At 73.8% G+C, this 57,671-nt stretch carries 49 protein-coding genes, 1 tRNA gene and 1 pseudogene (1 of these 51 running past the window's edge); 37 read left to right on the plus strand and 14 right to left on the minus strand.

The window, feature by feature from the left end; genetic code table 11:
- Positions 1-79 precede the first annotated feature (79 nt).
- Together AB0873_RS22565 and AB0873_RS22570 are read right to left on the minus strand one after the other, a co-directional pair.
- Positions 80-835 carry an ABC transporter permease gene (locus tag AB0873_RS22565; RefSeq protein WP_366601921.1) on the minus strand — a complete coding sequence of 252 codons (756 nt, stop codon included), beginning with the start codon at positions 833-835 and terminating at the stop codon, positions 80-82.
- Complete coding sequence (locus AB0873_RS22570; protein WP_366601923.1) at positions 832-1,584, minus strand: ABC transporter ATP-binding protein; 753 nt, start codon at positions 1,582-1,584, stop codon at positions 832-834. The genes AB0873_RS22565 and AB0873_RS22570 overlap by 4 nt, the downstream gene beginning before the upstream one ends.
- Positions 1,585-1,740: 156 nt before the next feature.
- Between AB0873_RS22570 and hisI the strand changes: the two genes are divergently transcribed.
- From hisI to AB0873_RS22585, 3 genes are read left to right on the plus strand one after another with little or no spacing between them, the layout of a single operon-like run.
- Complete coding sequence (hisI, locus tag AB0873_RS22575) at positions 1,741-2,190, plus strand: phosphoribosyl-AMP cyclohydrolase (RefSeq protein ID WP_366601925.1); 450 nt, start codon at positions 1,741-1,743, stop codon at positions 2,188-2,190.
- Positions 2,187-3,734 (plus strand): anthranilate synthase component I, encoded by a 1,548-nt coding sequence (locus tag AB0873_RS22580; protein WP_366601927.1) that lies wholly within the window; start codon positions 2,187-2,189, stop codon positions 3,732-3,734. The genes hisI and AB0873_RS22580 overlap by 4 nt, the downstream gene beginning before the upstream one ends.
- Positions 3,735-3,789: 55 nt before the next feature.
- Positions 3,790-4,368 carry a Trp biosynthesis-associated membrane protein gene (locus tag AB0873_RS22585; RefSeq protein ID WP_366601929.1) on the plus strand — a complete coding sequence of 193 codons (579 nt, stop codon included), beginning with the start codon at positions 3,790-3,792 and terminating at the stop codon, positions 4,366-4,368.
- 11 nt (positions 4,369-4,379) lie between these two features.
- Here AB0873_RS22585 and AB0873_RS22590 read toward each other — a convergent pair whose 3' ends face one another.
- The gene (locus tag AB0873_RS22590) at positions 4,380-4,637 is read right to left on the minus strand and encodes a hypothetical protein (RefSeq protein WP_155331158.1); all 258 of its coding nucleotides are present in this window, start codon (positions 4,635-4,637) and stop codon (positions 4,380-4,382) included.
- A gap of 490 nt (positions 4,638-5,127) precedes the next feature.
- On the opposite strand from AB0873_RS22590, the gene trpC reads away from it, so the two are divergent.
- From trpC to trpA, 3 genes are read left to right on the plus strand one after another with little or no spacing between them, the layout of a single operon-like run.
- Complete coding sequence (trpC, locus tag AB0873_RS22595) at positions 5,128-5,931, plus strand: indole-3-glycerol phosphate synthase TrpC (RefSeq protein ID WP_366602024.1); 804 nt, start codon at positions 5,128-5,130, stop codon at positions 5,929-5,931.
- A 29-nt stretch (positions 5,932-5,960) separates the two neighbouring features.
- Complete coding sequence (trpB, locus tag AB0873_RS22600; protein ID WP_366601931.1) at positions 5,961-7,196, plus strand: tryptophan synthase subunit beta; 1,236 nt, start codon at positions 5,961-5,963, stop codon at positions 7,194-7,196.
- 4 nt (positions 7,197-7,200) lie between these two features.
- Entirely contained in the window at positions 7,201-8,004 is an 804-nt protein-coding gene (gene trpA / locus AB0873_RS22605) for a tryptophan synthase subunit alpha (protein WP_366601932.1), read from the plus strand.
- A 30-nt stretch (positions 8,005-8,034) separates the two neighbouring features.
- On the opposite strand, the gene AB0873_RS22610 is transcribed toward trpA, so the two are convergent.
- Positions 8,035-8,538, minus strand: a complete 504-nt coding sequence (locus AB0873_RS22610) for an NUDIX domain-containing protein (RefSeq protein WP_366601934.1) — start codon at positions 8,536-8,538, stop codon at positions 8,035-8,037.
- Positions 8,539-8,642: 104 nt separating this feature from the next.
- Between AB0873_RS22610 and lgt the strand changes: the two genes are divergently transcribed.
- Positions 8,643-9,833: a prolipoprotein diacylglyceryl transferase gene (gene lgt / locus AB0873_RS22615; RefSeq protein WP_366601936.1), complete on the plus strand. Its 1,191-nt coding sequence runs from the start codon at positions 8,643-8,645 to the stop codon at positions 9,831-9,833.
- A gap of 14 nt (positions 9,834-9,847) precedes the next feature.
- Positions 9,848-11,035, plus strand: coding sequence for an NAD(P)/FAD-dependent oxidoreductase (locus AB0873_RS22620; protein ID WP_155331164.1), 1,188 nt, complete (start codon positions 9,848-9,850; stop codon positions 11,033-11,035).
- A gap of 6 nt (positions 11,036-11,041) precedes the next feature.
- On the opposite strand, the gene AB0873_RS22625 is transcribed toward AB0873_RS22620, so the two are convergent.
- Positions 11,042-11,887 (minus strand): GNAT family N-acetyltransferase, encoded by an 846-nt coding sequence (locus AB0873_RS22625; RefSeq protein ID WP_366601938.1) that lies wholly within the window; start codon positions 11,885-11,887, stop codon positions 11,042-11,044.
- Between the two features lie 146 nt (positions 11,888-12,033).
- Between AB0873_RS22625 and gltB the strand changes: the two genes are divergently transcribed.
- The 7 genes from gltB to AB0873_RS22660 all read left to right on the plus strand — a co-directional run bounded on the left by gltB (position 12,034) and on the right by AB0873_RS22660 (position 27,305).
- Entirely contained in the window at positions 12,034-16,791 is a 4,758-nt protein-coding gene (gene gltB, locus AB0873_RS22630) for a glutamate synthase large subunit (RefSeq protein WP_366601940.1), read from the plus strand.
- Complete coding sequence (locus AB0873_RS22635; RefSeq protein WP_366601942.1) at positions 16,784-18,292, plus strand: glutamate synthase subunit beta; 1,509 nt, start codon at positions 16,784-16,786, stop codon at positions 18,290-18,292. The genes gltB and AB0873_RS22635 overlap by 8 nt, the downstream gene beginning before the upstream one ends.
- A 214-nt stretch (positions 18,293-18,506) precedes the next feature.
- On the plus strand, positions 18,507-19,958 hold the full coding sequence (locus tag AB0873_RS22640; RefSeq protein ID WP_230689021.1) for an MFS transporter: 1,452 nt from the start codon (positions 18,507-18,509) through the stop codon (positions 19,956-19,958).
- A gap of 170 nt (positions 19,959-20,128) precedes the next feature.
- Entirely contained in the window at positions 20,129-20,926 is a 798-nt protein-coding gene (locus tag AB0873_RS22645) for an SGNH/GDSL hydrolase family protein (protein ID WP_366601944.1), read from the plus strand.
- Positions 20,927-21,399: 473 nt separating this feature from the next.
- Entirely contained in the window at positions 21,400-23,739 is a 2,340-nt protein-coding gene (locus AB0873_RS22650; RefSeq protein WP_366601946.1) for a hypothetical protein, read from the plus strand.
- 185 nt (positions 23,740-23,924) lie between these two features.
- The gene (locus AB0873_RS22655) at positions 23,925-26,477 is read left to right on the plus strand and encodes an FtsK/SpoIIIE domain-containing protein (RefSeq protein WP_366601947.1); all 2,553 of its coding nucleotides are present in this window, start codon (positions 23,925-23,927) and stop codon (positions 26,475-26,477) included.
- A gap of 3 nt (positions 26,478-26,480) precedes the next feature.
- On the plus strand, positions 26,481-27,305 hold the full coding sequence (locus AB0873_RS22660) for a hypothetical protein (RefSeq protein ID WP_366601949.1): 825 nt from the start codon (positions 26,481-26,483) through the stop codon (positions 27,303-27,305).
- Positions 27,306-27,313: 8 nt separating this feature from the next.
- Here the strand turns inward: AB0873_RS22660 and AB0873_RS22665 are convergent, their stop codons facing one another.
- Complete coding sequence (locus AB0873_RS22665; protein ID WP_366601951.1) at positions 27,314-27,499, minus strand: hypothetical protein; 186 nt, start codon at positions 27,497-27,499, stop codon at positions 27,314-27,316.
- Between the two features lie 271 nt (positions 27,500-27,770).
- On the opposite strand from AB0873_RS22665, the gene AB0873_RS22670 reads away from it, so the two are divergent.
- From AB0873_RS22670 to AB0873_RS22700, 7 genes and pseudogenes are all read left to right on the plus strand, one after another.
- Complete coding sequence (locus AB0873_RS22670; RefSeq protein ID WP_155331173.1) at positions 27,771-27,989, plus strand: winged helix-turn-helix domain-containing protein; 219 nt, start codon at positions 27,771-27,773, stop codon at positions 27,987-27,989.
- 160 nt (positions 27,990-28,149) lie between these two features.
- On the plus strand, positions 28,150-28,284 hold the full coding sequence (locus tag AB0873_RS22675; protein WP_255456189.1) for a hypothetical protein: 135 nt from the start codon (positions 28,150-28,152) through the stop codon (positions 28,282-28,284).
- Positions 28,285-28,811: 527 nt separating this feature from the next.
- Positions 28,812-29,153, plus strand: a complete 342-nt coding sequence (locus tag AB0873_RS22680) for a hypothetical protein (protein WP_366601953.1) — start codon at positions 28,812-28,814, stop codon at positions 29,151-29,153.
- A gap of 485 nt (positions 29,154-29,638) precedes the next feature.
- A complete protein-coding gene (locus AB0873_RS22685) occupies positions 29,639-30,202 on the plus strand; it encodes a dihydrofolate reductase family protein (RefSeq protein ID WP_155331175.1) in 564 nt (187 codons plus the stop codon).
- 67 nt (positions 30,203-30,269) lie between these two features.
- The gene (locus tag AB0873_RS22690; protein WP_366601955.1) at positions 30,270-32,195 is read left to right on the plus strand and encodes a S9 family peptidase; all 1,926 of its coding nucleotides are present in this window, start codon (positions 30,270-30,272) and stop codon (positions 32,193-32,195) included.
- A gap of 322 nt (positions 32,196-32,517) precedes the next feature.
- Positions 32,518-32,795: pseudogene (locus AB0873_RS22695) on the plus strand (VOC family protein); the annotation flags it as partial.
- 87 nt (positions 32,796-32,882) lie between these two features.
- Positions 32,883-33,650 (plus strand): VOC family protein, encoded by a 768-nt coding sequence (locus AB0873_RS22700; protein WP_366601957.1) that lies wholly within the window; start codon positions 32,883-32,885, stop codon positions 33,648-33,650.
- Between the two features lie 100 nt (positions 33,651-33,750).
- Here AB0873_RS22700 and AB0873_RS22705 read toward each other — a convergent pair whose 3' ends face one another.
- Both AB0873_RS22705 and AB0873_RS22710 read right to left on the minus strand, forming a co-directional pair.
- On the minus strand, positions 33,751-34,179 hold the full coding sequence (locus AB0873_RS22705; protein WP_366601959.1) for a nitroreductase family deazaflavin-dependent oxidoreductase: 429 nt from the start codon (positions 34,177-34,179) through the stop codon (positions 33,751-33,753).
- A 107-nt stretch (positions 34,180-34,286) separates the two neighbouring features.
- Positions 34,287-35,627, minus strand: a complete 1,341-nt coding sequence (locus AB0873_RS22710; RefSeq protein ID WP_366601961.1) for a pentapeptide repeat-containing protein — start codon at positions 35,625-35,627, stop codon at positions 34,287-34,289.
- Positions 35,628-35,873: 246 nt separating this feature from the next.
- On the opposite strand from AB0873_RS22710, the gene AB0873_RS22715 reads away from it, so the two are divergent.
- The 6 genes from AB0873_RS22715 (at position 35,874) to AB0873_RS22740 (ending at position 41,522) form a co-directional block, all read left to right on the plus strand.
- Entirely contained in the window at positions 35,874-36,719 is an 846-nt protein-coding gene (locus AB0873_RS22715) for an alpha/beta fold hydrolase (RefSeq protein ID WP_366601963.1), read from the plus strand.
- 237 nt (positions 36,720-36,956) lie between these two features.
- On the plus strand, positions 36,957-37,322 hold the full coding sequence (locus tag AB0873_RS22720) for a YciI family protein (protein ID WP_366601965.1): 366 nt from the start codon (positions 36,957-36,959) through the stop codon (positions 37,320-37,322).
- A 231-nt stretch (positions 37,323-37,553) separates the two neighbouring features.
- Positions 37,554-39,002 carry a pyruvate kinase gene (pyk, locus tag AB0873_RS22725; protein ID WP_155331182.1) on the plus strand — a complete coding sequence of 483 codons (1,449 nt, stop codon included), beginning with the start codon at positions 37,554-37,556 and terminating at the stop codon, positions 39,000-39,002.
- Positions 38,999-39,883, plus strand: coding sequence for an acyl-CoA thioesterase II (locus AB0873_RS22730; protein WP_155331183.1), 885 nt, complete (start codon positions 38,999-39,001; stop codon positions 39,881-39,883). Before pyk ends, AB0873_RS22730 begins: the two co-directional genes overlap by 4 nt.
- A gap of 85 nt (positions 39,884-39,968) precedes the next feature.
- Positions 39,969-40,439: an Rrf2 family transcriptional regulator gene (locus AB0873_RS22735; protein WP_366601967.1), complete on the plus strand. Its 471-nt coding sequence runs from the start codon at positions 39,969-39,971 to the stop codon at positions 40,437-40,439.
- A gap of 135 nt (positions 40,440-40,574) precedes the next feature.
- Positions 40,575-41,522, plus strand: coding sequence for a sulfite exporter TauE/SafE family protein (locus AB0873_RS22740; RefSeq protein WP_366601969.1), 948 nt, complete (start codon positions 40,575-40,577; stop codon positions 41,520-41,522).
- A gap of 94 nt (positions 41,523-41,616) precedes the next feature.
- Here the strand turns inward: AB0873_RS22740 and AB0873_RS22745 are convergent, their stop codons facing one another.
- The 3 genes from AB0873_RS22745 to AB0873_RS22755 form a co-directional block, all read right to left on the minus strand.
- Positions 41,617-43,050, minus strand: coding sequence for a pyridoxal-dependent decarboxylase (locus AB0873_RS22745; RefSeq protein ID WP_366601971.1), 1,434 nt, complete (start codon positions 43,048-43,050; stop codon positions 41,617-41,619).
- Positions 43,051-43,381: 331 nt separating this feature from the next.
- Entirely contained in the window at positions 43,382-44,404 is a 1,023-nt protein-coding gene (locus AB0873_RS22750) for an LLM class flavin-dependent oxidoreductase (protein WP_366601973.1), read from the minus strand.
- Between the two features lie 34 nt (positions 44,405-44,438).
- Positions 44,439-44,918 carry an Lrp/AsnC family transcriptional regulator gene (locus AB0873_RS22755; protein WP_155331186.1) on the minus strand — a complete coding sequence of 160 codons (480 nt, stop codon included), beginning with the start codon at positions 44,916-44,918 and terminating at the stop codon, positions 44,439-44,441.
- Between the two features lie 102 nt (positions 44,919-45,020).
- Here AB0873_RS22755 and AB0873_RS22760 point away from each other — a divergent pair, with 102 nt between their 5' ends.
- The gene (locus tag AB0873_RS22760; RefSeq protein ID WP_366601975.1) at positions 45,021-46,181 is read left to right on the plus strand and encodes a PLP-dependent transferase; all 1,161 of its coding nucleotides are present in this window, start codon (positions 45,021-45,023) and stop codon (positions 46,179-46,181) included.
- Between the two features lie 7 nt (positions 46,182-46,188).
- On the opposite strand, the gene AB0873_RS22765 is transcribed toward AB0873_RS22760, so the two are convergent.
- Entirely contained in the window at positions 46,189-46,956 is a 768-nt protein-coding gene (locus tag AB0873_RS22765; RefSeq protein ID WP_366601977.1) for a transcriptional regulator, read from the minus strand.
- Between the two features lie 13 nt (positions 46,957-46,969).
- Positions 46,970-47,046: transfer RNA gene (locus AB0873_RS22770), tRNA-Leu, on the minus strand.
- A gap of 104 nt (positions 47,047-47,150) precedes the next feature.
- On the opposite strand from AB0873_RS22770, the gene AB0873_RS22775 reads away from it, so the two are divergent.
- The 7 genes from AB0873_RS22775 to AB0873_RS22805 all read left to right on the plus strand — a co-directional run bounded on the left by AB0873_RS22775 (position 47,151) and on the right by AB0873_RS22805 (position 54,230).
- Positions 47,151-47,771 (plus strand): response regulator, encoded by a 621-nt coding sequence (locus AB0873_RS22775; RefSeq protein WP_155331188.1) that lies wholly within the window; start codon positions 47,151-47,153, stop codon positions 47,769-47,771.
- Positions 47,772-47,826: 55 nt separating this feature from the next.
- Positions 47,827-48,993: a hypothetical protein gene (locus AB0873_RS22780; protein ID WP_366601979.1), complete on the plus strand. Its 1,167-nt coding sequence runs from the start codon at positions 47,827-47,829 to the stop codon at positions 48,991-48,993.
- A gap of 261 nt (positions 48,994-49,254) precedes the next feature.
- A complete protein-coding gene (locus AB0873_RS22785; RefSeq protein ID WP_155331190.1) occupies positions 49,255-50,421 on the plus strand; it encodes a branched-chain amino acid ABC transporter substrate-binding protein in 1,167 nt (388 codons plus the stop codon).
- Between the two features lie 91 nt (positions 50,422-50,512).
- Positions 50,513-51,466: a branched-chain amino acid ABC transporter permease gene (locus AB0873_RS22790; protein ID WP_155331191.1), complete on the plus strand. Its 954-nt coding sequence runs from the start codon at positions 50,513-50,515 to the stop codon at positions 51,464-51,466.
- 32 nt (positions 51,467-51,498) lie between these two features.
- Positions 51,499-52,617, plus strand: coding sequence for a branched-chain amino acid ABC transporter permease (locus AB0873_RS22795; protein WP_230689069.1), 1,119 nt, complete (start codon positions 51,499-51,501; stop codon positions 52,615-52,617).
- A 7-nt stretch (positions 52,618-52,624) separates the two neighbouring features.
- A complete protein-coding gene (locus AB0873_RS22800) occupies positions 52,625-53,530 on the plus strand; it encodes an ABC transporter ATP-binding protein (RefSeq protein WP_155331193.1) in 906 nt (301 codons plus the stop codon).
- Positions 53,520-54,230, plus strand: coding sequence for an ABC transporter ATP-binding protein (locus tag AB0873_RS22805; RefSeq protein WP_366601981.1), 711 nt, complete (start codon positions 53,520-53,522; stop codon positions 54,228-54,230). Before AB0873_RS22800 ends, AB0873_RS22805 begins: the two co-directional genes overlap by 11 nt.
- Before the next feature lie 62 nt (positions 54,231-54,292).
- Here the strand turns inward: AB0873_RS22805 and AB0873_RS22810 are convergent, their stop codons facing one another.
- Positions 54,293-57,067: a BTAD domain-containing putative transcriptional regulator gene (locus AB0873_RS22810; RefSeq protein WP_366601983.1), complete on the minus strand. Its 2,775-nt coding sequence runs from the start codon at positions 57,065-57,067 to the stop codon at positions 54,293-54,295.
- Between the two features lie 370 nt (positions 57,068-57,437).
- Between AB0873_RS22810 and polA the strand changes: the two genes are divergently transcribed.
- Positions 57,438-57,671 carry the start of a DNA polymerase I gene (polA, locus tag AB0873_RS22815; protein WP_366601985.1) on the plus strand. The gene runs 2,466 nt beyond the window's last position, so the window shows 234 of its 2,700 coding nt (coding positions 1-234); it begins with the start codon at positions 57,438-57,440; the stop codon falls past the right edge of the window.

A 57,671-nucleotide genomic window follows, 5' to 3' on the forward strand; every position in this document is an offset into this window, starting at 1 on the left:
ACCGCGAGGGCCCGCTCCTCGTCGCCGGACCAGACGGCGCCGGCCAGGCCGTACCGCGAGTTGTTGGCGACCCGCCGGCTCAGCCGCTGCGCCGCCCCAGGGTGGCCGCGGCGAGTACCAGCGCCAGGACGGCGGCGCCGCCGAGGATCGCCAGGTCCCGCCACATCGTGCCGGTCGGTTCGGCGTGCGCGCCGACCTCCTGCAACGCCTCGACCGCGTACGACAGGGGCAGCGCGTCGCTGACCGCCTGGAGCCAGCCGGCCATCTCGTCCCGGGGCACGAAGAGCCCGCAGAGCAGCAGCTGCGGGGCGACCACGACCGGCATGAACTGTACGGCCTGGAACTCGGTGCGGGCGAAGGCGCTGCAGAACAGGCCGAGCGCGACGGCGAGCACCGCGTTGACGGCCGCGACGAGGATGACGAGGCCGCTGCTGCCGGCGGTGTCGAGGTCGAACAGCCAGTACGCGACGGCCGACGCCACCGTCGCCTGCACGACGCCGGCCAGGCCGAACGCGATGCCGTACCCGAAGAGCAGGTCGAGCTTGCCCAGCGGGGTGGTGAGCAGGCGCTCCAGCGTGCCGGTGGTGCGCTCGCGCAGCATCGCGATGCTGGTCACCAGGAACATGATGATGAAGGGGAAGAACCCGAGCATCACCAGCGCGATCCGGTCGAAGGCGGACGGCTGCCCCGGCGGCGTCGGCTGGTCGACGAACATGTAGTAGACCAGCGCGAGCAGCACCGCCGGCACGATCAGCAGGAGCGCCACCGTACGTCGGTCGTGGCGCAGCTGGCGCAGGATGCGGCCGGTGGTGGCCGCGAGGATCCGGGGGTTCACGACGCCTCCCGCCCGGCCGTGCCGGCCTCGCTCGTGCCGGCCTCGCTCGCCCGGATCATCCGGAGGAACGCCTCCTCCAGGTCGTCGACGCCGGTCGCCCTGCGGACGGCGTCCGGGGTGTCGTCGGCGATGAGCCCCCCTTCGCGGATCAGCAGCAGCCGGTCGCACCGGGCCGCCTCGTCCATGACGTGGCTGGAGACCAGCAGGGTGGTGCCGGCGGCCGCCATCGCGTGGAACCGGGCCCACAGCTCGGCCCGCAGGACCGGGTCCTGCCCGACGGTCGGCTCGTCGAGCACGAGCAGCTCGGGCTCGCCCACCAGCGCGCAGGCCAGCGAGGCCCGGCTGCGCTGGCCGCCGGAGAGGGTGCCGACGAGCTGGGTGGCCGCCCCGCTCAGCCCGACGTCGGCCACCGCCCGGTCGGCGTCGGCGGCCCCGCGCCCGTGCAGCGCCGCGAAGTAGCGGGCGTTCTCCCGGACGGTCAGGTCCGCGTACACGCTCGGCGCCTGGGTGAGGTAACCCACCCGGCGGCGCAGCTCGGGAACGCCGGCGGGACGCCCCAGCACGGTCACCGAGCCGGACGTGACGACCTGCACCCCGACGACGGCCCGCATGAGCGTGGTCTTGCCGCTGCCGCTCGGGCCGAGCAGACCGGTCACCGCGCCGCGCGGCACGGTCGCGTCGATGCCGTGCAGCACCCGCCGCCCGCCCCGGTCCACGACCAGGTCCCGGACGGCGATCGCGTCCTCCATGGCCCACCTCCGCAAAAACTCATCAACCGTTGAACTCAACGCTAGGTGAGATTCTGTCCCGCTGGCAAGGGGCTGCCGCGGTCGTGCTTTGCGCGTCTCCCGCCGCGCCGGGAGCCCCCGACGGTGTCCGTGGCGCGTACGGGAGAATGGGTGACTGTGCCCGTACCTGACGCGCCGGTGACCGGCGCCGAACGCAGCCCGGACCCGGCCGGCGGCCCGGCCCGGCCCTCCCGCCTGGACCCGGCCGTCGCCGCGCGGCTGCGGCGCACGCCGGACGGCCTGGTGGCCGCCGTGGTCCGCCAGCACGACTCCGGCGAGGTGCTGATGGTGGCCTGGATGGACGACGAGGCGTTGCACCGCACGCTGACCACCGGGCGGGCCACGTACTGGTCCCGCAGCCGCAACGAGTACTGGGTGAAGGGCGCCACCTCCGGCCACCACCAGTACGTCCGCTCGGTCGCCCTCGACTGCGACGGCGACGCCCTGCTGGTCAGCGTCGACCAGGTCGGCCCGGCGTGCCACACCGGGCAGCGCACGTGCTTCCACACCGACCTGCCGGTCACCGGCGTCGCGGGCCCCGGGGACGACGGGCGGGTCCGGGCATGACCGACGGCACGGTGAGCCCCGACGCGGCGACCTTCGCCGAGCTGGCCGCGCGCTGGCGGGTCGTCCCGGTCACCCGGCGGCTGCTCGCCGACGCCGAGACCCCGGTCGGCGTCTACCGCAAGCTGGCCGGCGGCCCGGGCACCTTCCTGCTGGAGTCCGCCGAGCAGGGCGTCGGCTCGGCGGGGCTGGCCTGGTCGCGGTACTCGTTCATCGGCGTCCGCAGCGTCGCCACGCTGACCGAGCGCGACGGCGCCGCGGTGTGGGCGGGCCGGCCGCCCGCGGGACTGCCCACCACCGGCGACCCGGTCGCGGTGCTCCGCGAGACCGTGGCGGCCCTGGCCGGTCCGGCCGCCGACGCCGGGCTCCCGCCGCTGACCGGCGGCATGGTCGGCTACCTCGGCTACGACCTGGTCCGGCGCTTCGAGCGGCTGCCCGCCCTCACCGAGGACGACCTCGGCGTGCCCGAGCTGGGGATGCTGCTCGCCACCGACCTGGTGGTGCTCGACCACTACGACGGCTCGGCGATCCTGGTGGCCAACGCGATCCTGCCGCCACCCGACGAACCGGACCGGGAGGCCGCCGTCGCCGCGGCGTACCACCACGCCGTCGGCCGGCTGGACGCGATGACCACCGCGCTGTCGCGGCCGATCCCGCCGATGATCTCGACCGTCGACCGGGCGCCCGCCGGCGACGTGCTCTGCCGTACGCCCGAGGGGGGTTACCCGAAGGCGGTGGAGGCGGCCAAGGAGGCGATCCGGGCCGGCGAGTGCTTCCAGATCGTCCTCGCCCAGCGCTTCGAACGGCCGACCCACGCCGACCCGCTCGACGTGTACCGGGTGCTGCGCACCACCAACCCCAGCCCGTACATGTACCTGCTGCGCTTCGACGGCTTCGACATCGTCGGATCGTCACCGGAGGCCCACCTCAAGGTCACCACCGACGCCGAGGGGCAGCGGCGGGCCCTGCTGCACCCCATCGCCGGCACCCGGCCGCGCGGCGGCAGCCCCGAGGCCGACGCCCGCCTCGCCGCCGAACTGCTCACCGATCCGAAGGAGCGGGCCGAGCACGTGATGCTGGTCGACCTGGGCCGCAACGACCTGGGCCGGGTCTGCCGGCCCGGCACGGTGGAGGTGCCCGAGTTCGCCACCATCGAGCGGTACAGCCACGTCATGCACATCGTCTCCACCGTCGTCGGCACCCTCCGCGACGACCGCACCGCCTTCGACGCCCTCGCCGCGACCTTCCCGGCCGGCACGCTCTCCGGCGCGCCCAAGGTGCGGGCGATGGAGATCATCGAGGAGCTGGAGCCGGTACGGCGTGGGCTGTACGGCGGCACGGTGGGCTACTTCGGCTTCGGCGGCGACCTCGACATGGCGATCGCGATCCGCACCGCGCTGATCCGCGACGGGCGCGCGTACGTGCAGGCCGGCGCGGGAGTGGTCGCCGACTCCGACCCGGCCGCCGAGGAGCAGGAGACGCGGAACAAGGCGGCCGCCGTACTCGCCGCGATCGCCGCCGCCGAGACCCTGCGGGCCGCCCGGTGAGGACGGGGCGCGCGGCCCGGCGGAGCCGCGCCGTCGCGGACGGAAGGCCGGCCCGGTGAGCGCCGCCGACACCGGCGCACCCCGTGCGGCGGGCCGGCGCGAGCTGACGTACGCGGTGCTGCTCTGCGTGGCCGGCGCGGGCCTCGCGGCGTGGGCGGCGACCCGTACCTGGGCGGTGGAACTGACCCCCCGTCCCGCCCCGCTGCCGCCGGTGCGCGCCGGGCGCACCGGCGCCGACCTGCTGCCCTGGCTGCCGGCGCTGGCCCTGGTCGCGCTGGCCGGCGGGGGCGCGGTGCTCGCCACCCGGGGGGGGTTGCGGCGGCTCCTCGGCGGCCTGCTGACCGGGCTGGGGGTCGCGGTGGCGGCGGGCGGCGGCTACGGGCTGGTCGCCGGGTTCGCCGGTGACGTCAGCCGGCAGTGGCCGCTGCTCTGCCTGGTCGGCGGGGTCCTCACCGCGGCGGGCGGCCTGCTGACGGCGCTGCGGGCACGGCGGTGGCCCGCGATGGGCGCCCGGTACGAGCGGCGGGCCCGGACGGTGAGCGCCGCGCGGCCGGAGCCGGGCCCGGTGACCGGCCGGCGCACCACCGAGGCGTGGGACGCGCTGGACCGGGGCGAGGACCCGACGCGGGACTGAGCCCGCGCCGGCTAACCCACCCGCTGCCGCTCGCGGGCCGCGGAACGGGCCGCCGCCAGCTCGGCCACCAGGCGGTCCAGTTCGGCACGCTGGTCGGCGCGGGCCCGGTCGGCGCAGACCGCCTCCCACGCGTTGCCCCGGGCGGTGCGCATGCGTCCCTCCCCGACCACGGCGCGTTCGAGGGTGTGCACCACGCCGACGGCGAGCGACGCGACGGTACGGGAGATGGTGGTGAGGCCGATGTGCTGGTGCGGTGCGGTAGTGCTCATGATTCAACCCCGTACGGAGATGCCTGTGTGACCCGGGCGGACGCCTCATCGAGTCTGCCCGAAGGACATGTTCGCCGGCTCGCGTTTCGCGCTCGTGACCGGCGCGTCAACTCTCCATCGACGGCTCTCACCTGGGAAAGGGCCGTACGGCCTTGAGCTTGCTCACAGCATCGACGGGCGTCGTCGCCGCGCCCGCGCACCGGGCGGAAGCGGTGCCACGTCGATAGCATCGGGTCGATGTCAGGGGCGGGCGGCCGGCACCCGGCGGCGCCCCGTCGAGGGGCGTGGTGGCCGTGCGTGATCCGTCGTTCACCGAAGTCGGGCATTATGCCGCAGCCCGTTTCGTGAGGAGCGCCATACCCCCGGCGGTCCGCGCCGGGTGGCGTCCCCCTAGCATCGGCCCATGACACCCGGAGAGGGGAGTCCGTTGGTGACTGCTGAGCATGCGCACGCGGAGGGGGACGACGCCGGTGCGGCGAAGTCCGTAAGCGTGCTCGACGAGATCCTGGCCGGTGTGCGCGAGGACGTGGCCCGGCGGCAGGAGCAGGTTCCGCTGGAGCGCATCCGGGAACTGGCCGCCGCCGCCCCGCCGCCGCTGGACGCGTACGCCGCCCTGCGCAAGCCGGGCGTCGCGGTGATCGCCGAGGTCAAGCGCTCCTCGCCGTCGAAGGGCAAGCTGGCCGAGATCGCCGACCCGGCCGACCTGGCCGGCGACTACGCGGCCGGTGGGGCCCGGGCGATCAGCGTCCTCACCGAGGGCCGCTGGTTCGGCGGCTCGCTGGACGACCTCGCCGCCGTCCGCGCCGCGGTGAACATCCCGGTCCTCCGCAAGGACTTCGTCGTCTCCAGCTACCAGGTGCACGAGGCCCGGGCCCACGGCGCCGACCTGGTGCTGCTGATCGTCGCCGCCCTCGAGCAGAACGCGCTGGTCGGCCTGCTCGAGCGGATCGAGTCGCTCGGCATGACCGCGCTGGTCGAGGTGCACGACGAGGAGGAGGCCGACCGGGCGCTGGAGGCAGGGGCCCGGGTCATCGGGGTCAACGCCCGTGACCTGCGTACCCTGGAGGTCGACCGCTCGGTGTTCGAGCGGATCGCGCCCGGCCTGCCCAGCCGGGTCGTCAAGATCGCCGAGTCCGGTGTGCGGGGCCCGCACGACCTGATCCGGTACGCCTCGGCCGGCGCCGACGCGGTGCTGGTGGGCGAGGGGCTGGTCACCCAGAAGAGTCCCCGCGAGGCGGTGGCCGAGCTGGTCAACGCCGGGAACCACCCGGCGACGCCCCGCCCGGTGCGCTGAGCGCCGGGCCAGACGCGAGAGGAACCGCGATGAGCGCCGACGCGCTGGCCGCCCCGGCCGGTTCGTACCCCGACGGCACCGGCCACTTCGGCCGGTTCGGCGGCCGGTTCGTCCCCGAGGCCCTGGTGGCCGCGCTGGACGAGCTGGACGGGGCGTGGCGCACCGCGATGACCGACGAGTCGTTCCGGGCCGAGTTCGGCGCCCTGCTGCGCGACTACGCCGGCACCCCGTCGCTGCTCTACGAGGCCCGGCGCTTCTCCGCGAAGGTCGGCGCCCGCGTGCTGCTGAAGCGGGAGGACCTCAACCACACCGGCGCGCACAAGGTGCGCAACGTCCTCGGCCAGGCGCTGCTGACCAGGCGGATGGGCAAGAAGCGGGTCATCGCCGAGACCGGCGCCGGGCAGCACGGCGTCGCCACCGCCACCGCCGCCGCCCTGTTCGACCTCGAGTGCGTGGTCTACATGGGCGAGGTCGACACGCGACGGCAGGCGCTCAACGTGGCCCGCATGCGGATGCTCGGCGCCACCGTCGTGCCGGTCACCACCGGGTCGCGCACGCTCAAGGACGCGATGAACGAGGCGATGCGCGACTGGGTCGCCAACGTCGACAGCACCCACTACCTGATCGGCACCGCCGCCGGCCCGCACCCGTTCCCCGCCATGGTGCGCGATTTCGTCCGCGGCATCGGCGACGAGGCCCGCCAGCAGTGCCTCGACCTCACCGGCGCGCTGCCCGACGCGGTCACCGCCTGCGTCGGCGGCGGCTCCAACGCGCTGGGCATCTTCCACGCCTTCGTCGACGACCCGGACGTGCGTCTGTACGGCTTCGAGGCCGGCGGCGACGGGGTGGCGACCGGGCGGCACGCGGCCAGCATCACCGGCGGCTCGTCCGGGGTGCTGCACGGCACCCGCACGTACGTCCTCCAGGACGCCGACGGCCAGACCGTCGAGTCGCACTCGATCTCGGCCGGCCTCGACTACCCGGGCGTCGGCCCTGAGCACGCCTGGCTGCACGACACCGGCCGGGCGACGTACCTGCCGGTCACCGACGCCGAGGCGATGGCCGCGTTCGAGCTGCTCTGCCGCACCGAGGGGATCATCCCGGCGATCGAGAGCTCGCACGCGCTCGCCGGCACCGTCGCGATCGCCCCGAAGCTCGCCGCCGAGCTCGGGCGCGAGCCGGTCGTCGTGGTCAACCTCTCCGGCCGGGGCGACAAGGACGTGCACACCGCCGGGGGGTACTTCGGCATCCTCGACAAGGAGTGAGACTGTGAGCCGGATCGGGGTCGCCTTCGACAAGGCCCGCGCCGACGGCCGGGCGGTGCTGGTCGGCTGCATGCCCGCCGGCTTTCCGACGGTCGAGGGCAGCATCGCCGCGATGACCGCGATGGTCGAGGCCGGCGTGGACGTCATCGAGATGGAGATCCCGTACTCCGACCCGGTGATGGACGGGCCGGTCATCCAGAAGGCGAGCGACATCGCCCTGGCCGGCGGCGTCCGGGTCGCGGACGCGCTGCGCATCGTCGAGGCGGTCGCCGCGGCGGGCGCCCCGGTGGTCACGATGACCTACTGGAACCCGGTCGAGCAGTACGGCGTGGACACCTTCGCCCGGGACCTCGCCGCCGCCGGCGGCACCGGCCTCATCACACCGGATCTCATCCCGGACGAGGCACAGGAGTGGCTCGCCGCCTCCGACGCGTACGGCCTGGACCGGACGTTCCTGGTCTCCCCGTCCTCGACCGACGCCCGGCTGCGGATGACCGTCGAGCACTGCCGCGGGTTCGTGTACGCCACGGCGATCATGGGCGTCACCGGAGCGCGGGCGCAGACCTCCGAGGCCGCGCCGATCCTGGTCTCCCGGGTCCGGGAGGTCACCGACCTGCCGGTGGGTGTCGGCCTCGGCGTCGGCACCGGGGCGCAGGCCTGCACGGTCGCCGGGTACGCCGACGGCGTCATCGTGGGCAGTGCTCTGATCCGCTGCCTCCTGGACGCCCCGGACCTGCCGTCCGGCCTGACCGCCCTGCGTGCCCTGAGCAACGAACTCGCCGAAGGCGTCCGCACACCCACCCGCTGACCCGTCCGCTCCGGCCCCGGGCGCGGATCGTCAGGGGCGGGTCGCGGGGGTCGTCGGGGGGACGCTCCGCGGGGCCGGAGGAGCGGGCGGCGGGGGAAAGTCGCGGACGACGCCGCTGCGGCCCGACAGGGCGTCGGTCAGGGCGGCCCGGGTGGTCGGGGTCAGCACCTCGGGCAGCGCGGCCGGGTCGTGCCAGGAGAGGCGGCAGCCGCCGGTCGGGGTGCCCGCCGGAACCGAACCGACCACGCGGGCACGGAAGACGTGCACCAGCACGTCGGGCAGCGGGCCGCCCCGGCCCGCCGGCGGCGTGCCCGGCTCGGCCAGGTGGTAGAGCCCGACGAGGTCGACCACGTCGACGTCCCAGCCGGTCTCGGCCCGGATGTCCCGGTGCACCGCCCGGACCGGGCTCTCGCCGGGGCGCAGGCGCCCGCCGGGCAGCGCGTACCGGCGTTCGCCCCGGCCCTGCCGGCACAGCAGCACCCTACCGGCGCTGTCGGTGACGACGGCGGCGACGGCCCAGGTGAGCGCGCTCATGGCACCCGAGCCTACGGCGGTGACCGCCGGAAGTCATGGAGCGGTGAGCGGGCCGGCGGACCGGGGTGCCACGGAAGGGCCGATCGGCGGTAGCCTGTGCATCCGTGACCCTCGCCTCGCAGACACCCCTGGCGGCCCTGCCCAGCCCGACCACCGCCGTGTGGCAGGTGGGCCCGGTGCCGATCCGGGCGTACGCGCTCTGCATCATCGTCGGCATCGTGGTGGCCTGCTGGGTCGCCGAGCGGCGGCTGCGCCAGCGCGGCGTCGCGCCCGGCGCGGTGCTCGACATCGCGGTGTGGGCGGTGCCGACCGGCATCATCGGTGCCCGGATCTACCACGTGGTCACCTCACCGGAGAAGTACTTCGGCACCGGCGGCGACCCGCTGAAGGCGTTCGCCGTCTGGGAGGGCGGTCTCGGCATCTGGGGCGCCGTCGCCGGCGGTGCGGTCGGCGCGTGGATCGCCGCCCGGCAGCTCGGCATCCCGTTCGCGGTGGTGGCCGACGCCGTCGCACCGGGGCTGCCGCTGGCGCAGGCGATCGGCCGGCTCGGCAACTGGTTCAACAACGAGCTGTACGGGGGCCGCACCAGCCTGCCCTGGGGCCTGGAGATCCACCGGATGGACCCGGACAACCCGGGTCAGGCGCTGCGCGACGACGCCGGCCGGCCCATCCTCGAGGAGGGCCTCTACCACCCCACCTTCGCCTACGAGCTGCTGTGGAACCTGGGCGTCGCCGCCCTGGTCCTGGTCCTCGACCGCCGGCTCAAGCTGGGCCGCGGCCGGGCGTTCGCGCTCTACGTGATGGGCTACACGGCCGGCCGGTTCTGGATCGAGCTGATGCGCACCGACGAGGCGAACACGTTCTTCGGCGTACGCCTGAACGTCTGGACCGCGGCGGTGGTCTTCCTCGCCGCGCTGATCTACTTCCTGCGGGTGCGCGGTCCCCGGGAGTACCTGGTCCCGGTCGGCGTCGCCGCGGCGACGCCCGCCCCCGAGTCGGACCTGTCCCAGGTCGACCTGTCGGCCCGCGAGGCGGGTGCCCGGCCGGTGGCCCCGGAGGGGTACCGGGTGGTCGACGAGCAGCAGTTCCGCCGCTGGCGGGAGACCGGCGAGCTGCCGCCCGAGGCGGTGGACGGGCCCGCGGTCACCGACGACGGCGACGCCCCGGCCGCCGACGACGCCACTGCGGTTGACCGGGCGCCGGAGCCGGCGCGCCAGGCGGCGACCGGCGACGCGGACGCCGGGGACGCCGGGGCGCCGGACACCGGTGCCCGCCCCGCCGACCGCGACAGCTGAGCGGGGGGCGCCGCATGCGCAGCGCGGTCGTGGTCGGAGCCGGCGTCGGCGGTCTCGCGGTCGCCGGCGCGCTGGCCCGCTCGGGGTGGCGCGTCACCCTGGTCGAGCGGGCCGACCGGATCCGTCCGGAGCCCACGGCCGTGGTGCTCTGGCCCAACGGGGTCCGCGCGCTGCACGCCCTCGGCCTCGGCGCCGGGCTGGACGCGATCGCCACGCCGCTACCCGACGGCGGGGTACGCCGCCCGGACGGCCAGTGGCTGGTGCAGCCCCGCCCCACCCCGGCCGACCGGATGCCGGTCGTGGTGCACCGGGAGGACCTGCACGACGCGCTCATCGCCGGGTTGGGTGACGGGGTCGAGCTGCGGACCGGCGTGACGGTCCGCACCGTCCGCGCCGAGTCCGGCGCCCGCCCGTCGGTCGGTGACGGGCGGCACACGATCGAGGCCGACCTGGTCGTCGCCGCCGACGGCACCGACAGCGTCGTCCGCCGGCAGCTCGCACCCGAGGCGGCCGTGGTGAGTTCCGGCTCCGCGGCCTGGCGGGCGGTGATCCCCTGGTACCGGGCGCCCCGGCTGCCCGCCGACGCCCTGCCCGCCGGCGAGGTCCTGGGCGCCGGCTACCGGTTCGTGTCGGCGTCGCTCGGTGAGCGCGGCTCCTCCGGGGCGTCCAGCCGCGGCGGGATCTACTGGGTGGCCACCGCCGCCGGTGCGCCCCGGCCGGAGCCGCCGGAGACCCAGCTCGCCCTGCTGCGCCGCTGGTACGCGGGCTGGCCCGCGCCGATCGCCGACCTGCTCGACGCCACCGACCCCGCCGACCTGGTGCAGCAGGAGATCCGCGAGCTGCGTCCGCTGCCCCGCGGGTACGGCTTCCCGGCCGGCCCGGGGGGAGCGGTGCTGCTGGGTGACGCGGCCCACGCCATGCCACCGCACCTCGGCCAGGGTGCCTGCCTCGCCTTCGAGGACGCCGCCACGCTCGCCGTGCTGCTGCGCGAGTCGCGGCTGCCGGACGCCGTGGTCGCGTACGACCGGGTGCGCCGGCCCCGCGCGGCGACGGTGATCCGGCAGACCCGCCGCATGTCGGCGGTGCTCCAGGCCCGGGGGCGGCTCGCCCTGCGGGCCCGCGACGCCGCCCTCGGCACGCTCAGCCCGCGCCTGCTGGCCAGCGCCGCCGCGAGCGCGGCCGAGTGGCGCCCGCCGCAGTAGCTCCGGTCAGGGGACCACGGGGGCGGGTTCGGCGATGCAGGCGGTGCCGATGCGGCGGAAACCGACCCGCAGGTAGACGCGGGCGATCTCCTCGCTGCCGGCGGAGAGGAAGACCACGTCGGTGCCGGCGGCGAGCAGCGCCCGGGCCAGGGTGGCGGTGACGGCGGCGCCCAGGCCGCCACGGCGGGCGGCCGGCAGGGTGGCCACGCCGGCGATCTCGGCGACGTCGCCCACCCGCATCGCCATCCCGCTGGCCAGCGCGCCCTCCTGCGCGGTGCCGGCCAGGGCGGACAGCCGCCGGCCGTCGGCGACCCGGGCCCGTTCCTCGTCGAGCGCCGCCATGTCGAGTTCGGGGAGGGCGGCGTCGCGCTCGGCGGGGCCACCCGCACCCCGGCCGGTGCCGGGTGCCGCGAAGCCGACCGCGGCGACGGCCCGGCGGGCGGCCACCGCCGCCGCGAAGTCCGGGTCCGCCGGGTCGAGCAGCCGCACGGGTACGTCGGTGAGCGTCGCCGGGTCGGGCAGGGCGGCCGGGTCGAGCACCATCAGCGGCGCTTCGAGCACGGACAGGCCCGCCGAGCGGGCGACGGCCAGCAGGTCGGGCGTGACCTCGTGGACCCACTCGAAGGACTCCGGCAGCCCGAGTTCCCGCTGGCGTTCGCGGACGGCCGCGACGTCGGCGAGGGTGGGTGGCCCGGGGACGTCGAGGCGGGGCCGGGCGTAGAACGGCCAGCCGGCACCGTCGCGGACGAACAGCACCAGGGCGCCGTGCTCCTCGGCGAGGGCGGAGTCCCGCGGCACCGCGTCGTAGAAACGCTCCAGCCGGTCGACCGTATCCTTGCGCAGGGGATCCACCGCGCGAGACTACACGTCCCAGACTCTGGAAGGTGTGATCAATCTGCACTGGCCTTGCGCCGACCCCCCTAACGTAGACTCAAATGACCCCTGAGGGCCGACGTCGTCCCCACCGAGATCCAACCTGAGTGACGACAGGAGGCCCGGTGGCCTTTCCGTACCCGCACAGCAGCCCGCAGCAGGTCCCGCACCTCGGCCCCGGCGCGCCGGCGGCCGGGCTCTACGATCCCGCGCACGAGCATGACGCCTGCGGGGTGGCCTTCGTGGCGGACCTGCACGGCCGGCGGTCGCACGCGGTCGTGGCGAACGGGCTCGGCGCGCTCTGCCGGCTGGACCACCGGGGTGCCCGTGGCGCGGAGCCGAACACGGGCGACGGCGCCGGGATCATGATCCAGGTGCCGGACGCGTTCCTGCGCGCGGTGGTGGACTTCCCGCTGCCGCCCGCCGGCGAGTACGCGACCGGCCTGGTCTTCCTGCCCGACGACGACGAGGCGGAGGCGCGCGCCCGCCGGGTGGTGGGGAAGTACGCGCTGGTCGAGGGCGCCGACGTGCTCGGGTGGCGGGACGTGCCGGTCGACCCGTCCGGCCTGGGTGAGACGGCCCTCGCGGCGATGCCCCGGGTCCGGCAGCTCTTCCTCGCCGCGCACCGGCTGATCGACTCGCCGGACGGGCCGGCCGGGTCCCGCCTCGGCGGCGTCGAGCTGGAGCGGGTGGCGTTCTGCGTCCGCAAGCAGGCCGAGCGGGAGTCCGCCGAGCGCGGTGTGGCGGCGTACTTCCCGTCCCTGTCCGGCCGGACGATGGTCTGGAAGGGCATGCTCACCCCGGACCAGCTGCCCGCGTTCTTCCCGGAGCTGACCGACGAGCGGGTGGAGAGCGCGATCGCGCTGGTGCACTCCCGGTTCTCGACCAACACGTTCCCGTCCTGGCCGCTGGCGCACCCGTACCGCTTCATCGCCCACAACGGCGAGATCAACACCATCCGGGGCAACCGCAACTGGATGCAGGCCCGGGAGGCGCTGCTGCGCACCCCGAACCTGCCGGGCAACATCCGCCGGATCTTCCCGGTCTGCACGCCCGCCGCCTCCGACTCGGCCAACTTCGACGAGGTCCTCGAACTGCTGCACCTGGCCGGGCGGAGCCTGCCGCACGCGGTGCTGATGATGATCCCGGAGGCCTGGGAGAACGACCCGGATATGGCCGCCGACAAGCGGGCGTTCTACCGGTTCCACGCGAGCCTCATGGAGCCGTGGGACGGGCCGGCGTCGGTGGCGTTCACCGACGGCGAGGTCGTCGGGGCGGTGCTGGACCGCAACGGCCTGCGCCCGGGCCGCTGGTGGCAGACCGCCGACGGGCTCGTCGTGCTCGGCAGCGAGGCGGGCGTGCTGGACCTGGACCCGGCCACCGTCGTCGCCAAGGGGCGCCTCCAGCCGGGGAGGATGTTCCTCGTCGACACCGTCGCCGGCCGGATCGTGCACGACGACGAGATCAAGGCGGAGCTGGCCGCGGCGCAGCCGTACGCCGACTGGCTGCACGCCGGCCTCATCGAGCTGACCGACCTGCCGGCCCGCGAGCACATCGTCTACACCCACGACTCGGTCCGCCGCCGCCAGCAGGCCTTCGGCTACACCGAGGAGGAGTTGAAGATCCTCCTCGCGCCGATGGCGCGCGCCGGCGCCGAGCCGATCGGCTCGATGGGCACGGACACGCCGATCTCCCCGCTGTCCACCCGGCCGCGGCTGCTCTACGACTACTTCCACCAGCTCTTCGCCCAGGTCACCAACCCGCCGCTGGACGCGATCCGCGAGGAGCTGGTGACCAGCCTGCAGTCCACCATCGGTCCGGAGGGCAACCTGCTCGACCCGGGCCCGGCGAGCTGCCGGCAGATCGTGCTGCCGTACCCGGTGGTCGACAACGACGAGCTGGCGAAGATCCTCTCCATCGACGAGGACGGCGACCTGCCCGGCTTCAAGGCGGTCCGGGTCTCCGGGCTGTACCGGGTGCGCGAGGGCGGCGCCGGCATCAAGGCCCGCCTGACCGAGATCTGCCGGCACGTCTCCGAGGCGATCGAGGACGGCGTCCGCATCCTGGTGCTGTCCGACCGGGACTCCAACGCCGACCTGGCCCCGATCCCGTCGCTGCTGCTCACCGCGGCGGTGCACCAGCACCTGGTCCGCGAGCAGACCCGTACGCAGGTGGCGCTGATCGCCGAGTCCGGTGACTGCCGGGAGGTGCACCACGCGGCGGTGCTGATCGGGTACGGCGCGGCGGCGGTCAACCCGTACCTGGCCTTCGAGTCCGTGGAGGACATGATCTCCACGGGCGCGCTGGTCGGGGTGGAACCCGCCACGGCGGTCCGCAACTACGTCAAGGCGCTCGGCAAGGGCGTCCTGAAGATCATGTCGAAGATGGGCATTTCCACCGTGTCCTCGTACTGCGGGGCGCAGGTCTTCGAGGCGGTCGGGCTGGACACCCGCCTGGTCGAGCGCTACTTCCGGGGCACCCCCAGCAAGATCGGTGGCATCGGGCTGGGTGAGATCCACGCCGAGGTGGCCGCCCGGCACTCGCGCGCCTGGCCCGCGCCCGGCGCGGCGGCGACCGACCTGTTGGAGGTGGGCGGCGAGTACCAGTGGCGCCGCGAGGGCGAGCTGCACCTGTTCAACCCGGAGACCGTCTTCCTCCTTCAGCACGCCACCCGCAGCCGGCAGTACGACGTCTTCCGGAAGTACACCGCGAAGGTCGACGAGCTGGCCGCGAAGGCGGGGTCGCTGCGCGGCCTGTTCACGTTGCGCGCCGGCGTGCGCCCGCCGGTGCCGATCGAGGAGGTGGAGCCGGCCAGCGAGATCGTCAAGCGGTTCGCGACCGGCGCCATGTCGTACGGGTCGATCTCGGCCGAGGCGCACGAGACCCTCGCGATCGCGATGAACCGCCTCGGCGGCCGGTCCAACACCGGTGAGGGCGGTGAGGACGTCGAGCGGCTGTACGACCCCGAGCGCCGCTCGTCGGTCAAGCAGATCGCCAGCGGCCGCTTCGGTGTGACGACGGAGTACCTGGTGAACGCCGACGACCTCCAGATCAAGATGGCGCAGGGCGCCAAGCCCGGCGAGGGCGGCCAGCTGCCCGGCAACAAGGTCTGGCCGTGGATCGCGCGGACCCGCCACGCCACGCCCGGTGTCGGGCTGATCTCCCCGCCGCCGCACCACGACATCTACTCCATCGAGGACCTGGCGCAGCTCGTCCACGACCTGAAGTGCGTCAACCCGTCCGCGCGGGTGCACGTCAAGCTGGTCAGCGAGGTCGGCGTGGGCACGGTCGCGGCGGGCGTGGCCAAGCTCAAGGCCGACGTCATCCTCATCTCCGGCCACGACGGCGGCACCGGCGCGTCCCCGCTGAATTCGCTGAAGCACGCCGGCACCCCGTGGGAGCTGGGCCTGGCGGAGGCGCAGCAGACGCTGCTGCTCAACAAGCTCCGCGACCGGGTCACCGTGCAGGTCGACGGCCAGCTCAAGACCGGCCGGGATGTGCTGGTCGCCGCGCTGCTCGGCGCGGAGGAGTTCGGCTTCGCCACCGCCCCGCTGATCGTCGAGGGCTGCGTGATGATGCGGGTCTGCCACCTGGACACCTGCCCGGTCGGCATCGCGACGCAGAACCCGGTGCTGCGCGAGCGGTTCACCGGCAAGCCGGAGTTCGTGGAGAATTTCTTCCTCTTCCTCGCCGAGGAGGTCCGCGGGTACCTGGCCGAGCTGGGCCTGCGGTCGATCGACGAGGCGATCGGGCGGACCGAGCTGCTCGACGTCACCCCGGCGGTCGACCACTGGAAGGCTTCGGGCCTCGACCTCGCCCCGGTGCTGCACCTGCCGGACCTGCCCGAGGGCACCGCCCGGCGGGGCGTCCGCGCCCAGGACCACGGCCTGGAGCTGGCGCTGGACAACGAGCTGATCGCGCTCGCCGAGCCCGCCCTGCGGGGGTCCCGGGCGGCGGCCGGCGCCGAGGCGCGGGACGCCGCACCGGTCACCCGCGTCCGGGTCGAGGTGCCGGTCCGCAACGAGCACCGCAGCGTCGGCGCGATGCTCGGCGGTGAGGTCGTCCGCCGGCACGGCGGCGCCGGCCTGCCCGCCGACACCATCGAGTTCGACCTGCGCGGTACCGCCGGGCAGTCGTTCGGCGCGTTCCTGCCGCGCGGGGTGACCCTGCGGCTGCACGGCGACGCCAACGACTACGTCGGCAAGGGCCTCTCCGGCGGCCGGCTGGTGGTCCGGCCGGACGAGGCCGCGCCGTTCGTGGCCGCCGAGGCCGCCGGGGGCGCGCGGGCCGAGGACCAGATCATCGCCGGTAACACGATCCTGTACGGGGCCACCGCGGGCGAGGTCTTCCTGCGTGGCCGGGTGGGTGAGCGGTTCGCGGTGCGCAACTCGGGCGCGGTGGCCGTCGTCGAGGGCGTCGGCGACCACGGCTGTGAGTACATGACCGGTGGCACCGTGGTGGTGCTCGGCCCGACCGGGCGCAACTTCGCGGCCGGCATGTCCGGCGGGACGGCTTTCGTGTGGCGGCTGGACCGGCGGCGGGTGAACACCGAGCTGGTCGACCTGGCGCCGCTGCGCGAGGAGGAGCGGGCCGCGCTGCACGAGCTGGTGCAGCGGCACTTCGCCGAAACCGACTCGGCGGTCGCCGAGGAGGTGCTCAAGCGCTGGCCGGAGGCGGTGGAGGAGTTCACCGCCGTGGTGCCCCGGGACTACCGCCGGGTGCTGGAGATCATGCGGGCCGCCGAAGCCGCCGGCCACGACGTCGACGACGCGGTGATGAGCGCCTTGGCGGCGACAGCCGCCCCAGCGGCGCCGGCGGCGCCTTCCGCTGCGTCCTTGCCGCCCGCCCCGCGGGTGGCCGTCCAGGAGGTGGCTCGTGCCTGACCCGAACGGTTTCCTGCGCTACGACCGGCGGCTGCCCGCGCGCCGGCCGGTGCCGGTGCGGATCATGGACTGGCGCGAGGTGTACCCGCCGGCCGGCGAGGAGCTGGTGCGTGAGCAGGCCACCCGCTGCATGGACTGCGGCATCCCGTTCTGCCACGACGGCTGTCCGCTGGGCAACCGCATCCCGGACTGGAACGACCTGGTCCGCACCGGCAACTGGGATGCCGCGGTGGAGTCGCTGCACGCCACCAACAACTTCCCGGAGTTCACCGGCCGGCTCTGCCCGGCGCCCTGCGAGGCGGCCTGTGTGCTGGGCCTTGGCGGGCAGCAGCCGGTCACCATCAAGCAGGTCGAGGTGGAGATCGCCGACGCGGCCGTGGCCCGCGGCGGGCTGCGCCCCCGGCCGGTGCCGGCGCCGACCGGGAGGTCCGTCGCGGTGGTCGGCTCCGGCCCCGCCGGGCTCGCCGCCGCACAGCAACTGGCCCGCGCCGGTCACGCCGTCACCGTGTACGAGCGCGACGACGCCCTGGGCGGCCTGCTGCGGTACGGCATCCCCGACTTCAAGCTGGAGAAGCAGCACATCGACCGGCGGCTGGCGCAGCTCGCCGCCGAGGGGGTGCGCTTCCGTACCGGGGTGAACGTCGGCGTCGACGTGACCGCGGAGCAGTTGCGCGCCGAGCACGACGCGGTGCTGCTCGCCTGCGGCGCGCTCGCCGGCCGGGACACCCCGGAGACGCCGGGCCGGGCGCTGCGCGGCGTCCACCAGGCGATGGACCACCTGGTCGCCGCCAACCGGGTGGTCGCCGCCGCCGGGGAGGGCAACCCGGCGCTCGCGGTGCTGCCCGACGGCACCCCGATCGACGCGGCGGCCAGGCACGTCGTGATCATCGGCGGTGGCGACACGGCGGCCGACTGCCTGGGTGTCGCACACCGGCAGGGCGCGGCCGGCGTGCACCAGCTCGACCTCTACCCCGTGCCGCCCCGCTCCCGGGACGAGGAGCGCGACCCGTGGCCGACGTGGCCGTGGATCCTGCGCGAGTACCCGGCCCACGAGGAGGGCGGCGAGCGCGTCTTCGCGGTGGCCGTGCAGGAGTTCGTCGACGACGGCACCGGCGCGGTGCGGGCGGTCCGCATCGCGGAGGTGACCGTGGAGAAGCGTGCCGGCCGGCGCATCGTCACCGCGCTGCCCGGCTCCGAGCGGGAGCTGCCCGCCGACCTGGTGCTGCTGGCGATCGGCTTCGAGGGGACCGAGGAGCAGCCGCTGCTCGACCAGCTCGGGGTGACCCGCAACACGCGCGGCGCGGTGGACGCCCGCCCGGACTGGCAGACCGACGTCGACGGGGTGTTCGTCGCGGGCGACATGCACCGTGGCGCCTCGCTGATCGTGTGGGCGATCGCGGAGGGCCGGGCGGCGGCGTCGGCCATCCACGCGTACCTGGGCGGCGCGGGGTCGCTGCCCGCTCCGGTGGCGCCGGCCGCGCAGCCCCTCGCAGCCCGCTGACCTCGCCGGGCGCCCCGGCTCCGGCCCGCCCAGGGCTGGGGACCGGGGCGCCGCCGTGTCCGGTTCGTGCCCGGCTGGTGCGGGCTGCCCGGACCGGCCGGTGAACCCCCTCACCAACAGTCGCCGGAAGGTTTGACGCGGGCCAGACTTGTCGCCGGCCGGACCCGGACGGGTCCGGCCTTTCGTCTGTCGCCGTCTGGCCGGGAGGGTCCTCGTGGCGCTCGGAACCACCTTCGCCGCATTGCGCCACCGCAACTACCGCATCTGGGCCGCCGCCGGGTTCGTCTCCGTCGTCGGCACCTGGATGCAGGTGCTCGGGGTCAACTGGTACGTCCTGGCCGAGACCGGCTCGGCGACGTCGATGGGGCTGGCCATCCTCCTCCAGGCGATCCCCACCCTGCTGCTCAGCGCGTGGGGCGGGGCACTGGCCGACCGGCTGCCCGCCCGGCCGCTGCTGATCGCGGCGCAGGGCGCCCACGCGGCCCTCGCGGCCGGGCTCGCCCTGGTGGCCGTGACCGGCGCCGGCGGGCTCCCGGCCATCTACGCGATCTCGCTGGTCTCCGGGGCGGTGTCCGCGATCGAGGGCCCGATGATGGGCCGCTGGGCCTCGACGCTGGTGGACCGGGACACCCTCGGCAACGCGCTGGCCCTCGGGTCGCTCACCAACTCCGCCGGGCGGATCCTCGGCATGAGCGCGGGCGCCGTCGTGGTCGCCGCCGTCGGCCCCGCGCTGCTGTTCGCCGTCAACGCCGCGAGCTTCGTCGCGGTGGTGGTGGCGCTGTGCGCCGTCCGCGAGCGGGACCGGTACGCCCCGGAGCCGGTCGAGGCGGCACCGGACGCCGGTGGCATCCGGGCCGGCTTCCGCTACCTGCTGGGGCAGCCGGTGGTGCTGGTGGCCCTGGCCCTCTCCTTCGTACTGGGCAGTCTGGGCCGCAACTACCAGGTGACGATGGCCGCGATGAGCGACGGGCCGCTCGGCGGGGGCGCAGCCGGGTACGGGCTGCTGTCCACCGTCTTCGCCGTCGGCACCGTCGTCGGGGCGCTGGTGGCCGCGCGCCGCCGCGAGCTCGGCTACGGCGTGCTGGTCGGCGCCGGGCTGCTGGCCAGCGCGCTGCAGATCGTCGCGGGGCTGGCGCCGGGCACCCTCAGCTTCGCCGCCGTCATCCTGCCGGTGGCCGCCGCCGCGGTGGTCATCGACACCACCGTCGGCACCCGGGCCCAGCTCGACACCGACTACGTGATGCGCGGGCGGGTGCTCGGCGCCCTGGCGGTGACCGGGTCCGTGTCGGCCGCCGTCGGTGCCCCGCTGCTGGGCTGGCTCTCCGAGCACGCCGGTCCCCGGCAGACCCTGGTGCTGGCCGGCGCCGTCACCGTGGTGGCCGCCGCCGCGGCGGGGGTGGCCCTGGACCGCCTGCGGGAGCGCCGGCTGTGCAACCGGGTCGCGCGGGTGCTCGCCGTCCGCGTGCTGCGGCGTCCGGGTCGCCGGGTCGCCGGGTCCGCCGCCCGGGTGGTCCGCCCGGCGTGGCTGGCCGTGGGGGACGCCCGACCGGCCGGGCACGCTGCGGTCCGGGCGCCGCGGGTCGGGCCGGGCCCGTGGTCGCGGCGGCCGGCGACGACCCGCCCGCGGAACCGCACCGGTGCCGGCTCGCCGCTGCCGGGCCGGTGACCGGACCCGGCGGCGACACGGACCCGGTCCGGGCAGGGGACCCCGCCGCTCAGCGACTATTCACTTGATCTAAATGTTTCGATAGCATTACCGACTAGTAACAACCGTTGCACCCCTGGCCACGCGCGCGGTCACCGGGCCCCACCACCCCTGTCCTGTGGAGGTCCCCCATGCCACACCGCCCGCTGGCCCGCGCCCTGGCCGCGCTGGTCGCCGTCCTCACCGCCGTCACCGGCGCGGTGCTCGTCCCCGGCACCGCACACGCCGCGACCGTCAACTACGTCGCGCTCGGTGACTCCTACTCCTCCGGGGTCGGCGCCGGCCCGTACGACCTCTCCGGCTGCCTGCGCAGCCAGAAGTCGTACGCCCCGCTCTGGGCCACGGCCAACGCCGTGACCAGCTTCCGGTTCCCCGCCTGCGGCGGCGCCGTCACCGCCGACGTCATCAACGAGCAGGTGGGTTCCCTGAGCAGCACCACCACCCTGGTGACCATCACGATCGGCGGCAACGACGCCGGCTTCGCGGACGTGATGACCACCTGCCGGTTCGGCAGCACCTCCAGCTGCACCAACGCCGTCAACACCGCCAAGTCGTTCGCCACCACCACGCTGCCCGGCCGCCTGGACGCCACGTACGCGGCCATCCGCAACCGGGCGCCGAACGCCCGCCTGATCGTGCTCGGCTACCCGCGCCTGTTCGAGACCGGCTCCTGCGGATGGTTCGCGATGAGCAGCTACAAGCGGACGATCCTCAACGAGGCCGCCGACGTGCTGGCCACCGTCACCGCCGCCCGGGCCGCCGCGGCCGGGGCCACCTTCGCCGACACCCGCCCCTACTTCGCCGGCCACGGCGTGTGCGCCTCCGACCCGTGGATCCGGGACGTCACCGGGGTCATCGAGGCGTACCACCCGGACGCCGACGGCTACCGCCACGGCTACCTGCCGGCGCTGAACGCCGTCACCCGCTGACCCGCCCGACCCGGCGGCCGACGGTCCACCCCGGACCGCCGGCCGCCGGCCGTCTTGCCGAGATCCGCCACACTCAGTAAAGAGGACGGACACGGTAAGCCACTGCCCGGAGGTGACCATGCGGGAGTCGACCAGCCAGAGACCGCCCACCCGGGACCGGCTCCCGATCGGCGGGTGGGAGTTCCTCGCGCTGCTCGCGCGCCTGCTGCCCCGGCCGCGCCGGGGCGACCGCCGGCTACCGGTCCTCTGGCTCGTCCGCCCGCCCGGCACGCCCGACGTGCTGGCGCTCGTCCGCCGGTTCCTCGGGCAGGGCCCACGACGGCGCGTGCCGCACGCCGTCGTCGACGTCACGGCGCAGCCCCCCCGGGACCGAGGTCCCCGCGCTCCTGCGCGACCTGCACCGGCAACTCTCGCTGGAGGCCTTCGGCGCGGCCCGCCTGCGGTTCCGGCACTACCCGCTCGCCGACTGGCTGATGCAGCAGAGCCTCAGCGTCGGCCTGGACGCCGACGAGGGCCGCTCCGCGCTGGTCCGGCGGCTGCGCGACCGCCGCGGGCCCCGCGGCGCCGCCGAGCCGCTGCCGGCCGGCGGGGACACCGTCTCGATCGCCTCGCACGTGCTGCTCTGGCTGGTTCGCCGGGCCGTGCCCGGGGCGGTGTTCCGGCTCGCCGTCTCCGGCCGGGTGCCCGTGATCGGCCGGCACTACCGCTGGTTCATGCGCCAGCAGTACCTGGCGCCCCGGCAGTCGGTCACCTTCCTCGGCTTCGCCGAGCGGCTCACCGCCGGGTGGCGCGACGGGGAGCAGCCCGACCAGGTCAACAAGCTGCTGCTGCACGCGTTCCTGGAGGACCTGCGTGAGGCGTACCGGCGGCGGCTGTGGCGCCCGGCCGACTGGCGGCGCACCGCGTACCCGGTGCTGCTGCTGGACGGTGTCGCCCCCGGCAACCTCGGGCACGTGCTGGTCCGCCTGCTGACCGACGTCCGCAACGAGACCGGGCGCAACGACCCGCTGCTCGTGGTCGCGGCCGGCGACGTGCCCCCGCCGGAGCTGGCCGAGCCGCACCCCCTCGACGAGGCCGACGAGGCGTACGACGAGTGGTCCGCGGCCCTGCCCGAGATGCGCCGGCTGCGCCGGGCGGCGGCCTGGCTGGTGGTGCTCCGGCCGGACCCGGTCGAGACCGGCCCGCCACCGCGCGGCGGCCTGCGCCCGTTCAGCGCGCCCGAGCCGCCCTGGTGGTCCCGCCGGTTCCTGCCGGCGGCGCTGGCCGTGGTGCTGGTGGCGGCGGGCGGCGCCTGGGCCGGCACCCGGTGGGGGCCCGGCTGCCACCCGTCGCTGGACGGCGGGCGGGTCGCGGTCGAACTGGTCGACGGCGAGTGCGTCGGCTACAGCGACAGCGCGGCCCAGCTGTTCAACGACGACCCCGGCCAGGACCGGCTGCGCGCCGTCCAGCAGCGCATCTTCGCCCAGAACCGGGCCGCCGAGGAGGTGTGGCGGCGCAGCGACCGCCGCCGCCCCTACCTGACGCTGGTCTACTTCGGCACCCTCACCGGCAACCGCACCCGCGCCGACGAGGAGTCCTACGTCTCCGAACGCGAGGAGCTGGAGGGCATGGCGACCGCCCAGTACGCGCTGCTCAAGGAGTCGGCCGGCGCGGACGGCGCCGCGCTGCTGCGCGTCGTCGTCGCCAACGGCGGCCGGCAGATGCGGCACGCCGACCGGGCGGTCGCGATGCTCGCCGACCTCGCCCGCGACGACCCCACGGTGCTCGGCGTGGTCGGCATGGTGGAGAGCCGCGCCAGCACCGCGCGGGCCCTCGCCGAGCTCAACCGGATCGGCCTGCCGGTCCTCGCACCCACCCTGTCGGCCGACCGGATGGACGCCAACTCGCGCCTCTACCTCCAGGTCAGCGCGCCCAACACGGACCAGGTGCGGATGGTCGAGGCGTACGCCCGGCAGGTGCTCAAGGTCGACGAGGCGCACGTCTACTGGACGACCGGGGAGGGCAGCTCCTTCGAGAAGGACCTCTACGTCAACACCCTCGTCGGCGGCCTGAAGGAGCGCTTCGGCCCGCGGCTCACCCGGCTGGAGGAGTGGCGCACCGGCAAGCGGCTCACCGCCGAGTGCGGCTACGACGGCCTGCTCTTCTTCGCCGGACGCTGGTCGGAGTTCGACGGCTTCCTGCGCGCCCTGCGCGAGTGCGGCGACAACCCGCCCCGGCACCTCGTCGGCGACGACTCGGTCAACCGCTACATCGCCAACCCCGGGCTGCGCGCCGCCGCCCCGGGCAACATCCCCGTCACCTACGTGTCGAAGGCGTCGCTGGGCACCTGCACGGCGCTGCGGGCCGCGCAGGAGCGGCGCGACGAGGCCCGCGCCAGCTTCCTGACCTGGATCCAGGCCGACGACCTGCTCGACCCGCCCCGCTGCCGCCCGGACCGCCCGCACCCGGTGGGGGAGCGGGTCAGCCTCGCGTACGACGCGGCGATGATGATGGTCCGCGCGGTGGAGAGCCTCGCGGCGCGGCTGCACCACGCCGACGCGGGGCAGCGGTGGGAGCCGACGGCGGTCAACCCGGTCGGCGTGCACGCCGAGGTGCTGCGGCAGAACGCCGGCACCGGCTACCCGGGCGTGTCCGGCCTGATCCGGTACCCGCCGGACTCCGGCGAGCCGGTCGACAAGCGGCTCGCGCTGCTGCGGGTCGAGCGGGTGCCCGACGTCACCGTCGAGCCGGTCGAGGTCTGGTACTGCGGCACCGCCGACCGTCCCACCGCGACACCCGCCCCCTGTGCGGCCACCCGGTCGCGACCGCGCTGACCGGCGTGTCGCGTCGCCTTCGGACTGTCCCGGCGTCCCCGGGGTCGGTTAGGGTTCTCGGCGGACCGAGGCCGGGTCCCGACGCCACCGCCCCGCCGCGCCGTGCGCTCCCCGAACGCACCGCGGCTCCCGCGGGAGGCGAGGACACGGCCCGAGCGGGCGAGGCGACGGGAGCGGCAACGAGGGTGGGCAGGCTCGCGTCGGCGTACGGGCAGGCGGTCGCGGCCCACCGCGCGGCCCGCGCGCACCTCGACACCGCCCGCCGGGCCCTCGGCGCCGCCGCGCCCCCGGCCGCCCCGGCGGGAGTCGCCGACCTGCTCGCCCGCCTCGCCCAGCTCGGCGACGCCCTCGCCACACCCACCCCCGGCGCCACCCCGCTCGCCGCGGGCCCGGCGCCGGTCCGCCTCGGCGACGCCGCCACCGCGGGCGGCGCCTTCCCGGTCGTCGTCCCGCTCGGCAGCGGCCACCACCTCGCGGTCGACGCCGACGCCCGCGACCCCCGGGTCGCCGCGCTGCTGCGCGCCGTCGTGCTCCGCCTGCTCGCCACCGCCCCGCCCGGCGGCGTCCGCGTCGCCGGCCTCGACACCGCCGCGCTCGGCGCCACCTTCGGGCCGCTGCGGCCGCTCGTCGACGCCGGCGTGCTCGACCCGCCGGCCACCACCGAGGCCGAGGCCGGTGCGGTGCTCGACGCCGCCGAGGCGCACGCCCGTACGGCCCGTGCCGCCGACCGGGCGGACCAGGAACTGCTGCTCGTGGTCGCCGCCTCCCTGCCGCCGCCCCGGGACGCCGCCCGCCTCGCCGCGCTCACCCACGCCGGCCCGGCCGCCGCCGTGTGCGTCCTCCTCGCCGCGAGCGGGGCACCGGCCCTCGGCGCGACGACCAGCGTCCGGCTGACCGGGGAGCACGCCCACGTGGGCGACCCGCCCGGGGCGCCGTTCAGCGCCGACGGCAGCGGCCTGGCCGCCCCGGTGCGCCTCGACGGCGACCCCCCGGCCGCCTCCGTGGCCGCCCTCGCCGGGCATCTGGGCGCCGCCGTCCGGCAGGGCGCGACGGTGCGCTTCACGGAGCTGCTTCCCGCGCGGCGCTGGGCGGAGTCGTCCGTCGCCGGGCTGCGCACGGTGGCCGGCCGGGCCGGCCGCGACCCGGTCACCGTCGCGTTCGACGACGCCACTCCACACTGGCTGGTCGGCGGCCGCACCGGCGCCGGCAAGACCGTCTTCCTCCTCGACGTCCTCTACGGGCTGGCCGCCCGCTACTCCCCGGCGGAGCTCCAGCTCTACCTGCTCGACTTCAAGGAGGGGGTGAGCTTCACCGAGTTCGTCCCCACCGGCCGGGACCCGTCCTGGCTGCCGCACGCGCGGGCGGTCGGCATCGAATCCGACCGGGAGTACGGCGTCGCGGTCCTCCGCGAGCTGCGCCGCGAACTGCAGCGCCGCGCCACCGCGTTCAAGCGGCACGGCGTCACCAAACTCGCCGACCTGCCCCGCGAGGCGCCGCTGCCGCGGATCGTCGCGGTCGTCGACGAGTTCCACGTGCTGCTCGCCGGCAACGACCCGCTCGCCCGCGAGTCGGTCGACCTGCTCGAGGAGTTGGCCCGCAAGGGCCGCTCGTACGGCGTGCACCTGGTGCTCGCCAGCCAGAGCACGACGGGCATCGAGGCCCTCTACGGCCGGGCCGAGGCGATCTTCGGGCAGTTCGCCCTGCGGGTGGCGCTGCCCGGCGGCGGCGGTGTGCTCGACCCGCTGAACGACTCCGCCGCCACCCTGCCGGTCGGGTCCGCCGTGCTCAACACCGCCGCCGGGGCGGCCGGGGCCGACAACGTCGTGCGCTTCCCGGACGCCCACGCGGCCGCCGCCGACCTGGCCCGGCTGCGCCACGACCTGTGGGCGGCCCGCCCGTCCGGCGCGCGCCCACCGTCGGTCTTCAAGGGGTACGACACCGCGCGGCTTGAGGACGACCCCACCTTCACCGGGCTGCGGCCCGGCGGTCGCCGCCCGCTCGCCCTGGTCGGCCGCACGGTCGACGTGGACGGCACGTCGGCGCTGTTCCTGATGGACAGCACCCCCGGCCGGCACCTGGCGGTCGTGGGCACCTCCGCCGCCGGCGCCGAGGTGCTGCGCGCGGCCACCCTCAGCCTGGCCCGCCAGCACACCCCCGGCGACGCCCGGTTCCTGCTCGTCCCCCTCGTCACCGCCGCCGACCCGGCAGTCGACGACACCGCCGACGTGCTCGCCGCCGCCGGCCACCCGGTCGAGCGCCTCGACGCCGACGGGCTGCGGGACCGGCTCGCCGCGCTCGCCGACCCGCCGCCGGCCACCGACGGCGCGGACCCGCCGGCGGGCGGCCACGCCCGGACCTACCTCGTCGTGTTCGGAATGGACGCCGCCGGCACCGTCCTCGCGGCGGCCGACCCGGCGACCTTCCGCAGCGGCCACGACGACCTGCGGCAGGTGCTCCGGCAGGGGCCCGGGCGCGGAGTGCACCTGCTCGGCTGGTGGCGTGGCCTGCGCCGGCTCGCCGACGACCTCGGCGGTACGCACAACCGCGACGACGTGGCCTGCCTCGTCGCCCTGAACGTGCCCGGCGCCGACCTCGGGCTGCACCTGGGAGTGCCCGACCTGAGCTACCAACCCCGTCCCGACCGGGCGCTGCTGGTCGACCGGCACGACCACCGCACCCGGCTGATCGTGCCGTTCGCCCGGGACGGCCAGCCCGCCGACGACGACGGGGAGGGCTGAACCGTGGCCACCTTCGCCGACTACGCCGCGCTGGCCCGGCTGCTCGCCGAGCAGCGCCGCGCCGGCGAGCAGGGCGCCGCCGTGGAGGCGGAACACCGGCGCGACCTGCACGCCGCCGCCGACTCCCTCCAGCACCGCCTCACCGCGCAGGGGCAGCGCCTCGACCACCTCGGCCGCGCCATCGGCGTCACCGCCCCCGCCGCAGGCCCGCCCGCACCGCCGCCCGCCGAGCCGTCCCCGCCCGCCGCCGGCCCGCCCGCGACCGGGCACCCCGGAACGCACCACGAACCGGGGGAGGGGCGGGCCGGCGGCGCAGCCGCCGCACCGGGGCGGCCGGGTGTCGGGGCGTACTCCCCGGGTCTTGAGACGGCGCTGGCGGTGCCGGCGGTGCCCGGGCCCCGTGCCGGGGAGGCCGACCCGGCGGCGGAGCTGGAGCTGGCGCGGCGCTACGCCGACGAGGCCGACCGGTACGGGCAGCAGGCCGAGTTGCTGGCCCAGCAGCCGCCGCTGCTGCCGACCTGGTCGCCGGTGGCGCGGGCGCTCGCCGTGTACCTGGGCTGCGCCGCCGTGGGCGTGGTGCTCATGCTGGTCCTGGTGCTCGCGTCCGGCGTCGGGGTGGTCGGCCTCGGCACCCTGTACGCCTGGATGTGCGCCGGGCTACCGGCCGTGTCGCTGATCGCCGGCTGGCTGGTGCTCGGCCGCTGGGGTCGGCCGGCGATGGTCGCCGGGACGCCGGCCCGCTACCCGGTGCTGGGCATCCTGGTGTGCTTCCTCGCCCTGCCGCTGGCCTACTGCGGCTACCTGCTGCTGTTCCGCGTCGTCTTCTGAGGGCGTGCTCAGCCCGTGTTGCTGACCCGGGCGCTCTTGACCAGGTGGGCGAAACGCACGTCCGGGCAGGGGTAGTCCTCCCCGCAGCCGCAGAGCCAGCGGGTCACCACGCGGGGCGGGTGGGCGAAGAGAATATCGTCCGCGTCGGCGACGTCCTCGTCGGACGCCAGGGGAGTGGTGTCGTCGTTGTCCACGATGGCTCCTGTCCGAGGGCCTGCGTGTTGCTGACTCCGGTGCCGTGGCCGCTCCCGCACGAGGGCGGGCCACGGCACGCCCGGCCGGCCCTACGGGTCGACCAGCCGGGCGCTCTGCGCGGTGGGGAAGGACCAACTCTTGGTTTGCAGACCTGGGAGCCGGTCGAATCGAACTTTACACAACTAGTCACGGAAAGCAAGCGCGACAACACGTGACTTGTCACATGAAGTCGGCGCGTGATCGAATGGCGGTGCAGACCTGGGAGTACAGATGCCCGTCAAGCCCAAGTGGGAACAACTCGCCGACCACATCCGGAGCCAGATCGAGTCGGGTGAACTCGCACCCGGCGACCAGTTGCCGTCCACCGCGCAGCTCAGAGCGCAACACGGCGTCTCGACCACTGTGGTCCGCCAAGCCATCCTCGTCCTTCAGACGCAGGGATGGGTGCAGGGCGTCCACGGCCTCGGCGTCTTCGTCGCCGAGCGCTGATCCCTTCTCGGCAAGGTGGAGGCGGCGGGATGGCGGAGGTGCCGGAAGCGGTGACCCGGGACGGCGGTGTGCTGGACGGCTTCCACATCGGGCGGGTGCCCGCCGCTGTCGGTGCCGAGGTCTCGGACTTCGCCAGCGAGTGAGAGGACGTCCGGCCCGGGTGTGGGAGCGCCCGGTGGCCGAGGGCTACCGGGTGGACCTTCGGGTCCATGTGCTGCGCGTGATCGACCCCGGGCATCTTGACGAGGAGGCCCTGCTGTCGACCGCCCTCTCCGTCGGGGAGCAGAGCCGGTAGCCATCGAGGGCGAGCGCACAGTCAGGTCAGCCGTCGAACAACAGGGCGGAGGACCGTGACCAGGCAGGCTGACATCGGTGGTGGCGAGGTGCAGGCGGCAGGCCTCGACGTTCTCCTCTGGGTTCAGTTCGGACCAGTCGAGGAGGTAGCCCGCCGCCGCGGCGACGGTCGCCGGATCGCCGCCGGGCTGTGCACTCATCGGCACCCGCCTGCACGGCATCCAGGCCAGCTCGGCGTAACGCTGCGCAGCACGCGGAGCGCGGCAGAAGGAGCGCGCCCGTTGTGGCGCCGTTCGGCCGGCCAGGACCCGAGGCGGGATATTTTCTTGACTCTCGACCTGGTCGAGGGCTGACCCTTCCTGGGTGACGTCTGAAGAGCGCGACCACCGATCAGTCCCTCTCGCGATTGACCTGGAGATGCTGCGGCCGGTACTACACGGCGCTTGGGGACCGGATACCTGTGACCCGCACGATGTGCAGGATTGGCACGCCGGCAACCCAGCCCGTGGTCAATGCGGGGTGACTGCCTTGATCATTCAGGACCTGCTCGGCGGAGAGCTGATCCTCGGCGAGGTCCTCGCCGGAGACGCCAAGGTCGGCTACCACTACTGGAATCGATTGGCCGACGGCCGCGAGGTTGACCTGACAGCTGACCAGTTCCAGCCACCAGAAGTCGTTGTCGGCGGTCAGGTCCAGCAACGCCCGCCGGGCCCACCTCGGCGATGCCGCCAGCAGTACGAGATCCTGCGGCACCGCGTCTTCGCAACCCTCTACGGCGGCGATCCAACGCAACACGCAACCGTGACGGCTGGCGAACAGGCCGAGCGCACGAACGGCGGCAGGTCCGCATGGGTCAGCGAGTGCCCATGACGATCTCCGCTGACGACTCCGGTCCGGTCCGGATTGTGACGGCCGTTCTTCGCGACGGCGTTGGGAATCACGGCATCGGAGCCGTCCGGCCCGCCGATGCATGAGATCCGGACCGCGACGTACGACATGCAGATCTGGTTGATCGACAGGTGGACCGGAACACCCGTCAACGCCGCGCCGGACGAGCACGACGCTGTGGCGTGGTTCGAGACGTCCGACCTTGACAGCCCGCGTCTCGGCAACGAGTCGTATCTCTTGATGCTCACCGCCGTGCGCCGACGCCTGCGCAGGATATCCACGGAGAGTGACGGGAGTTCCTGCATTCCGGCGCGTCTGCTCGGCGGCAGAAGCGGACACCGCTGGCGTGCGCCGGACCAGTCGAGGATCCGTGGAACCTTCTCTCGGGATGGCGTCGGATCCGGGCTGAGTCGTTCGTAGAAGAGGTGACCTCCCATTGGGTCCTTCGTGCACCGCGAGGTAGAGGCATGGCAAAGCTGATCTACGTGACGAACGTGTCGCTCGACGGCTACATCGAGGACGATCGCGGCGCCTTCGACTGGTTTCCGCCCGACGACGAGGTATTCGCGTTCACCACCGACCTCCTGCGATCCGTCGGCACGTTCCTCTACGGACGGCGCCTGTACGAATCGATGGCGGTCTGGGAAACCAATACCGGTCTGGCCGCCCAGTCCGAGCTCATGGCAGACTTCGCCAGCGCCTGGCAGGCGGCGAACAAAGTCGTCCACTCCACGACCCTCGCCGCGGTATCAACTGCCGACACCCGACTCGAACGCCGTTTCGACCCCGCCGCGGTACACCAATTGAAGGCCACGGCCAGCAGCGATCTCACCGTAGGAGGTGCCAACCTCGCGACGCAGGCTTTCAGGGCCGGGCTGGTCGACGAGTGCCAGCTGTTCGTCTGGCCGGTGGTCGTCGGCGGGGGTAAGCCAGGGCTGCCGACCGGCATGCGCACCGACCTTGAGCTGCTCGATGAGCGCCGATTCCGAAACGGCACCGTACACCTGCGCTACCGCGCACTCGGACAATGAACGACAGTCCTGTCCGATCGCCGGCGCTTGCGTGGCAGCCGTAGTAGTTGATCGATACTGTGCCTCGGTGGCCCGTACGCAGCTCACTGCCGAGTCGGTGGTCGACGGTCGTGTTCCGCAGGCATTGGCGCTGTCGCCGGACGGCAAGTGGGTCGCCTACGTGGTCGCCCCGGTCGGGCGGGCTGGTGATCACCCGGTCAGCGAGGTGTGGGTCGCCGCCGTCGACGGGACTGGGTCTCCGCGACGATTGACTTCGGGTGAGGCGTACGATTCGGCGCCGCGGTGGGCCGGGGATTCGCTGCTGGTCTACTTTCTCTCCGACCGGGCTGAGCGTGGCACGGCGCAACTGCACCGGGTGGGGCTGGTCGACGGTGTTGTGGAGGCGGTCACGTGCTGGGCCGGTGGGGTGTCCGGTCACCTCCCGCTGGCCGATCCGGACGTGGTTGTGGTGATCGCAGCCGATGAACCGTCCGCCGAGGACGAACGCCGGGTGAGGGAGCGTGACGACGCTCGGGTGTGGGGTGAACGCGTACGCCCGGACCGGCTGCGGCTGCTCGACGTACGGAGCCGGGAGGTCCGGACACTGGATGCGTTCGGCGATCGCCATGTCGTCGAGGTGGTCCAGCGGCCCGACGATGGAATCCTGGCGGTACTGACCTGGTCGACCCCCGACGTGGACCCGGGCCTTGTGGAGCCCGGTCTCCACCTGCTCGATCCGGACAGCGGCGTGACGCGGGACCTCGGCCCGGCCGCGGCGGACGCGTCGTCACTCGTCTGGTGGCCCGCCGACGACGGCTGGCACCTGGCATATGTCGCGAAGACTCCGCCCGCTCTGGTGGGCGGACATGCGGTTCTCGATGTCGCCGTGCCGGTGAGCGGGCCGGTGGGCGAGCACCGTAACCTGACCGCCGGCACGACCGTGTGCCCGAGCAACCTGGTTCAGGTCGACGCCGGTCCGCCGCTGGTGCTGGTCGCCGACGGGCTCGATACCGCGATCCACCGGCTCGATCCGGTCGGGCCCAACCTCGTCGAGGTGTCCCGGGTCGACGGCCTCGCGACGTCGTTGACCACGAGCCGGCACGGTGACGCCGTCGCGGCGGTGGTGAGCACGTCCTACGAGCCCGGGAACGTCCACGCCGGCCCCACGTGCGGGCCGCTGACGAGCCTGACCGATCTCAGGCCCGAACTCCGCGACATCCGGTGGGGTGTCCAGGAACGCCTGTCGTACGAGGCATCCGACGGGCTGACGCTGGACGGCCTGCTGATCCTGCCCGCCGGCCGGTCCCACACCGACGGGCCGTTTCCGCTGGTGACACTGGTTCACGGCGGCCCGTACGAGCGGCACGCCGACCGGCTCATGCTCGGCTGGCACCCGTCCGGCCAGTGGCTGGCGACTGCGGGCTACGCCGTGTTTCTGCCGAACCCGCGCGGCGGCCAAGGGCACGGCCACGACTTCGCGGTGCGCGTCGCCGGTGCGGTAGGCCTGGACGAGTGGACCGACATCTGTGCCGGCATCGACCTGCTCATCGCCGACGGCGTCGCCGACCCCGACCGGCTGGGCATCGGCGGCTGGAGCCACGGCGGGTTCATGGCCGCATGGGCGGTCGGGCAGACCGACCGGTTCAAGGCCGCCGTGATGGGCGCTGGAATCAGCGACTGGGGAATGCTCGCCGCAACCGGAGAACAGGGGCCGTTCGAGGCTGCCCTCGGCGGCAGCAGCGGTTGGGAAGGAACAGGTCCACACCGCCACGACCGGCTCAGCCCGATCTCGTACGCCTCCAACGTCCGTACGCCGGTGCTGATCCTGCACGGCGAGAACGACACCAACGTTCCGGTATCACAGGCGGAGTTCTTCCACCGAGCGCTACGCAGGTTCGGAGTCGAGCACAAGTACGTCGTCTATCCCCGGGAGAACCACTCGATCCGCGAACGCAACCACCAACTCGACGTGCTCCGCCGCACCCGCGCATGGTTCGACCGGTGGCTCGGATGACCCAACGCCCGACCGCCACGACCGCCACGGCCTACCGCGGCAGGCCAGACCACCTATTCCAGAAACAGGGCGGCAAGCAGCGGCAAGCGTTGACGCAGCTGCTGATCGTCGTCCAAGTTCCACAGCACCCACGCACTCATCTCGGCTACGTCCGGATGCAGGGGCCGGCGATCCGGTTACCTCCGTGACGAGCGCTTCGCGGCAGATCCGGACGACGGTGAAGCTGACGATTCGCCCGATCCGCCCCGTACGACGCGTGAACGGTGCCACGATGCCGGCAGGGCGTGCCGGCGGTGGCCGCCCCCAGTCGAGAGGGGTCGACGTGAGCACCGTCCCGCCGGGCACGCCCTGCTGGGCCGACCTGGCCACCCCGGATCTCGCCGGTGCGCGGCGCTTCTACCCGGAGCTGTTCGGCTGGACCGGGCGGATCACGCCGGAGCCCGAGGCGGGCGGTTCGACGGCCCCGCCGCGATGGCCTGGAACGAGCTGGTCACCCCCGACCCAAAGGGCGCGAAGGTCTGCTACGAGCTGGTCTTCGGCTGGCACCCGGACGACCAGTCGGTGGGAACGATTACCTACACCGGCTGGCGGCTCGGCGCCGGTGCCGGCTGACGGCCGTCGGCTGTCGGGCCCGCCCGTCGCCATCCCGCTGAGAGTTGCCCGAGCAGAGAAAGCGAAGCCGAAGCCATGACAGATATTCCACCGGGGGCACCCGCCTGGGTCGACCTGGTCACCACCGACCTCCCCGGCGCGGCGCGCTTCTACGCGCCCTTGTTCGGCTGGGCCGTCGCCGAGGCGGACCGGCAACCCGCGGCTGACGGTCACCTCGTCTTCCACCAGCAGGGCAGAACGGTGGCCGGTGCCGGGCTGGGGGCCGGCCCGCAACGGCCGCCTGCCTGGATGCCCTACCTGGCGACCGACGACGCCGAAGGTGCCTGCCAGCGGGTGACCGCCGCCGGCGGCCGGATCCTGACCGAGCCCTTCGACGTCCCCGGCTCTCGGCGGACGGCGCTCTTCGCCGACCCGGCCGGGGCGCCGTTCGGGGTGTGGCAGTCGCTCGGCATGCCTGGGGCCGAGGTGTTCGACGTACCCGGCTCGCTGACCTGGCCCGAGCTGACCACGCGGGAGTCGGACCGGGCTAAGGAGTTCTACGGGTCGGTGTTCGGCTGGACGGCGGACGACCAACCGATGGGCCCGATCACCTACACCACCTGGCAGCTGGACGGTCGTCCCGTCGGCGGGATGATGCCCATGATCGGCGATGACTGGGGCGACCTCCCGTCCCACTGGATGATCTACTTCGCGGTCACCGACACCGACCGGGTCGTCGCCGAGGCGCTCGGGATGGGCGCGACGCTCGCCGTTCAGCCGACGGACCTGACGCGGGGCCGCTTCGCGGTGCTCACCGATCCACAGGGGGCGTTCTTCTCGATCCTCGGGACTACTCCGCCCTGACCGCACGGGGATCCGGCCGACGCGATGGTTCGTACCCGGACAGGGATCCCTGGCGGCTGGCTGACGCGATCCGGGCCGCGGAGGTGAAACAGCACCCAGGTCAGGCGCGCTCGACGACGACCACCGGGATCTCCCGGTCGGTCTCCTTCTGGTAGCGGGCGTAGGTCGGGAACACCGCCGTCATCAGCTCCCACAGCCGGGGTCGCTCCTCGGCGGTGGCGGTCCGCGCCCGGGCGGCGAAGCGCTCCGCGCCGACCTGCACCTGGACCTCCGGGTCGTCCCGCAGGTTCAGGTACCAGTACGGGTGGTGGGCCGCCCCGCCGTTCGAGGCGACCAGCAGGTAGCGGTCGCCGTCGCGGCCGTAGATCAGGGCGGTGCGGCGCAGCGCGCCGGAGCGGCGGCCCCGCGTGGTGAGCAGCAGGGCGGGATAGCCGTGGAACGTGCCACCGTCGGCGCCGTCGCTGGCGACGTACCGCCGGACGTGGCTGGCGACCCACCCGACCGGACTGTCCTCAATCACCTCGCTCATCCCCGTAGCCTAACCGGCTCGGGCGCGGCCAGATCATGGAAGATTTCGGCCCCTGGAGGGGCCACTTCGTTCCAAGATCTGTGCGGCTGCGTCGGCGCGGTGACGATTCAGGTCTCGGTCAGCAGCAGCCAGTCGTCGTCGACCGGGCTCGCCCGCCAGCCGTCCGGCCAGGCGTGGGAGTGTGCCGTACTGGCGCGGGCCTGGTCGACGCCGGGGCGGCGGGCGAACGTCGCACCGCCGAACCGCGCCCGGCCGTGGAAGCGGGCGCGGCCGAAGCTGCCCTTGTTCTCGAAGCGGGCCTGCTCGAAGAACGCGTCGCCACCGAACTCGGTGAACCGGAACAACGCCAGGTCGGCGAAGCGGGCCTGGCGGAAACCGGCGTACCCGTCGAACACGGCGTGCTCCATCGACAGGCCGGCGCGGAAGTCCGCCTCGCGGAACGTGGCGCTGTCGGTGAACCGGGCGGTGTCGAAGGTGGCCGTCTCGCGGAACGTCGTGCCCCGGAACGTCGCCCGGCCGAAGGTGGCGCCCCGGCAGGACAGCGTGCCCCCGAGGTCGGCCCGGTCGACGCTGGTGCGGAGACTCCGGGCGCCGTCGAGCACGATCTCCGCGTCGCCGGTGACCTCGTCGAGCCGCAACTCCTCGAACGTCGCCCCCAACGACAGCCGCCCCCGCACGGTCGCGCCGGTGAGGCGGGTGACGCCCGTGCAGACCGCCCCGGTGAGGTCGGCGTCGACCAGGGTGCACCCGGCGGCGTCGAACCCCGCCAGTCGGGCACCGGTCAGGTCCAGGCTGACGCCGGGCCAGAAGTGGTCGCCGTCCGCGCGCAGGTGCCGGGTGAGCACCCGCTGGGCCGTCCGGCGTACCTCCGTCTCGCGCGGGTCGTCCGCCGGCGGCATCCGGAGGTACGCGCAGAGCACCGCCACGATGGTCGGCCGCTGCCCCGGGTTGTCCTGACCGAGCCGCTCCAGCGCGTGCAGGCCGCCCAGGCGGACGGCCGCGTTGTCGCTGCCGAGCAACTCGACGGCGCGGGTGTACAGCTCGGTCAGCCGGCGCTCGGCGGCGTCGTGGTCGGCCGCCCGGGCCTGCCGCTCCTGGTGGCGCTGCGCCGCGTCGGCGACGGCCTCGGCGTGCGCCTGGACGCGTTCGCGGTGCGTCTGGTCCTGGGCGGCGACGGCCTCCTGGTGGCGCTGCGCGCGTTCGCTGATCCACTGCCGGCGGGCGGCGAGCAGCAGCGCGAGGCCACCGCCGGTGCCGGCGACCACGGTCAGCCCGGTGCGGATGGCGTCGACGCGCAGGGTGGCCCGGGTGTCCGGCTGGGTGGCCCGGTCGGCCTCGCCGAGCAGCCAGTCCAGCACCCACCAGCCGAGGGCGACGGCGAGCAGCAGCCCGACCAGCACCAGCCACCACGGCATCACCCGCAGCCGTTCGTCGGGTGGTGGGGTCACGGCCACAGCATGCCACCGGGACGCCACCGGGTGGGGGATCGCGCCGACACCGTTGCCGCGTAACAGCTTCCGCGCCGCAACTACTCCAATGTGGACATATGGCATCCGGAATGCCGGAATGCGCCTCTGATGGAACAACGGGTTACCGAAGCGTAACTTAGCATTGACGAGCCTGAATCAATGGCCCCATCATCGTTCGCACCGGTCGATCGGACACCGCACCCACCACCACCCGGAGGTGCAGCCATGCTGCTCCGAAAGACCGCCACCGTGCTCGCGGCAGCACTCGCCGCGACGCTCGCACTCCCGGCCGCGACCGCCGCCGCGGAGCCCGCCCCGAACGCTGCGGCGGAGCCCGTCCCGACCGCTGCGGCGGCGTCCGGACCCACCGCCGTCCCGGCCGCCGAGGAGGCCGCCGAACGCGCCGACGCCAACGCCAACCCGGTGATCGTCGTCGGTGGCCTCAGCGGCTTCGCCGCCGTCTACGAGCCGCTCGCCGCCCGGCTGCGCGGCGACGGCTTCCGTCCGTTCATCTACGAACTGCCGGGGCTCGGCTTCGGCGACATCCCCACCTCCGCCCGCGCCTTCGCCGGGTACGTCGCCCAGGTCCGCGCCGTCACCGGTGCGGCCAAGGTAGATGTCGTGGCGCACTCGCAGGGCGGCCTGGTGGCCCGCTACTACCTGAAGCGGCTGAACGGCACCGGCGCCGTCGGCCGGTACGTCAGCCTCGGCACCCCGGAGCAGGGGACGTACGTGGCCAACATCCTCAACTTCATCGGACTCGGTAGCTGCGCCGGCGTCGTCTCCTGCCAGCAGATGATGACCGGCTCCGACTTCATCGAGGACCTCAACGCCGGCGACGACACCCCCGGTGCGGTCCGCTACACCACCGTGCGTACCTGGCAGGACGAACTGGTCCGCCCGGTGGGCAACGCCACGCTGGCCGACGGCGCCACCAACGCGCTGATCCAGGCGTGGTGCCCGCTGCGGCTGGTCGGGCACCTCGGGCTCGCGCTGGACGGCACCACGTACACGGTGATCCGGCAGGCGCTGCGCGACCGGGCGATCCGCCCCAACTGTTTCGCGCTGTAGGTGCGACCCGTACGTGTCCGGCGGGGCGGTCGGTGCACCGACCGCCCCGCCGGCGCGTGCGCGGACGGCTTCCGGGCCGCCGCACCGCGAGCGCATCGACGGGGCCGGGCCGGCGGTGTCGCCGCACCGCACCGCGCTGCGCGAAGTTGGCCGTACCGGCCTCCGGCTCGTGGGACGCTGTGCCCGTGCCGGTCGGCGTCGACCCGCCTCCGGCGTGACGGGCGGGAGGAGAACGCCATGACGGGGACGCCGGAGGTCGACTTCGCGCTCGACACGTACGAGTGCATCGTGCTCTATCCCGGCGCGTCCGGGCGGGCGCTGCCGGCGGAGACCGTGCAGCGGCTCCAGGCCGAGCACAACGCGCACCTGCAGGCCATGCAACGGCGCGGCATCGTCCTGGTCGCCGGGGCCGTGGACGGACCCGCCCGCGAGCCGGACCCGCCGCTCGGGTTCGGCCTGGCCCGCACCGGCTCCGTGGACGACGTCCGCAGCGTGATGGAGGCCGACCCCGCCGTGCAGGCCGGCCTCTACCGTGTCGACGTCATGAGCTTCTACTGCCCGGCCGGCTCGCTGGAGTTCCCGCTGGCCAAGACCCAGAGCTAGGGCCGGCTCCATGGGCGTTCGTCGACCGGCCCGGCGCCGTTCACCCACGCCCGGCGGCCGGGCTGACACCGGACGGTACGATTCCGGGCGCGCGGTCGCCGATGCCCGCCGTCACGACGTCCCCGGCGGGTGTCCCACCCCCGGCCGCGCACCCGCGCATCGTCGGACAAACCTGGTTCGCAGTGCGACAGGGGTCGGCCCGCAGTCCGGCCCGGAGGAGAGACTAGCCTGATGGGCGTGACACGCCGCGCGAAGATCGTCTGCACACTTGGTCCCGCCACCTCCTCGCCCGAGCGCATCCGCGGGCTCGTCGAGGCCGGCATGAACGTGGCGAGGCTCAACTTCAGTCACGGCAGCCACGCCGACCACGAGGCCGTCTACCGGCTCGTACGGGAGGCGGCCGACGCGGCCGGCCGCCCCGTCGCCGTGCTGGCCGACCTGCAGGGCCCCAAGATCCGGCTGGGCCGCTTCGCCGAGGGCCCGCACGAGTGGCGCACCGGCGACTCCGTGGTGATCACCAGCGACGACGTCCTCGGCACCAAGGACCGGGTCTCCTGCACCTACAAGAAGCTGCCGCAGGAGGTGAAGCCGGGCGACCGGCTCCTGATCGACGACGGCCGGGTCGCCGTCGAGGTCACCGACGTCACCGGCAACGACATCCGCTGCCTGGTGACCGAGGGTGGCCCGGTCTCCAACAACAAGGGCGTGTCGCTGCCGAACGTGGCGGTCAGCGTCCCCGCCCTGTCCGACAAGGACTCCGAGGACCTGCGGTTCGCGCTCGGGCTCGGCGTCGACCTGATCGCGCTCTCCTTCGTCCGCTCCGCCGACGACATCAAGCTCGTCCACGCGATCATGGCCGAGGAGGGCGTCCACCGCCCGGTCCTCGCCAAGGTGGAGAAGCCGGAGGCGGTGGACCACCTCGAGGCGATCGTGCTGGCCTTCGACGGCGTGATGGTGGCCCGCGGCGACCTCGGCGTGGAGCTGCCGCTGGACCAGGTTCCCCTGGTGCAGAAGCGCGCGGTGCAGCTCTGCCGGGAGAACGCCAAGCCGGTCATCGTGGCCACCCAGATGCTCGACTCGATGATCGAGAACTCGCGGCCGACCCGCGCCGAGGCGTCCGACGTGGCCAACGCGGTGCTCGACGGCGCGGACGCGGTGATGCTCTCCGGCGAGACCAGCGTCGGCAAGTACCCGGTGCTCACCGTCAGCACCATGGCCAAGATCGTCACCACGACGGAGTCCGGCTCGATCGGCGTGCCCCGGCTCCAGCACGACCCGCGTACGCACGGCGGCGCGCTCACCGTCGCCGCCTCGTCGATCGCCCGGGCCATCGGCGCCAAGGCGATGGTGGCGTTCTCGCAGACCGGCGACACCGTCCGCCGGCTGTCCCGGCTGCACTGCGACCTGCCGCTGCTCGCGTTCACCCCGGTTCTCGAGGTGCGCAACCAGCTCGCCCTCTCCTGGGGCGTGGAGACCTTCCTGATGCCCTTCGTTGAGCACACCGACGACATGTTCCGGCAGGTCGACGAGGCGCTGCTCGGTCTGGGCCGGGCCAATCCCGGCGAGTACGTGGTGATCGTCGCGGGCAGCCCGCCCGGCACCCCCGGCTCGACCAACACGCTGCGCGTACACCAGCTCGGGTCGCTGGTCGACGCCGCGTCCGCGCGGGCGTTGCGGTGAGCGCCGCGGACGTCGCGGTCGGCCAGGCCGCCGTCGACCAGTTGCTGGAGGTCCTGGACCTCACGCCGACCGGCGAGATGGCCTTCCGGGGGATGAGCCCGCCGGTCGGCCCGCAACGGGTGTACGGGGGGCAGGTCGCCGGTCAGGCCCTCGTCGCCGCCGGCCGCACCGTCGACCCGGAGCGGTTCGTGCACTCCCTGCACGGTTACTTCGTGCGACCCGGCGACCCGGTCGAGCCGATCGAGTACCAGGTGGAGAACATCCGCGACGGCCGCTCGTTCTCGGTCCGCCGCTCGGTCGCGCTCCAGCACGACAAGCCGATCTTCTTCATGTCCGCGTCCTTCCAGCGGGTGGAGGAGGGGCTGGACCACCAGGCGCCGGCCCCGCCGGACGTGCCCGGGCCGGACGAGGTGCCGACCATGAGCGACCGGCTCGCCCGCTACCCGGAGCGGCTCGGCATCTGGGCGCAGATCCCGCGCCCGATCGACGTTCGCTACGTCGGCGAGCCGGGCTGGGTCCGCCCCGGTGACCGTCCGGCGGAGCCGCACCAGCGGGTGTGGATGCGGATCGACGGCAAGCTGCCCGACGACCCGCTGCTGCACGCGTGCGCGCTGACGTACGCCTCCGATCTGACCCTGCTGGACTCGGTGCTGTCGGTGCACGGCGAGGTCTGGGGTCCCGGCGGCCTGGTGGGCGCGAGCCTGGACCACGCGTTGTGGTTCCACCGGCCGTTCCGGGCCGACGAGTGGTTCCTCTACGACTGCTGGAGCCCGTCGGCGTCCGGCGCGCGGGGTCTGGCGGCCGGCCGGATGTTCACCCGGGACGGGCGGCAGATCGCCAGCGCCGTCCAGGAGGGCCTGCTGCGCCGCGTCGGCGCCTGACCTGGGCCCGGATCGGCCGCTGCCCGGCCGCCCGGCCGAGGGGCGATCGGCCGGGCGGGGTGACCGGCCGGATAGCCTGTCCGGCATGCGTCTCTCCGCCCGGGTCGACTACGCCCTCCGCGCGGTCGCCGAGCTCGCCTCGGTGACCGGCGGCGCCACCGCCGGGCGGGGGCGGCCGGTGACGGCCGAGCAGATCGCGCGCGCCCAGGACATCCCGCCGAAGTTCCTGGAGAGCATCCTGCTGCAACTGCGCCGGGGCGGCATCGTGCACGCCCAGCGGGGCCCGGAGGGCGGCTACTGGCTGGCCCGGCCGGCCGCCGAGATCTCCCTCGCCGCGGTGATCCGGGTGATCGACGGGCCGCTGGCGCACGTGCGGGGGCAGCGACCGGAGGACCTCGGCTACCACGGGGCGGCGCGCGCCCTGCAGGACGTGTGGATCGCCCTGCGGGCCAGTGAGCGGCAGATCCTCGAGCTGGTGACCGTCGCCGACGTGGCCGGTGGCACGCTCCCGCCGCGGGTCACCGAACTCGCCGCCGACCCGGCCGCCTGGACCTGACCGGCCGTCCACCCGCCGAACCCGGCGACCGGGCGTGGGTCGTCCCACTGACCGAACAGGGGCTTGACCCTGGCACCCCCCGTCCCGCATTGTCGACCAAGTCGATAGGAGATACCCAGAAACTCGGGAGGTGTCGTGCGCAAGCTGCTCGTCCTCGCGCTCGTCGGGCTCGCCGCCCAACTCGTCGACGGCGCGCTCGGCATGGCGTACGGGCTCACCTCGACGACGCTGCTGCTGCTCGCCGGCGTCGCGCCGGCCGCCGCCTCGGCGTCGGTGCACCTCGCCGAGGTGGGCACGACGCTCGCCGCGGGCGTGGCGCACTGGCGGTTCGGCAACGTCGACTGGCGGGTGGTCGGCCGCATCGCCGTGCCCGGCGCGCTCGGGGCGTTCGCCGGGGCCACCTTCCTCAGCGCCATCTCCACCGAGGCCGCCGCCCCGTGGATGGCGGCCATCCTGTTCACGCTCGGCGCGTACCTGCTGGTGCGCTTCTCCCGGCCGCTGCGCACCGAGCGGCGCGCCGGCCGGCTGCGCGGGCGCTTCCTCGGCCCGCTCGGCCTGGTCGCCGGGTTCGTCGACGCCACCGGCGGCGGGGGTTGGGGGCCGGTCGCGACGCCCGCGCTGCTGGTCAGCGGCCGGATGGAGCCCCGCAAGGTGATCGGCTCGGTGGACACCGCCGAGTTCCTGGTGGCCGGCGCGGCCAGCGTCGGGTTCCTCATCGGCCTCGGCTCCGAGGGCTTCCTCCTGCCGATGGTGGCCGCCCTGCTGGTCGGCGGGCTGATCGCCGCGCCGCTGGCCGCCTGGCTGGTCCGCATCGTGCCCGCCCAGCTGCTCGGCGCGGCGATCGGCGGGGTGATCGTGCTGACCAACGCCCGCACCCTGATGCGCGCCGCCGACCTCGGTGGCGGGGTCCGGCCGGCCGTGTACGCGCTGCTGGTCGCGGGCTGGGTCGCCGCGCTCGGGCTCGCCGTCCGGGCCCTGCTGCGCACCCGCCGCGCCCGGGCGCTGGCGAACGCCGCCCACACGCCCCCCACCACCCCCGCCCACCCCACCCCCGAACCGGTCACCACCGCCCCCACCCCCTGACCCCCCTCGTTTGTCGATCATGAAGTTGGCGGGTGGTTCGATCTTCGAATCACCCGTCAACTTCATGATCAACGGAGTCGGGTCGGGTCGGGCGTCAGTGGGGGAGGAGGGTGGTGGCCGTTTCCGTCAGGAGGGTCCAGGCCTCGTCGACGTGAGACGTGGTGGTCTGGGGTGAGCCGACCGCCAGTCGGAGTGCGTACCGGCCGGCCACGCTGGTGTGCGTCAAGTGCACCCGGCCGGTCGCGTTCACCCGGGCGAGCAGTTCGGCGTTGACCGCGTCGTCGGCCCGCAGCCGGAAGCAGACCAGCGAGTACGGGTGCGGCGCGGCCAGTTCGAACCGTTCGTCGGCGCGTACCCGGTCGGCGAACCGGGTGGCGAGCGCCACTCCCGACCGGATGTGCGCGCGCAGGCCCTCCACCCCGTACCAGCGCAGGACGAACCACAGCTTCAACGCCCGGAACCGGCGACCCAGCGGCACCTGCCAGTCCCGGTAGTCGATCACCGCGCCGGACTCGCTGGCCGCGTTGCGCAGGTACTCCGGCAGCACCGTCAACGCCTCGGTCAGCTCGCCCCGGTCGGCCACCCAGAACGCGTCGCAGTCGAACCCGGTGAGCAGCCACTTGTGGGGGTCGAAGCAGTACGAGTCGGCGTACTCCAGGCCGGCGTGCCCGAACCGCAGCTCGGGGCAGACCGCCGCGGCGCCCGCGTAGGCGGCGTCCACGTGCAGGAAGATACCGTACTCGGCGCAGATCGCGCCGATCTCCGGCAGCGGGTCCACGGCGGTGGTGGAGGTGGTCCCCACGGTGGCGACCACGAGGGCCGGCACCACCCCGTCGGCCCGGTCCGCCTCGACGGCGGCCCGCAGCGCGGCCGGTGACATGGCGAGCGTCTCCGGGTCCACCTCGACCGCCCGGACGCCGTCGGTGCCCAGCCCGGCGATCCGCGCGGCCTTCTCGATCGACGAGTGGCCATGGGTGGACGTGTACGCGCGGTAGCGGCGGTCGACGCCGCCCTCCCGCCACCGGCCGCCGCTGGCCCGGTGCACCGCGACCAGGGTCGCCACCAGGGTCGCCGAGGAGGCCGAGTCCTGGATGACGCCGCCGCCGGCGCCGGCGGACCGGAACCGCTTCGGCAGGTCGAGCAGGTCGGCGAGCCAGTCCAGCATCGCGGTCTCCAGTTCGGTGCAGGCCGGCCCGGTCGCCCAGAGCATCCCCTGTACGCCCAGCCCCGCGCTGACCAGGTCGCCGAGCACGCTCGGGCCGGACGTGTTGGCCGGGAAGTAGCCGAAGAAGCCCGGGTGCTGCCAGTGCGTGAGGTGCGGCGTGACCAGCGTGTCGAGGTCCGCGAGGACCGCCTCGACCGGTTCACCGCGCTCGGGCGGCCCGTCCGGGAGGGCGGCGACCACCGTGCCGGGTGGGGCCGCCGAGGTGATCGGGCGTTCGGGCAGCGTGGCCCAGTAGTCGGCGATCCAGTCCACCACGGCGTGCCCGGCGCGGCGGAACTCCTCGGGGGTCATGTGCGCAGCCATCCCGCGAGTGGATCAAGAATGGCGGGGCGGAGGCAAGGACGGCGGCCGATCGTGTCGAGAAGGCGCTTGCTCTGGCACCCCTGCTGCGCGGAGTCGCAGACGAGCTTCTTCCTCGGGGCCGGCATGACCCCACCACCCATCCCGGACATCCACCTGCGCTGACCGGAAAGAATGAGGCACCGGGCCGGAGCCGCGGAACCGCTGACTCCGACCCGGTGCGCCACACCGTGGCACCCCCGACCCGTCCCGACCGGGAGTGCCGTACCACCACCGGAACCCAAGCTATGCGCGCTGCGCGTCCCGGGAGTGACGTCGGCGTGAAGATCGTGTTTCAGGAGTTCCGGCGCAGTCCACCGGCGACCCGCTCGGCAATCAGCTCGAACGACCGCACCCGGTCGGCCACGTCGTAGACCAGCGTGGTGAGCATCAGCTCGTCCGCGCCCGTCCGCTCCAGCAGGTCACCGAGCTGGCGGCGGACCGTCTCCGGCGAACCCGTCGCCTGCCCCTCCCGGCGCTGCGCGACGAACTCCCGCTCCAGCTCCGTGTACGGGTACGCCGCCGCCTCCTCCGGCGTGGCGAGGGGCTCCGGACGGCCCGAACGCAGCTTCAGGAACGACAGCCCGGCCGGCCCGGCCAGCCACTCCGCCCGCTCGTCGGTCTCCGCGCACACCGCGTTCACCGCCACCATCGCGTACGGCCGTTCCAGCCACCGCGACGGCCGGAAGCTCTGCCGGTACAGCGCCAGCGCCGGCAGCGTGTTCTGCGCGCTGAAGTGGTGCGCGAACGAGAACGGCAGACCCAGCAGCCCGGCCAACCGGGCGCTGAACCCGCTGGAGCCCAGCAGCCAGACCGCCGGCCGCTGCCCCAGGCCCGGCGTGGCCGTGATCGGCCCCGGATCCGCACCGGTGAAGTAGTTCATCAGGTCCGCCAGTTCCCGGGGGAACCCCTCCGCCGACAGTCCCTCCATCGTCCGGCGCAGCGCCAGCGCCGTCACCTGGTCGGTGCCCGGCGCGCGCCCGACACCCAGGTCGATCCGGCCCGGGTGCAGCGCCTCCAGGGTGCCGAACTGCTCGGCCACCACCAGCGGCGCGTGGTTGGGCAGCATCACCCCGCCCGAGCCCAGCCGGATCGTGCTCGTGTGCGCCGCCAGGTGCGCCAGCAGCACCGCCGGCGCCGACGACGCGATCGCCGGCATGTTGTGGTGCTCGGCCACCCAGAACCGGTGGTACCCGAGCTCCTCCGTGCGGCGGGCCAGCTCGGTGGTGTGCCGCAGCGCCTCCCCGGCACTCGCGCCACGCGCCACCGGAGCAAGATCAAGAACAGCCAACGGTACGTCGATCACAACCCTCGCCAACCCGCGCCGCGTCCCGTTTGTTTCGGGCGGTGGCCTAACCCACGCCGCGCGCCTGCTCGAAGATCAGACTCGTCTGGGTGTGCTGCACCGCCGGATCCACCGCCAGATGGTCCAGCACGAAGTCCCGCAACGCGTCCGCCGACGCCGCCCGCAGGTGCAGCACGTAGTCCTCCGCGCCCGCCACGTGGAACACCGACACCACCCCCGGCAGCCGCACCGACCGCGCCCGGAACGCGTCCACCACCGCCCGGTCGTGCGCCGACAGCCGCACCGACACCAGCGCCTGCAACGGCAGGCCCACCGCCGCCGGGTCCACCTCCGCGTGGAACCCCCGGATCGCCCCGCACTCCCGCAACGCCCGGGTACGCGCCAGACAGGTCGACGGAGCCACCCCCACCCGCTCGGCGAGGGCGTTGTTCGGCAGGCGGCCGTCCGCGGCCAACTCCGCCAGGATCGCGCGGTCGGTGTCGTCCAGGCTCGCGTACGGCCGCACATCGTTCGGTGCAAGGGGCATGCCGCCATCCTCTCCCGAATCGCACGGCCCTGGCTAGCCGCTTTTCCGAATCATGTTCGCGCCTATTGCCCTTCATGCCGCACATGTTCGATCCTTCCCGGCATGACGACCGTGGACACCCGAGCCGTGCACGCCGGCCGCGACGACCTCGCCGCCCTCGGCGTCCACGCCGCGCCCATCGACCTCTCCACCACCAACCCGCTGCCCTCCGTCGACACCGGCGGCGACGCGTACGAAACCCTCGCCACCGGCGGGACCCTCCCACCCGGCGGCACCGCCGTCTACCAGCGGCTGTGGAACCCCACCGTCGCCCGCTTCGAAACCGCCCTCGCCGAACTCGAAGCCACCACCGACGCCGTCGCCTTCGCCAGTGGCATGGCCGCCCTCACCGCCACCCTGCTGGCCGCCACCCGCGACGGGAAACGGCACCTCGTCGCCGTCCGCCCCCTCTACGGCGGCACCGACCACGTCCTCGCCACCGGCCTGCTCGGCACCGACGTCACCTGGGCCCGCCCCGACGAGGTCGCCGGCGCCGTCCGCCCCGACACCGCGCTCGTCCTCGTCGAGACCCCCGCCAACCCCACCCTCGACCTCGTCGACATCGCCGCCCTCGCCCGCGCCGCCGGGCCCGCGCCGCTGCTCGTCGACAACACCGTCGCCACGCCCGTGCTCCAACAGCCCGCCCGGCACGGCGCCACCCTCGTCCTGCACAGCGCCACCAAGAGCATCGGCGGCCACGGCGACGTCCTCGCCGGCGTCGTCGCCTGCGACACCGACTGGGCCGCCCGGCTCCGGCAGGTCCGGGCGCTCACCGGGGCGATCCTGCACCCCCTCGGCGCGTACCTCGCCCACCGCGGCCTCCAGACCCTCCCGCTGCGCGTCCGCGCCCAGCAGGCCGGCGCCGAGAAACTCGCCGCCTGGCTCGCCGACCACCCCGCCGTCACGCGCGTCCACCACCCCTCGCTGCACGACCCCGCCGGGCTCGTCGGCCGCCAGATGGCCGGCCCGGGCAGCCTCCTCGCCTTCGAGGTACGCGGTGACGCGCCTGCCGCGGCCGCCGTCGCCGGTGCCTGCCGGCTCATCACCCACGCGGTGTCGCTCGGTGGCGTCGACACGCTGATCCAGCACCCGGCGTCGCTCACCCACCGGCCGGTGCAGGGAGAGGCCAAGCCGGTCGACGGGCTGCTGCGGCTCTCGGTCGGCCTGGAGGACCCGGAGGACCTGCGCGAGGACCTGGCAGCGGCGCTCGCCACGATCGGCTGACTTCCCGTCAGTACTTCGGGCCGACGTGCACGTCGAGGGCGGCAACCGCCTCCCGGCGGGCGACTGAGAGCGAGTTTCGGCGGTTCATCCGCCAGGCGATGCCGAGCAGGTCGAGGGCCCACTGGCAGAGCCCCATGATGTCGGTGGATTCGTTCGTGAACATGTAGCGCGGATAGACGTACTCCTTGCCGCGCACCTTCACCCGATTGGCAAACCGCGCGCCGTCGGAGTGGAGGAGGCCCCGGAGAAAATCGCCCGGACAGGCTCTCACGATCTCGCGCTGCCAGTCTGTGAGGACGATCGCGCGTCGGTGCTTCTCGCCCGGCCCGTGCTGCGGGAAGAGGCACGGCCAGTGCCTGCCGTAGCTCTGGACGCTGACGCAGCCTTGGTGCGCGACCCGCTGGACCTTGTTCGCCAGGACCGCCCGCATCGCCGCGTCGCAGGCGTCGATGAGGCCCGGCCAACTGTTGCTGCAGGAGACGCGAAGCACCGGTACCCGGGCCGACGTCACCAGGTGGCCGTCGCCGAGGTAGAGGCCCAGCAGGTACGTGTAGCTCGTGGGATCTGTCGGATCGTCGACGTCCGGGCGGCAGCGGAAGCAGCGGGCGGCGGTGCCCAGTTGCTTCGGCTCTGGTCGATCCTTACACCAGTAGCGCACGGTCGAATAGGGCAGGCTTACGCTCCGTGCGACCTCCGCGACGGTCGCGCCGCCCAGGTACAGCGTTCGCGCGCCGGCGCGTACGTGGGGTGGATGCACACGGGCATCTTCGAACAAGCGTGCGACAATGTGGTGTCCCCGGTGGGATTCGAACCCACACTGTCGGAGGTTTGAGCTCCGTTTCTCTACCGGTTGGAATACGGGGACTTCCTCGCGGAACGCCTTGGTGGCGCCTCATAGGGTACCCACTACGCTATGGGGCGTGGCGCCCGGTCGGTCGGGTGTCGGGTTCAGACTGGTGGGAGTGGCTCGTGGCCGAGACGCAGACGGACGCCGAGCGCAGGCGCGTACTGATCGCCGAGGACGAGGCGCTCATCCGGCTGGACCTCGCCGAGATGCTCGCCGAGGAGGGCTACGAGGTCGTCGGCGAGGCCGGCGACGGTGAGACCGCCGTCCGGCTGGCCGAGGAGCTGAAGCCCGACCTGGTCATCCTCGACATCAAGATGCCGATCATGGACGGGCTGGCCGCCGCCGAGCGGATCGCCGGCGCCCGGATCGCCCCGGTGATCATCCTGACCGCGTTCAGCCAGCGGGACCTGGTGGAGCGGGCGCGGGCCGCCGGCGCGATGGCGTACCTGGTGAAGCCCTTCCAGAAGAGCGACCTGGTCCCGGCGGTGGAGATCGCCCTGTCGCGGTACTCGGAGATCGCCGCCCTCGAGGCGGAGGTCGCCGGCCTGACCGACCGCCTGGAGATCCGCAAGACGGTCGAGCGCGCGAAGGGCGCGCTGATGACGACGTACGGGATGACCGAGCCGCAGGCGTTCAAGTGGATCCAGCGCACCGCGATGGACCACCGGATGACCATGAAGGAGGTCGCCGAGCGGATCCTCGCGGAGACCGCCGGCGGCGAGGTGGCCCGCCCGGCCACCTGAGGACCCACCCGTCCGGCCGGTCCCGGTCGGGGCCCGGATCGATAGCATCGGATCCGTGTCGGCGCGGCGGCTGGTGGCGGTGCTCGCGGCCGTCGTGCTGCTCGCCGGTTGCGAGCGGGCCACGTCGTTCGACGGGCCGGAGCCCACGCTGAGCCCCGCCTGGGCCTCGCTGGCCCTTCCACTCCCGCCGGGCCGTCAGGGGCGGCTGCTGCTGCGGGACGCGGCGTCCTGCGGGGGCCGGTGGTACGTGGCGGGTGGCGTCGCCGACACGGCGGGTGGCACCCGGCCGGCGGCGTGGACGAGTGCGGACGGTGTGGCCTTCACGCCGCTGACGCTGGTGCCGTCGAGCCTCTCCGGCGAGCAGCACGTGCTGTCGTCGGTGGCGTGCCGCGGGTCGCGGGTGGCGGCGGTCGGGTCGAAGAGCGGGGGAGTGCACGGCAATCCCCGGGTCGGCACCTGGACGCAGGGCCCGGACGGGGTGTTGCGCGAGGTGCCGGCGCCGTTCGAGCAGTTCGGTGGGCCGCGGGCGGTGCGGGTCGGCCGGATGGTGGCGGGTCCGCGGGGCTGGCTGGTGGTGGGTTCGCGGGTGGCCGGGGCGGCGGTGTGGATCTCGCCGGACTCGTCGGCGTTCAGTCTGGTGGAGGGTGCGCCGGAGCTCGCGGGCGACGGTCGCGGGCGGACGGCCGCGGAGGACGCGGTGGCCGTACCGTCGGGGTGGCTCGTGGTGGGGTCGGTGCTGGCGGCGGCGGGGTCGCGCCCGGTGGCGTGGACGTCGGCCGACGGCCGCGCGTGGCGGCGGGCGGAGCTGCCGGGCGGTCCGGCCGGATCGGGCGCGGCCGAGCGGGTGGTGGCGACCCGGGGCGGGCCGGTGGCGGTGGGCCCGGCGGGTGCGGCGGGTTTCGGCGCGTGGCGGTCGACGGCGGACGGGTGGCGGTGGGCGGGGGCGTTCGGCGCCGCCGGTGCCGGGGTGCGGTCGGTGGGGGGTCTGGCGGTGGCCGGTGGGGGCCTGGTGGCGGCGACGCGCGGGGCGGGCGGGCACGGCCTGTGGCTCTCGCCCGATCTGGGAGATTCGTGGCGGGCGATGGCGTTGCCGAGGGCGGTTCCGGACACCGGTGACACGGCGGTGGCGGTGGCTTCCGATGGAGATCGATTGCTGTTGGTGGAGGATGACGGAAAAGGGTCCCGTGCCTGGTGGGGGCGGGTACCGACGGTCGATCGGTAGCTGGTCTAACGACTTTCGCTCGTTACCGACGAAACGAAGGTGAAAAGCCTTCGCAACTGAAGGTTCTTACAGCGATCGTTTCCGATCAGGCACGGCGTGTAACGGTTCGGTCAACCCACTCCCCTGGGGCTTACGTCACAGCTCAACGGTGGGATAACGTCCGGCCCCAGACCGGCGACGACGGTCTGGTTCGGCCGCCCGCGCAAGGGCCAATCGGCGCCGGGTGGTTCGGACCATTGGGATGGAGGAGGGGTACGAGCCGTGAGGCAGAAGCTCGCACGGGTGCTGAGTGGCGTCGCCATCAGCGCGCTGGTGTTCGGCGGCGCGGCCGCTTGCAAGGCTGACAGTGGTAGCGAGGGTGGCGGCAGCAACGCCGCGTGCGACCTCAAGATCGGCTTCTTCGGCCCGCTGACCGGTGACGCCGCCGGTCTCGGTATCCACATGCGCAACGGCACGAAGCTGGCGATCGACCAGTACAACAAGGAGAACGCCGACTGCAAGGTCAACCTGGAGGAGTACGACTCGCAGGGTGACCCGGCCAAGGCCCCGGCCCTCGCCCAGCAGGCCGTCGGTGACCAGAAGGTCGTCGGCGTCGTCGGCCCGGCGTTCTCCGGCGAGTCCGAGGTGGCCGACCCGATCTTCGACGAGGCGGGTCTGCCGATCATCACCCCGTCGGCCACCCGGCCGAGCCTGAGCACCAAGGGCTGGAAGATCTTCCACCGGGGCGTCGGTAACGACACCTCGCAGGGCCCGGCCGCCGGTCGGTACATCAAGGACGTCATGAAGGCCGAGAAGGTCTACGTCGTCGACGACCAGTCGGCGTACGGCGCGGGCCTGGTGGACGAGGTCAAGAAGGTCCTCGGCTCGGTGGCCGGCGAGGACAAGATCCAGGTCAAGCAGACCAACTTCTCCGCCGTGGTCAGCAAGATCAAGTCGAGTGGCGCGACGGTGCTGTTCTTCGGTGGCTACTACACCGAGGCGGGCCTGCTGCTCAAGCAGCTCAAGGGCGCCGGCTGGACCGGCACCATGGTGGCCGGTGACGGTGTCAACGACGCCAACTTCATCAAGGTCGCCGGCGACGCCGTTGCCGAGGGCACCGTCCTGACCTGCCCGTGCGCTCCGGCCACGGCGGCCAAGGGCAGCTTCCTCACCGACTACAAGGCCGCGTTCGACAACGCCGAGCCGGGCACCTACGCCGACGTGTCGTACGACGTCACCAAGGTCATGCTGGAGGGCATCAAGGAGGGTAAGGCCACCCGTGCCGACCTGCTGTCCTTCATCAAGTCGTACAACAAGGCGGGCACCGCGACCGGCGTGACCTACAAGTTCACCGACACCGGTGAGCTGGACCCGGCCCAGGTCGTGGTCTGGGCGTTCAAGGTCAACGCCGGCAAGGTCGTCCCGGACGTCGAGATCCCCAAGGCCTGACCGGGTAACCGGTCCCGTTACGGGATACCCACGGTGCGGCCGGGAGTTCTGCTCCCGGCCGCTCCGTTTGGCCGCACAGTTGGAGCCCCACTTGAACTTTGATGAGCTCATCGGAAACTTCCCGGCGCTGACGATAACCGGTTTGGAGCAGGGCGCGATCTATGCGCTCATCGCCCTCGGCTACACGCTCGTCTACGGTGTGCTGCGCCTGATCAACTTCGCCCACTCCGAGGTCTTCATGGTCGGTACCTTCACCGCCCTGTGGACCTGGGAGGCCCTCGGCTACAACCAGAACAGCCCGGCACCGGCCATCGGCCCGCTGCTGATCGCCCTGGTGGCGGGGCTCGTCATGGCGGCCCTCGCCTCGGCGGCCACGGCCGTCACGGTGGAGCTGGTGGCGTACCGGCCGCTGCGCAAGCGCAATGCACCGCCCCTGGCCTTCCTGATCACCGCGATCGGCGCGTCCTTCGTGCTCGCCGAGTCGTTCGGTATCGGCACCAACCGCGCCCCGTTCGGCATGCCGACGCTGGTGCCCCAGAAGACGCTCTTCACCATCTTCGGCGCGGAGGTCACCAACATCCAGCTGATCATCCTCGGTGTGACGCTGGTGATGATGGTCGGCCTGGACCAGTTCGTGAACCGCAGCCGGCTGGGTCGCGGTATCCGGGCGGTCGCCCAGGACGCGGACACCGCCGCGCTGATGGGCGTCAACAAGAACCGGGTCATCCTGCTGGTCTTCGTGCTCGGCGGCCTGATGGCCGGTGTCGCGGCGCTGCTGTGGGACGTGAGTAACTTCGGCTACACCAAGTTCAACGTCGGCTTCCTGCTCGGCCTGAAGGCCTTCGCGGCCGCGGTGCTCGGCGGCATCGGCAACCTGCGCGGTGCGCTGCTCGGCGGTCTGCTGCTCGGCATGGCGGAGAACTACGCCGTGGGCCTGTTCGGTGGGGACTGGAAGGACTTCACCGGCTTCGTGCTGCTGGTCGTCCTGCTGATGTTCCGGCCGACCGGTCTGCTCGGTGAATCACTCGGGAGGGCGCGCGCATGACCGCCACCGCGGAGAACGGAAAGACCTCGCGGATGAAGGCGCGCTGGTCGCACCTGCCCAAGCAGGTCCGCTGGGCGGCCCTGGCGGCCCTGGTCGTCTTCCTGTACATCCTGCCCAACCGCTGGTTCTACGAGTACCTGGGCTTCCCGATCGGCAGCGAGTACTTCGCCTTCTACACCACCCGGTCGGACTTCGCCGGCGTGCTCTTCGACACCGCCGTGTTCGTGCTGCTGGCCGTCGGGCTCAACGTCGTGGTCGGCTTCGCCGGCCTGCTCGACCTCGGGTACTTCGGCTTCTACGCGCTCGGCGCGTACACCGTCGCATTGCTGACGTCACCGGAGAGCCGTCTCGGCACCGAGTGGCCGTGGCTCGCGGCGGTGCCGCTGGCGGTCATGGTGGCGATGATCTCCGGTGTCCTCCTCGGCGGCCCGACGCTGCGCGTTCGCGGTGACTACCTGGCCATCGTGACGCTCGGCTTCGCCGAGATGATCCGGCTCTACGCCGCGCGCAACGAGGGCGTCCTCCAGGGTCAGCGGGGCATCCCGGACATCCCGCACCCGCCGGGCACCGGGGCCGACGGCAAGCCGCTGTTCGGCGTGGTGGACGCCAAGCCCTACTACTGGCTGATGCTCACCCTCATCCTGGTCGTCATCCTGCTGGTGCGGAACCTGGCGAACAGCCGGGTCGGCCGGGCCTGGATCGCCGTCCGTGAGGACGAGGACGCGGCCGAGATCATGGGCGTGCCGACGTTCAAGTACAAGCTGTGGGCGTTCGCCATCGGTGCCGCGGTCGCCGGTCTCACCGGTGCGGTGTTCGCCGGCAAGCAGACGTTCATCAATTCAGACCAGTTCCTGTTGGAGAGCTCGATCCTGGTGCTCGCGGCGGTCATCCTGGGTGGTGCCGGCAACATCAAGGGAGCCATCGTCGGCGGTGCGCTCACCTGGTACCTGCCGGAGTGGCTGCGGGGCGTCGGCGACCTGGTCGGCGTCGAGTTCGACGCGGCCGAGTACCGGATCCTCGTGTTCGGTCTGGTCATCATCGTCATGATGATCTTCCGGCCCCAGGGTCTGGTGCCCAACCGGCGGCGGGCGGCCGAGTTCGCCGACCGGCGCAAGGAAGCGGTTCCCCAGGAGACGGTGCCCAGTGAATGAGCCGCGAATGAGTAGCGAACGCGACAAGTCGAGCGACCGGGACATCGTCGCCGACGGCCGGAGCACGGTCGGCGTCCCGCCGGAGAAGGGCCCGGCCGAACCGGCCGAGGTCACCCCGGCCGCGCCGGACGCCGCCGGGCGGGAGCCGTTGCTGGAGGTCGACCACGTCACGCTGCGTTTCGGCGGCGTGGTAGCCCTCAACGACGTGACCTTCACCCTGTACAAGGGGGAGATCCTCGGTCTGATCGGCCCGAACGGCGCCGGCAAGACGACCTGCTTCAACGCGATGACCGGCGTCTACCGCCCCACCGAGGGCCAGATCCGGTTCAAGGGGGAGCGGGTCAGCGGCAAGCGACGGTCGTGGATCACCAAGGCGGGCATCGCCCGTACCTTCCAGAACATCCGGCTGTTCCCGGAGATGACCGCGCTGGAGAACGTGATGGTGGGCGCGGACGTCCACCACAAGACCAGCGTGATCTCCGCGATGCTGCGGCTGCCCCGGCACTGGCGCGAGGAGAAGCAGGGCCGGGAGAAGGGCCGCGAGCTGCTGCGCTTCGTCGGCATCGAGCGGCGCGCCGACGACCTGGCCCGCAACCTGTCGTACGGTGAGCAGCGGCGGCTGGAGATCGCCCGGGCCCTCGCCACCGACCCGGCCCTGCTCTGCCTGGACGAGCCGGCCGCCGGCTTCACCCCGGCGGAGAAGGAGGAGCTGCTGGGCCTGATCCGCAAGATCCGTGACCAGGGGGTCACGGTCCTGCTGATCGAGCACGACATGCGGCTGGTGATGGGTGTGACCGACCGGATCGTGGTGCTGGAGTTCGGCAAGAAGATCGCCGAGGGCCTGCCGGCCGAGGTCCGGGAGGACCCGAACGTGATCGCCGCGTACCTGGGGGTGCCGACCGATGCTGCTTGAGATCAAGGACCTGACCCTGCTGTACGGGCGGATCCAGGCGCTGCACGGGATCAGCCTGCACGTCAACGAGGGCGAGGTGGTGGCGCTGATCGGCGCCAACGGCGCCGGCAAGACCACCACCATGCGGGCGATCTCCGGCCTGCGGCCGATCGCGTCGGGCACGATCGTGTTCGACGGCACCGACGTCACCCGGATGCGCGCCGACCTGCGGGTGATCCGGGGCATCGGGCAGGCGCCCGAGGGCCGGGGCGTGTTCCCCGGCATGACCGTCCTGGAGAACCTGGAGATGGGGGCGTACACCCGCCGGGACCGGAGCGAGATCAACAAGGATCTCGGCATGGTGCTGGACCTGTTCCCCCGGCTGGCCGAGCGGCGCAAGCAGCCCGGCGGCACGCTCTCCGGCGGTGAGCAGCAGATGCTGGCGGTCGGCCGGGCCCTGATGGCCCGTCCGCGGCTGCTGCTGCTGGACGAGCCGTCGATGGGGCTCGCCCCCAAGCTGATCCAGCAGATCTTCGAGATCATCACGCGGATCAACGAGCAGGGCACCACGATCCTGCTGGTGGAGCAGAACGCCCAGCAGGCGCTCTCCCGGGCCCACCGGGGGTACGTGCTGGAGACCGGCCGGATCGTCAAGGAGGGCACCGGCGAGGCGCTCCTGCACGACCCGGCGGTCAAGGAGGCGTACCTCGGCGTGGCCTGACCCGTGCCGCGGACCGGCCGGTGGCGACGATCACCGGCCGGTCCGCGCTGTCCGGGAGGCGCTCAGAGCGCCGCCGCCCGGGTCAGTCCCGCCACCTGGCGGGCCAGGTCCGCGGTGCTCCGGTGGCCCTTCTCCCGGTAGATCTCCAGCGCGGTCGCCAGTTCCGTCAGGGCGCGGCCGTGCTCCCCACGGGCGAGGTGGGCGCGGCCCACTTCCTCGCGCGCCTCGGCCTCGATCAGCACGTCCCCGGCCTGCCGGGCCCGCGCGACGGCACGTTCGCCGAGGCGCAGGGCCTCGCGCGGCTCGCCGGCTCGGCGGTGGGTACGGGCCAGCCCCACCAGAATCTCCGCGACGTCCCGGTCTCCGCAGTGCGCCTCGGCGAGCGCCAACGCCGTGCGGTAGTGCTCGACCGACGGCGCGAACCGCCCGGCGAGTTGGTGGGCCTCGCCCAGGTTGCTGGCGACCAGGGTGCGCAGGTGGCCCGCGTCCGGCAGGGACCGGCTCTGCTCTTCGGCCTGGGTGAGCCGTCGGATCGCCTCGGCTGGGCGGCCAGCGTTGTTCTCGATCGCCGCGAGGTTCAGCAGCGCCGTCGCCGCGCCCAGCCGGTCGCCCCCGGCGACCCGCAGCTCGTACGCGCGGGTGCAGTGGCCGGCCGCCTCGTCGTGCCGGCCCAGCAGACTGAGCGGGATCGCCAGCCGGCCGCTGAGCAGGGCCTCGCCCCGATGGTCGCCGACCTGCCGGGCTGCCCGCACCCCGCGCGAGTACAGGTCGACCCAGTGGTCGCGCTGGTGGCGGCGGAACAGCCAGCCGTACATCGCCGCGGCGATCTGCCAGGCCAGCCGCGGATGCTCCGTCTCGGCCCGTTCGACGGCCGCCACCAGGTTGTCGGCCTCGGCATCCAGCCATGCCAGCGCGGCCGGCAGGTCCGCGAACCGCATGGCGGCTTCGGTGGTGTCGAAGTTGGGCCGTTCCGCCGGGCGCAGGACGCGGTCGGCCGCGGCGGTCGCGTCCCGGTAGAAGGTGAGCACCCGCTCCAGTGCCGCCGACGCGGCGGCCGGGTCGGCGGCGGCCCCCTCGGCCGCGAACAGCCGGACCAGGTCGTGCATCTGGTGCCGGTCGCCGAGCGCCTGCACCAGGTGGAACACGGCCAGGTTATCGAGCAGGTCGCGGGTCGCGGCCAGCGGCAGCCCGGCCAGCGCCGCGCACGCGTCGGTGCTGGGAAGCCGCCCCGGATGCAGGCCGAGCAGGTGGAACATCCGGCGGCTCGGGCCGTCCAGCGCGGCGAGGGACACCTGCAGCGCCGCGCGCACCGAGACGTCCTCCGCCGTCAGCAGGCCGATCCGGTCGCCCTCGGCGGCGAGCTGCCCGGCAAGGGCTGCGCCGCCACCGGGCGCGCCCAGCCGCGCTGCGGCGATCCGCAGCGCCAGCGGCAGCCGATCGCACAGCTCGGCGACCCGGCGCAGGTCCGCCCGCTCGTTCGAGGCCTCGGGGGCGAGCCCCTGCCGGAGCAGGTCGTGGGCGTCGGACTCGGCGAGCGGGGCGAGAACCAGCTGGGTGGCGCCCTGGGTGGCCACCAGGCCGTCGAGGCGGCGCCGGCTGGTGATCAGTACCACGTTGTCGCCGGCGCCGGGCAGCAGCGGCCGGATCTGACTGGAGGAGGCGGCGTTGTCCAACAGCACCAGCACCGGCCGGCCGGCCAGCTCCGACCGGTAGCGGGCGGCCCGTTCCTCCACGTCGGCGGGGACGGCGTCGCCGGGGACGCCGAGGGCGCGGAGGAACCGTTCCAGCACCGCCGCCGGGGCGACCGGGTCGGCGCCGCCGCGGAGGTCCGCGTACAGGTGGGCGGCGGGCCGGCGGCGCAGTCGGGCGTACGCGAAGCGCAGGGCGAGCGCGGTCTTGCCGACGCCGGCCGGACCGACCAGCGCGAGGGTGCGGGCGCCGCCCTCGTCCACGGCGGCGTCGAGGCGCGCCAGCTCGGCCCTGCGCCCGACGAAGCCGGCCGGTTCCGCGGGCAGTTCGGCCGGCCCGGGCGGGACGGCGGGGTCGGGCGCGGGCCGAGCGGCGGCAGCCGCCGAACCGCCCGGGGTGACGGCGCGCAGCAGTTCGAGGTGCAGCTGTTGCAGCTCGTCTCCCGGGTCGGCGCCCAGCTCTGCGGCGAGCCAGCGGCGGTGCTGTTCGTAGGCGCGAAGCGCGTCGCCGGGCCGGTGGCTGGCGGCGAGCGCGCGCATGAGCAGCAGGGTGAAGCGTTCCCGGCTGGGGTGCTGCGCCGCGAGCGGGCCCAGCCGCTCGACGAGCACACCGCCGTCGGTGTCCGCGTTCAGTTCGGCCTCGTAGAGCTGCTCCAGGGCGGTCAGGCGGGCGTCCTCGAGCGACTCGACCTCGGGTGGCGGCGGCTGGCGTGGCATCCATCCGCCGAAGGCGGGCCCACGCCACAGGGCGACCGCCTCGCGCAACATGTCCCGCCGCTCCGGCCAGCCGAGCGCGTCGTCGGCGGCGCGACTCCGCGCCACCAGGCGCCGGAACCGGTGCACGTCGACGGCCGTGGGGTCGAGCATCGCGCGGTAGCCGGCACCGTCGGTGAGGATGGCGAGCCGGTCGTCGTCGACGCCGGCGGCGGTCAGCGCGGCGCGCAGCTCGGACACCCGCGAGTGCACCATCGCCCGGGCGGTGCGCGGGGCGCGGGCGGGCCAGAGCGAGTCGACCAGCTCGCTGGTCGAGACCACCGTGTTGGCCCGCAGGGCGAGCAGCCCCAGCAGGAGGCGGTGCATGCGGCGACCAACAGCGACGGGCCGCTCGTGGTGCCGGATCTCGACGGGACCGAGCAGGCGTAGCTCCAACGACGTCCTCTGCGGCGCGGCGAACGGGATTCGCCGCGAGTTTAGTCGTGGTCGGGGTACCGCGGGTGATCGGCACCGGCGGGGCCGGCCCCTGCCGGGCCGACCCGCGCCGCACCGACGGCGGAGGGTGCTGCGGGCGGACCGCGTCGGGCCCGCCCGCCCCCGAATGACCCTCCGGCCGGGCGTGTCGCCGGCACCGCGCCGGCCGATGACGGTGGACGTCCGCCGCCAGCATCGACGGCGGCGCTTCCCGTTCCCTTCCCGCCCGGCCGCAAGCTGCGGCTTCGCCGGGAGGGGCGGGCCGGCCGCCGGGCGCGGGCCGACCATGTCGGGGCGGGGATTGTCGGGCGTACGGACTAGAGTCGCCACCGTGACAGCTACGACGCCGCGCCTGCTCCTCGTCGACGGACACTCCCTGGCCTACCGGGCGTTCTTCGCCCTGCCGGTGGAGAACTTCTCCACCACGACGGGCCAGCCGACCAACGCGGTCTACGGCTTCACCTCCATGCTGATCAACGTGCTGCGTGACGAGCAGCCGACCCACATCGTGGTGGCCTTCGACGTGTCCCGGCGCTCCTTCCGCACCGAGAAGTACGCGGAGTAC

The organism is Micromonospora sp. NPDC047707 (assembly GCF_040704235.1).
GTDB lineage: Bacteria > Actinomycetota > Actinomycetes > Mycobacteriales > Micromonosporaceae > Micromonospora.

What these genes read in the sequence shown, in the direction of transcription:
- AB0873_RS22570 (WP_366601923.1), bottom strand. Translation starts at nt 1,584, where the DNA reads ATGGAGGACGCGATCGCCGTCCGGGACCTGGTCGTGGACCGGGGCGGG.
- AB0873_RS22580 (WP_366601927.1), top strand. Translation starts at nt 2,187, where the DNA reads ATGACCGACGGCACGGTGAGCCCCGACGCGGCGACCTTCGCCGAGCTG.
- AB0873_RS22590 (WP_155331158.1), bottom strand. Translation starts at nt 4,637, where the DNA reads ATGAGCACTACCGCACCGCACCAGCACATCGGCCTCACCACCATCTCC.
- trpB (WP_366601931.1), top strand. Translation starts at nt 5,961, where the DNA reads ATGAGCGCCGACGCGCTGGCCGCCCCGGCCGGTTCGTACCCCGACGGC.
- AB0873_RS22610 (WP_366601934.1), bottom strand. Translation starts at nt 8,538, where the DNA reads ATGAGCGCGCTCACCTGGGCCGTCGCCGCCGTCGTCACCGACAGCGCC.
- AB0873_RS22620 (WP_155331164.1), top strand. Translation starts at nt 9,848, where the DNA reads ATGCGCAGCGCGGTCGTGGTCGGAGCCGGCGTCGGCGGTCTCGCGGTC.
- AB0873_RS22645 (WP_366601944.1), top strand. Translation starts at nt 20,129, where the DNA reads ATGCCACACCGCCCGCTGGCCCGCGCCCTGGCCGCGCTGGTCGCCGTC.
- AB0873_RS22650 (WP_366601946.1), top strand. Translation starts at nt 21,400, where the DNA reads ATGCAGCAGAGCCTCAGCGTCGGCCTGGACGCCGACGAGGGCCGCTCC.
- AB0873_RS22670 (WP_155331173.1), top strand. Translation starts at nt 27,771, where the DNA reads ATGCCCGTCAAGCCCAAGTGGGAACAACTCGCCGACCACATCCGGAGC.
- AB0873_RS22685 (WP_155331175.1), top strand. Translation starts at nt 29,639, where the DNA reads ATGGCAAAGCTGATCTACGTGACGAACGTGTCGCTCGACGGCTACATC.
- AB0873_RS22700 (WP_366601957.1), top strand. Translation starts at nt 32,883, where the DNA reads ATGACAGATATTCCACCGGGGGCACCCGCCTGGGTCGACCTGGTCACC.
- AB0873_RS22705 (WP_366601959.1), bottom strand. Translation starts at nt 34,179, where the DNA reads ATGAGCGAGGTGATTGAGGACAGTCCGGTCGGGTGGGTCGCCAGCCAC.
- AB0873_RS22715 (WP_366601963.1), top strand. Translation starts at nt 35,874, where the DNA reads ATGCTGCTCCGAAAGACCGCCACCGTGCTCGCGGCAGCACTCGCCGCG.
- AB0873_RS22720 (WP_366601965.1), top strand. Translation starts at nt 36,957, where the DNA reads ATGACGGGGACGCCGGAGGTCGACTTCGCGCTCGACACGTACGAGTGC.
- pyk (WP_155331182.1), top strand. Translation starts at nt 37,554, where the DNA reads ATGGGCGTGACACGCCGCGCGAAGATCGTCTGCACACTTGGTCCCGCC.
- AB0873_RS22735 (WP_366601967.1), top strand. Translation starts at nt 39,969, where the DNA reads ATGCGTCTCTCCGCCCGGGTCGACTACGCCCTCCGCGCGGTCGCCGAG.
- AB0873_RS22745 (WP_366601971.1), bottom strand. Translation starts at nt 43,050, where the DNA reads ATGGCTGCGCACATGACCCCCGAGGAGTTCCGCCGCGCCGGGCACGCC.
- AB0873_RS22755 (WP_155331186.1), bottom strand. Translation starts at nt 44,918, where the DNA reads ATGCCCCTTGCACCGAACGATGTGCGGCCGTACGCGAGCCTGGACGAC.
- AB0873_RS22760 (WP_366601975.1), top strand. Translation starts at nt 45,021, where the DNA reads ATGACGACCGTGGACACCCGAGCCGTGCACGCCGGCCGCGACGACCTC.
- AB0873_RS22795 (WP_230689069.1), top strand. Translation starts at nt 51,499, where the DNA reads ATGAAGGCGCGCTGGTCGCACCTGCCCAAGCAGGTCCGCTGGGCGGCC.
- AB0873_RS22800 (WP_155331193.1), top strand. Translation starts at nt 52,625, where the DNA reads ATGAGTAGCGAACGCGACAAGTCGAGCGACCGGGACATCGTCGCCGAC.
- AB0873_RS22805 (WP_366601981.1), top strand. Translation starts at nt 53,520, where the DNA reads ATGCTGCTTGAGATCAAGGACCTGACCCTGCTGTACGGGCGGATCCAG.